A 57,671-nucleotide genomic window follows, 5' to 3' on the forward strand; every position below is an offset into this window, starting at 1 on the left:
CGTATGCGGACCCGCATGTACGGTGGTGTGAGAGGTCAGGGGCTTGCCGCCCCTATCTACTCGATTTTAGGATGCTGTGGGCGGGGAAGTTGATTTAAGAGCCATGATTTCGCGCCGGCGGGAATACGCTTTGTAAAGATGAATCCACAATCGGGAGGTAAGGCAAATGGCTGTGTCCTATATGGATTTCACCTCTCCAAGCGTGCAATATTTTTTCGATCTAAGTAAGAATCGGTCGTTCACGAAAGACGGGAGAAATTACATTAACGCCCTCGGAATCGACCAGCTGAACACGCTCGGCAACGTATCGCTGCTCGATATTTACATGTCACGTGGGAATGTGGTCGAGCCGCATATTCATCAGAACGCATCGGAGCTGGTCTATTGCATTGCCGGCGGGGAAATCGTCTCTATTCTGAATCCGTTCACGAAGACCGTGCTGAACTTTAAAATCGCTCCCGGCCAGGTCGCCAACATTCCTCAGGGTTGGTTCCACTGGGAGCTGGCGACGGAGGACAATACGCATCTGCTTGCGATCTTCGATGCGCCCGTTCCCGAATTTATCGCCGTGTCCGATTTCCTCAGGTTAGCCCCGAGAAACATGCTCGCGCACACGTATTGCCTCGATGAAGCGCTCATCGCGCAAGCGCTCGCGCCGATTAAGAGTACGACGACGATCGGTCCGCCGGTAGACTGCGTACCTAAGCCGCAGCAACGGCATGTGGATGCCGGGCAAGCCCAGCATCCACATGCCGTATATCCCGGATACGCCGCGCCTTCTTCGCCCGAAAGCCGGACATCGGATTACCCCGGTATCGGGAACGGCTTTAATCGGCGATAAAGTTGTTCCGCGTAAGTTCAATCGGCCACCCTTCGGGGCGGTCGATTGTTTTATTGGTACGAATTGCGCTCCTGCCTAAAACAAAAAGAACCGCACAACGGTGAGGTTCTTCGATCTTTTATGGGAGGCGCGCCAGATACGGTTCGCATGTTTATTTAGACGGATGGAACGTTCCTGTTGACGAACGAACGACGATTTCAGGCTGAAGTACAACTTTGCTATACTTGACCGGATTATCCTTGTTCTTCAGCAGATTCATGAGGATGGCGGTCGCTTCCCTGCCCATTCTAGATTCCGATTGAGAAATATGGGTGAAAGAACCAAATTCATCATAACCGGATGAAGGGTCGTCGAAGGTCAAGATTGAGATATCTTCAGGAACCTTAAGTCCGATTTGTTTGGCTACATTGGAAATATACACTCCAAGTCTGGCATTGAGGGTAACATATGCGCTCGCCATCCGGTTGAAGATGAACCGGTATAAGGGATGGTCCTCTCTAATGGTGGAATAGTCCACCTTGAAATCGGTCAGGATCATCGCCGAGTTGATCATCGCTCCCTGTTCTTTCATCGCTTCAAAATAGCCGTTGATTCGATCGCTAACCGTGATCGTCGGTAGCGGCGTATCCGAGCAAATGGCAATATCCCGGTGCCCTAACTCCCATAGGTAGTTCACGGCCAACCTGGCGCCGTTCAAGCCGTCGGTGTAGACAAAATTGGTGTCAACGCCCGCCAGATAGCGGTCAATGAGCACGAAAGGATAATTAGACATCTTGAGGGCCAGTATCTCTTCATTATACATCTCTGCATCGCAAGGGAAGATAAGAAGCCCGGACGTTTCATTAGCCAAACATTCTCTGATCAGATTTTTTTCGGTTTCAATCGAGTTATTGCTGATGGCGATGAACAAGGAATACCCCTCGTTGATCAATACTTCATTGATGCCGGATATAAGACGAAGCGCAAAATAGTCTTCGATCGTCGGGATAATGAGGCAGACCGTCTTCCTCTTCTCACCCTCGTGCTGCCTAGCGGGCAAGTCGTCGGCATACAAGCTTTTGGTCGGCAAATAATCCGTTTGCATACGCTCATCCTGCTGATAGGGCAGGGCCGTATCGGACTTAATGACCCGTGCGTCGACCAATTTGTTCACAAAGCTGCCCCTGCCGGGAATGCGGTAGATCCATCCCTCTTTGGCGAGCTGCACCAATGCATTGGCCACCGTAATCCGGCTGACGCCGAATTGCTCCATCAGTTCCTTCTCTGAAGGGATTTTATCGTTCGGTCTCAGCAACTGTGTAGTTATCCGTTCTTTGAAATAATCCTGAATTTGGATATAAAGCGGTTGCCGATCATTATTCATCGCTGATTTCTCCTAAATATCGAGTATTACTGTAGAAATAATATATCATTTATAGCTTTTAGTCAACTGGTATTCATTTTCGAGAATCGATCGACAGATGATTGGATTCGCGTACCAATTGAAAATAGACGTCCGGTCGAACAATGGAGATGTCCTTGTTGTCTTTAAAGTAATGGTACGCGTTAACGAAATTCTGATAAGAGACGGACCAAGGTTGAGCCTGAATACCAATGAAGAGGGGCGACTTATGATCCCATTTCTTCATGGCGGACTCTACATACGTTGTAAGATCCGACTCGGACGACCCGTACCCTTTTTGGAGTTCTTGACCGGGCATAGAGTCCTTGTATACCGTAATCACTCCCGTATTGCCTTGGGAAGTAAATCCGAGCAAGGAGGGCGCATGCTCGGCGATGCTCTTGCCTACATTCGGATTTGTAGTCCCAACGACGGTATTCCAGACGGTAAGCACCCTCATTCCGGAGCGCGACATGTAATCGTTCGTCCGCGAGAAGAAGAGATCCAGTCCCTTCTGATCCGTCCACATGTTCGGATACGTATATCCCATTCCGGATGGTCCTGAGATCAGAGCGTCGTTATCCGTAGCGGTTCTGTTGAGATAATCCAGGACGCCGGGCATGGCGTCTACCATCAAGGGGGATACCGTCCAGCCGATCGGAATTTCTCCCCTGTTCGGAGTTTCCCAAAACCTAGGAAGGGAGCCTTCGACATACTGCAGATTGTCGCCGTCGCTCACAATGTAAGTCACATAAACCTTGTTCTCCAACCGCGGTTTGACGGGAGTTTTCGGGGGCGTGATTTTCCGGGACGTTCCGCTCAGCACGGACAGGTTGGACGAGAAATCGGCCGCTACCGTCGCCAGTCCGAATTCGGAGGTTTTGGTCACGCCGGTTCCTTCATCTGGCCACCAGCCAAGATAAAGACCGGTTCCATACGGCATATCCGCCATGAATTTGTTCAGGATCGCCTCTTCCTCGGGGACGGCCGGGTTCAGCCAAACGACCGACGCCTGAATCCCCATGGCATACTCTCGTAAATTGGTTTTTAAATCCGGGGTGAGTCCAACCAAAACCCGATGCGTAGTCTTGGGCCAGTACGAGTCATAGAGATAATTATAGACGTCGAGTTTCGACTTGAATTTCCCGCGCAAATCTTCAAGTATAGGCAAATTGTACGGACTGGAAGTCAGCTGTTCTAGCAAGGAAGGGGCGGCAACGATAGCATTCTTTAACCCGGCAATAGTCGTCGCCAAATTGTAGGTGTCCGGAACTTCCGGGTCGTAGACGACAATTCCATTGACTTCCGAGAGGTACTTATCCATCAACTGCCAGTTATTCTTGATTCGCGTGTAAGATAAACCGAGGGCGTCAAGCCAGTAGGTGCCCGATTTGTCCTGGTCGTAGATGCGCGGTTCGGTGTGGTTGACGACCCCTCTTAAGGATTCAAACATGGCGACTTCATCAGCTCTCCTTGGAGATTGGAACGACACGTCGTAAAGCTTCATCGAGGATTTCCCTGTCCAAAAAACCCGTAGTTCGAGCGGGTGCGTGGAATCGGGCGCGGTGAGCGGAACTTCAAAAGTTTGGGAGGCATTCTCCTGCGTAAAGTCCCAGTTGGACACCTCCAACGATCCCAGTATCGTGTCCGTCTTTTGATCCCTGATCTCTAGCTTGGCGACAATCCCATTCTTATCGGAAAACTTATCCACACTTAGATTAAATGCGGCTTTGGTATCGCCGGTCGGCACTTCGGTGATGTCCTTGACATCTAGTATCAGCTCTTCGGCTTTATCGGTACCGACAACGGCGAGCCAGCCGTCTCCATCGGCTTTGCCGGTCGTCTGTCCGTTCTGCGGATCTTCTCCTTCATAGATTAGCTTGCTGTTCAGGCTGACCAGGTCGAGCAGATCGGCAGGGGGCGGAAACGAAGGAAGCGCTTGTTTCTGAGGCCAACGTATCCCTTCCTTCTTATCCGGCCTAAGCCATAGGGCCGCGACGGCAATAATAACAATGATTAGACCAAGTCCAACGATGAGCCCGATTTTCTTCTTCACTTATTTTCCTCCTGTTTTCTAGCCTTTTACCCATTCTTTTTTGAGGATTTGGATAAAAAATCCGCCGACCACGCTGCGATGCTGAAAGTTTATCCAGCGGGCGTTAAGGGTGTCGCACCAATCCGTCAGCGGCTTTCGGTCGGGCGTTTCATTCGCATAGAACCACAGCGGTTCGATCAGAGACTTGAAGTCTTCTTCACGTTCAGCCAGCGATGCCGCCCAGATGAGCCAATCTGCCTTTGTGTAATGTTCTCTGCTATCTAACGGGACGCCATAGCGGTCTTGTTGTTGCAAATACCATGCCACTTCTTTCCGTGCCACTTCCTCGGGGAAGATGTCGGCTCGGAAAAGCTGATCCCAGACTAGATTGTATTTCAAGCTCCAGGAGCCTTCGGATCCGAACGCAAGCTGATAATGGTCGCCTTCCTTGGCGAGCTTGATCCACTCTCCTGCCATCTCCCGAGCTAGTGACCGGAAGTGGCGTTCCTGCTCCTTGTCTCCGCGCATCCCGCAGAGGATGCCATAGCTTGCGATGCCCATAATCGCCTTAATAGAAAGGTTCGCATTGTGAGCAAGATGACCGGCGAAATCGTCCGTACAAAGCTGATTCTCGGGATCCAGTCCATGCTTCAATAAATAATTAACCCACTTCGTAAGGACGTCCCAATGCTCCTCGGCAAAAGCAGTCGACTGTTCGGCTTTGCACACGGCGGCCATCATAATCAACATATTGCCGCACTCCTCGATCGGCATTTGACCAGCTTCGCTCTCCATCCCGTACACTTGGCCGTTTGCCAGCGGATATTGCCCGATATCATGAGGAGCGAATTCAAACTTCCATAAGTCGCTGGCGGCAAATTTGAAAATCGGACGCATCATGCCTCTGACTAGCTCCGGTGCAAATAAAAGAAATAACGGCATCGAGGGGTAGCTGACGTCGACGGTGGCGACACAGCCGTTGCTGAAGCACTCTTTGGAGAGGAACAACAGATTGCCTTCTTTATCCTCAACGAGCTTATGCGCCGCGATTGCTTGGCGATAGACTAAGTCCAGCAGATCCGCATAGCTCTTGCCTCCCGCCTGCTCTCCTTTCTCCCTGATCATCCGGTCGAACGCATCGCAGCGCTCCATAATGGACGGATATTCGAGGAAGGCGGCTGCAATCATGGCCGAAGCGCTCGTTCCGCTCCGCGTCCAAAGCCCCTTTAGACGGTTGCCGAAATACTCAATCGAAACTTTGTCGTTATATGCGAGTACATAGAGCTTAGATATTTCTTTGCCGCTGACGGGAAGTTCACCGCAATTCCACACAAACGCCATCATAGGCGTTTGATCTCTAACCGCACGCGGCTCGCTCGCAGACTCGCTCAGATTTGCCGTTCCCTGACGAACGAAATCCATCCGATTACCCACAAGACCAAATCCGCTGTCAACGGATTCGCCGCTCTCCGTTGCCAGATAGAAGTCTCCCCAATCGATCCGGATATCGTCTCCGGATCTGGAAAGCGGATTCTGGACTGCATTTTGGAATTGAAGCAGCGTATAAACTCTTTCAGATTCCGTTTTGCCCACAACCTCTTGATCACTGGTATCGACGCACCACTCGCCGGTAACGTCCAGATAGACTTGCACTTCATGTGCTTTGCCGTCAAGGGAGGAGACCGACAACTTCAAATAGCTGGCCGGGCGAGATAATAGCTCAAAATCGTCTAACAACAATGGACTTGTGAAATGCGCTTTCAGACAAACGCCTTCTGCTTCAAAAACATACACCGTGCTTAATGCAGTTACGTGCAACGAGGTTTGATGCATGGGCTCCGGTTCGGTGAAATACCCTTCCGCATTCGGTTCAACCTTGCCGATAAACCTCAACGTCTTGCCGTCAATGCGAATCAACCCGGTTAAGGCATTCCGTCGGCCGGTCCAGTGTCTCGTAAAGTCATCCGTAAGGCGATCGGCTGTAGACCATACGCTGAAATAGGGATCGATGGTGATCAATGGAACGGCAGGTGGACGAAGCGTAGACTTCATTGTTTATCATCCTTTCGATTTTTAAATCATTCTATATACAAATATGATATATTCATTATTATTAACAGTCAATAAATGCGATATGAATATGGAGAACTTGTTGAAGGTGGTGATTGACAAAAGTATAGGTTTATCTAGGGATAACAGGCTGTTCTTGTTATTTATTCTGAGAGGTTGTTGACTGACATATTAATATTATATATATTAGATATTGCAAACAAGGTGATTGGAGGGGGAAAGGATGGCACAATCTGTACCACTGCAACAAACAAAATTTAAGCGCTTTCTTGTGCGCCATCGGGATGCGCTGATGGCAACCGTCATTTTGGGGCCAATGCTGTCATGGTGGATGGTTGTCAGCGGATTTCCGACCCTATTCGGTTTCGGACTAGGATTCTTCGATTGGGTAGGCATCCAGGCGCATCCGAAGTTCACGGGGTTCGACAATTTTATCCGCTTTTTCAAAGATCCAATGTATTACGAAGCACTATGGCGATCTATCTGGTTGGGGGCGCTGGTAGCGGTAACGACCCTTTTGGCTGGATTTGGCGCTGCTCTTTTGATGAATATGCCTATCTTCGGCAAAGGAATCTATCGTTCGATCTGGTATATTCCGGCGGTAACTTCTACCGTTGCAACCACTCAGATTTTCAATTTCTTTCTTGACCCTACGAACGGCGTCATCAACAACTTCCTGAAATCAATCGGTCATGACCCGATTATTTGGCAATTTTCCGTCCCTTGGAGCGTGTTCTGGATCGTCGTATATTCGGTCTGGAAAGGCGTTGGCGGAGCCGCCCTTATTTGGTTGGCCGGCCTGCAATCTGTTGATGCCACCTTGTACGAAGCCGCGGAAATTGACGGTGCCGGCAAGTGGGGCAAGTTGAAGTACGTGACGATCCCGGGATTGAAGCCGATCGCAACCTTTATTGTGATAACGAGTCTGATCGGAGCTATTCAAATATACGAGCAGGTCATGTTTATTACAGGAGGCGGACCTTACGGCAAAACGGAGGTTCTGGTGTTCCGGATTTACCGTGATGCTTTCTGGGACTTTAACCTCGGCATGGCAGGTGCGTCGTCTCTAGTGATGGCTGCCATCGTCTTCATCGCAACGTCGCTTTACTATCGTAAATCGATGCGTGAAGACCGGAGCAATACGATTCCAATAAAGAAGAGGGGGAAATAGATCGTGACAACTGCATCCGTCTCGGTGAAACGTCCCCGTAAATTTAATATCAGCAAGTTGTTTGCGCATGTTGTGCTCGCAGGTTGCGGGTTCCTGTTGCTTTACCCCTTGATCTTCATGGTGATGAGCGGGTTCTTTACGAAAGATGAGTTTACCGGCAGAGTTCTTGGCTTTTTTCCGATTCCGAATGAGCCGACGCTTTTTAACTATAAGATCCTTGTGTTCGGCTCGACGGATTCATCTATCCAGATCTATTTGAGAAACTCCGTTATTCGTACCGTCTACAATACTTTTTTTGCGGTATTAACTTCTTTTCTTGGCGGTTACGCGTTCGCGAGGTTGCGATTTAAGGGCCGCGATGCCCTGTTCCTTGGAATGCTCGCGACGCAAATGATTCCGACGACGATCGCGCTTATTCCTACTTACCTGCAGCTGGCGCGTTGGCCATATGCGGGCGGAAACGACATCTTCACCGGCGGTTCGGGGCTTCTGGATACTTGGTGGGTGTACTTCTTGGGCGGACCGGCAATCAATATCATGGGAACGTTTCTGGTCAAACAATCGTTGGAGAAGGTGCCGATTGAACTGGACGAAGCCGCCAAAGTGGACGGCGCAGGTACATTTCGAATTATTTTTCAGATTATGTTCCCGTTGCAGCTCCCGATTATGGCTTATATCGCCATTACGACGGCGCTCGGTACTTGGAACGATTTCGTAACCCCGTTCTTCTATACGAATAGCGATCATATGCAAACGTTGCCGTCTGCTATTACCAAGCTATCTTCGGCAGCCTTAGGGCCTTTCGGTACGCCTAACTACCCGCTCATCATCACCCTTGGTCTTGGCACGACGCTTCCTGCCTTGCTGATTTTCTTCTTCTTCCAGAAATACATCGTACAGGGTTTGGCGAACACAGGAGTTAAAGGTTAAAAATTCAACATGAAATGACATATATAAAACATATTGAATAGAACAATAATATGTGATATGTTTTATTTGAAAGCGCATACCAAAAAATCTTTGGAGGGGTACAAATGAAAAAACGTACGATAGTTGTCGGCATGGCATTGGCTCTTGTCTCGGCGAGCCTTGCTGCTTGCGGCAACAACAATTCCAATGCAAACGAAAGCTCCAGTCCGGCGTCGTCGCAGCCTGCGAGCACGGAAAGCGCAAGCACGCCGGCACCAGCATCCTCGGAGACACCCGCGGAGCCAGTATTGATCACAGCTCTTACCGAAGGCGCAACGGGTATCGGAGTGGGCAAGCTTGAAGATTTGCTTAAATCCAAGGAAAAAGAACTGAAGGACAAGGGAGCAGACACTGCTTATACTCCCGGGAATGCATTTAATAACGATACTTTCACTTTGCGGTATCAAACCTTCATGTATAACAAACTGAATGAAAAAGGAATCAACGTTGAAATGCAAGACTGGGGATGGGGCGAAGCGCTCATCCAGAAGCAAACCGCAGGGTTCCTTGCTAAAAATATGCCGGATATCATCGTTGGGGAAACCCAAATGCCTGGCTTCGCTCAACAAGGTTTGCTTGAGCCGTTCCCTGACGATCTCGCCAACGACATTCGCCAGAATGTAGCGGATGCCGCATGGAAACCAATGGAGTTTGACGGCAAGATCTATGGCTTGGCCGCTCAACCTGGCGTAAGCAGCCTGTTCTGGAATAAGGATCTGGTTAAGAAAGCGGGCCTTGATCCGGAGAAAGCACCGACAACTTGGGCGGAGCTGCTCGAAAATAGCCAAAAAGTAACCGCTGCTGGCAATGACCAATTTTATGGCGGCGGCGTTTATGCCGGAGCAAACTTTGGCGGATACCTCCGCTACGGCGCACTTATGATGATTAACGGCGGTGGCTTCGCGGATAACGGTCAACCGGCCTTCAACACGGCGCAAAACGTCGAGACGGTATCCTTGCTTCGCGAGCTGAACGCCGAGCATCCAGCAGGACTTATGGTGAATACGAGCGAAGGCGCTTATTTCGATGCTTGGTACAAAGGTCAGCTTGCCTATCTGATCGATGGTCCATGGGCTGCCCAACAATCGAAGAATAAGAACATTGATGTCGGCATGGCTCCAATTCCGCTGTCTCCAAATGGTAAACCGGGGGATATCACCATCGGCGCTGCCTTTACTTCCGTACCGAAGGATTCCAAGAACAAGGGAGCGGCATTTGAATATATCCGCGCAATGTATAGCGACGAGATTCAACAACTTATAGCTGACTCCAATGTCCGTTCTCCTGTTCTTAAGAAGATTGCTGAATCGGATGATTATAAAGCGAAGCACCCAGATCTATATACGCACTACCTCGCAATGAGCGGTAACGTACAAGGCCTTCCTACTTTTGCTAAGGACAGCTCGAAAGTATGGCAATTGTTCGGAGACGCCGTTGTTAAGTCGCTAATGACGAAAGGCGACATTCAAGCGATTTTGGATGATGCTCAGCAGAAGGCGGAAGCAATCACGAAATAACATTGAGAACCGAAGAGAAAGCAGAGAGCGGAATTTCCGATCTCTGCTTTCCAGATTATTTTGCGGTTAAATGGGGGAGTTTGAATGCCATACGAGGCTAAGAAGATCATGTTGGACAAGGCAAAATCAGCGCTCTCCCGCTTGCTCGATGCGATCTATGAACCGATCGGGGAACTTACGGTTCATGCCTGGGTAACCAAGGAGCCGGTTCCTTACGCAGAGCGGACGAACGGAACGCCGACCGGTACATTGCGAGTCGGGGACAAATGGGCGGAATTATGGGACTGCGCATGGTTTCGTTTTGAAGGGAAAGTGCCTGCGGCAGCCAAGGGGAAGAAAGTCGTCCTGCTATTGGACATTCACGGTGAAATGTTAGTCGTCGATAAGAACGGGATCCCTTACCGAGGACTTACGACCAAGAATTCAACATTTGATTTGACCCTGGGTTTGCCTGGGAAACGGGTAGTGGAAGTCAGCGCTTGCGCGGAAGGCGGGGAAACCGTCGATCTATGGGCCGATGGAGCCTGCAACGATTTATTCGGCAATTTTAAAGACGGAACGATCAAGGAAGCGAATATTGCGATCTGTAATGAGAATTACAGACATTTATATTTTGATTGGGAAGTGTTGTCCGAGCTTGCGGAGCAATTGCCGGATACGAGCGCGCGCAAGTCGCAAGTCGTGCAAACTTTGTACGAGGCATCGCTCGTTATTGCCGAGATTAATCCGGAAACCGCCGGCAAGGCATCGGATATGCTGAAGCGGGAGCTAGAGCGCAAAGGCGGAGACCCGGCGCTGGAAGTGAGCGCGATCGGGCATGCTCACATCGACCTCGCCTGGTTGTGGCCGATCCGCGAGACCGTACGTAAAGGGGCTCGAACGTTCGCCACGGCGCTGCGCAATATGGAGGAATATCCGGATTACGTGTTCGGAGCCAGCCAGCCGCAGCTTTATCAATGGATGAAAGATCAATATCCGGAGCTGTACGAGCAAGTCAAGGAACGGATCAAAGAAGGCCGCTGGGAAGCGCAGGGCGCCATGTGGGTGGAGCCGGATACGAACGTCTCCGGCGGAGAAGCCTTGATCCGGCAAATTTTATACGGCAAGCGATTCTTTCAGCAGGAATTCGGCAAGGAAATGAAAGTTCTCTGGCTGCCGGACGTTTTCGGCTATAGCGGAAGCCTTCCGCAGTTGCTGAAGAAATCCGGCGTGGATTATATGATGACGCAGAAGCTGTCGTGGAGCGCGTATAACGCCCACCCGCATCACAGCTTCTTCTGGGAGGGAATTGACGGAACACGGGTGCTAACTCATCTGCCTCCCGAAGATACCTACAACAGTCCCGCGGCGCCTAGGTCGTTGGTCAAGATCGAGAGCAGCTACCTAGATCGCAACGTCTCCGGACATGCGCTTATGCTATTCGGTATCGGTGACGGCGGCGGAGGTCCGGGCGAAGAGCATTTGGAGCGTCTTGCGCGCGAGAAGAACTTGTCCGGTCTTCCTCAAGTCGTTCAGGAAAGCTCCCTTGCTTTCTTCCATAAGCTTGAGCGGGAAGCGGATCGGTTCCAGACCTACAAGGGCGAGCTGTATCTGGAGAAGCACCAGGGTACGCTGACCACGCAAGGGCGGAATAAATGGTACAACCGTAAGCTGGAAAAAGGGCTGCGGGAGCTCGAATATGTATCTTCCCTGCTTTGGGCGCTGGATGGAGTCCCTTATCCAGCCGACAAGCTGGAGCAGATTTGGAAAGAAGTTTTGCTCTATCAATTTCACGATATTTTGCCGGGCTCTTCGATTACGAGAGTCTATGATGAATCGTTGGAGCGGTACGCTGTTCTCTATGAAGAAGTCTCCGCATTGACCAAGGAAGCATATGAGCGTCTTGCAGGCCTTTCGGGTTGGAACGGAGAAGCGGCGGTATTCAATTCGCTGCCTTGGGAGCGGGATGCCTGGATCAAGCAGGGTGAAGATTGGCATAAAGTCGCCGTCCCGGCGATGAGCGGTCTCTCCGTGAAAGAGGCAATCCGGGAAACGTCGGTCGCTGGAATGTCGGCTAGCGAACGGGAGTTGGAGAACGACGCGTTAGTCGCTCGCTTTAACGCAGAGGGGCATCTTGTGTCCTTGTATGATAAAAAGCACCGACGGGAAGCCGTCTATCCGGGTGAGGCTGCTAACGTATTCACGATCTATCATGACGACGGCGATGCATGGGATTTCCCGCAAGATTTCCGAGATCGATTGGCCGGTACGATGAAACTGGCTAAGAATGAGGCTTATGTAGAGGGACCTCATGCGGTTTTGGAGCAGACTTATCAGTACGGGGAATCCTCGCTGAAACAGAAGATCGTATTGACGGCAGGAGAGAATGTTCTTCGGTTTGAAACCGAGGCGGAATGGAAGGAATCCGGCAAAATGCTGCGGGTCGCGTTCCCTGTGAACGTTTTTTCCGATGAAGTCAATTGCGATATTCAGTTCGGGTTCGTCAAGCGGCCGACCACCCGCAATACGATGATAGAGTTCGCGAAGGACGAAATTTGCGCTCATCACTATATTGATCTTTCCCAGTACGATTACGGCGTGGCTCTGCTTAATGACAGCAAATACGGACACAGCGTCCGGGGGCGCGTCATCGATCTGAATCTGTTGCGAAGCCCGCCTTATCCCGATCCGCTGGCAGACCGCGCGCGCCACTCGTTCACCTATGCACTCTATCCGCACGAAGGTAATCTGATAGATGCAGGCGTCACTCGCAAAGGCTACGAGCTGAACGTTCCGCTTACGTTGACGGAAGGACGAACGGACAGAGTCGGCAGTCACAAGCCGGTGCAATTGATCGCAATCGATAATCAGCGGGTCATGCTCGAAACTGTGAAAAAGGCGGAAGATAGCGATCGCTTGATCTTCCGGCTCTTTGAAACGGCAGGAACTCATGCTCGGACCAAGATTTCCTTCGGTCTCCCCTGCGCATCTATCGAAGAGGCGAACCTCATGGAAGAGCCGATTGGGCTGCTTCGGGAAAAGGCTTCCGAAGTGGAATTGGAATTCGCGCCGTTCGAAATCAAGACTCTTATCGTGGCGATCACCAAATAGCGTCAAACAGAGAGGAGTTGCCGACTTATGAAGAGCAATCGGGAGCGGGAACGGACCGGCTTTCAGGAAGGTGGCGGTTACGGAGAAAGGTATGACCTTCAGACGGACTTCGTGATGGTCTACGGAATCGGTCCTTCCATGCCGGAGCGGATCCGGCAGTGGGCGGATCGGGGCTACCAGGTGCACTTGATGACGGGGGTGTCCTGGGGCGGTTATCAGGATTACCTGAATGGGCAGTTTGACGGCCGCTCTCATTGGGACGAGGCGCAAACCTATCAAAGCGGGGAAACGGTCATCCACGGCACGTCGGAGGATATTCCATATATGGTGCCGACCGTTGCCTATTCGAATTATTTAATTCAACGGATTCGGCCAGCGGTGGATGCCGGGGTGGAAGCCATCCACCTGGAGGAGCCTGAATTTTGGGTGGAAGCCGGCTATTCGGAAGCGTTCAAGCGAGAGTGGCGAAATTATTATAACGAGCCGTGGATGGATCCGGACGGATCGGTGGATGCCCAATACCGCGCATCCAAACTGAAGGCGTATTTGTATACCCGCTGTCTGGACCGTCTCTGCTCGGCGCTAAAGGAGTATTCTCTGGTTAGGTACGGTCGGCCGCTGCGGTTTTATGTGCCGACCCACAGCCTGATCAACTACTCGCAGTGGCGGATTATCAGCCCGGAGTCCCGGCTTCTCGACATCCCTACTATTAACGGATACATCGCGCAAATCTGGACGGGTACATCCCGTACGGCCAACGTTTACGAGGGTGTTCGAGCGGAGCGGACATTCGAAACCGCTTTTCTCGAATACGGCATCATGCAAGAGCTTGTCCGCGGCACGGATCGCCGGATGTGGTTCCTGCATGACCCGATCGAAGACGATCCCAAGCGTACCTGGAGCGATTACCGAAAAAATTATTTCAAGACGCTGATCGCGTCGCTGCTACATCCGGGAGTGGCGAGCTATGAGGTCTCTCCGTGGCCGCGGCGGGTGTTCGAAGGACAATATCCTTCCGAAGACCGAAGCGGCAAGGAAGGAATTCCTGCGGATTATGCCACCACCCTGCTTACGATCATGCACACGCTGGAAAATATGGATCAGCCCGATGTCGAGCTGCTAGGAAACGGCGCCAGAGTCGGCGTGCTGCTGGCAGATTCGTCTATGTTTCAGCGTAAATCGCCGGGGGTTGAAACCGCCGGATTCATGATGAAGTACGACGGCACGAACGAGGTAGAATTGTCAGACGAATATGCAATCAAGCTGCTCAATTTTTCGTCTTTTTACGGTTTGACGTTGCCTCTAATCAAGCATGGACTTTCCGTCCGTCCAGTGCAGCTGGACAATATCAGGCGCTTCTCGGGCTATCTGGACGATTATCAAGTGCTGATTCTAAGCTACGAATTCATGAAACCGGAATATCCGGATATTCACAATGCGCTAGCTCAATGGGTCAGGGACGGCGGAGCCTTGATCTATGTCGGCGATGACAGCGATCCATACCATGCGGTCAGAGAATGGTGGAATCAGGGGAAGCGGAAATATCGGACGCCGCGTGAGCATCTGTTCGAAAGTTTGGGGTTGGACGCACAAATGCCCGAAGGCGCGGCTTCGGTCGGCAATGGCGTACTCGTCTATATGGCGGTTCACCCCGAGCTGTTAGCCGAAAGCAAAGCCGGAGCCGAGAGGCTTCGCAGCGCGGTCCGGCAGGGGATGGATAGCCTGAACGATCCGCAATTGCGGTGGGAGGATACGAATTATTTCATGATCCGCAGAGGGCCGTACGTCATTGCCGCGGTGATGCAGGAAGCGGTTCATTCCGGACCGCTGAAGCTAGAGGGTCGCTATGTGGATATTTTGGATCCGCAATTGACCATCCGGACCGAGGTCTGCGTTCGTCCGGATGAGCAGGCGTTCCTATTTGATTTGGATTACCGTGCCCGTGAATCCAACGATTGCGAGATTATCGCCAGTTCTTCAAGAATCGAGAGTTTCGCGGAAGAGCGGGATTTTGTTCGGTTCACGGTTCTGGGACCGAGCGGAGTTCGAGCGGCGGCGCGAATCCGCTGTGCGGCCAAGCCGAAGGATATCACGCTGCGTGCGGGCGACCAAGAGACGGATATTCCTTATCAATGGGATGAATTGTCCGGTACGCTCCTGATCCGTTATGAGCATCATCCGGAAGGCGCGCATCTTCAAATTCATAAATAGGGGCCGGAATTATGCAACTGCCTACAAGCGTGCAGCGTTGGCTAGAAAATGCGGAAAGTAAATTGAAAGACCAGCCCAAACTGCTCGAATTGTTCAAAAATTGTTATGTCAACACGCTGCAAACCACGGTGCGAATGTCCGAAGACGGCACGGCCTTTGTCATTACCGGCGACATTCCCGCCATGTGGTTGCGGGATTCCAGCGCCCAGGTGAAGCAGTATTTGCCTTTGGCCGCGCAAGACGTAGAGCTTCAGCGAATTTTGGAAGGACTGATTGCTCGGCAGTTCAAATGCATTCTGATGGATCCGTACGCCAACGCCTTCAATGAGCGGGCCGAAGCCGGCATCTGGGGCGAGGATGAAACGGAGCGGAATCCGTGGGTGTGGGAACGCAAATACGAGCTGGATTCCTTATGCTATCCTCTTGAGCTGATTTATAAGTATTGGAAGGAAACGGGGAAGGAAAGCGTCTTTACCTACGATTTTCAATGCGCGGTACGGATGATTGTTCGGCTGATTGCCACGGAGCAGCGCCATGAAGAAGCTTCGCCGTACCATTTCCAGCGGGTTAACGGTCATACATCGGACACCTTGACGAATAACGGCAAAGGCACCCCTGTCGCCTATACTGGCATGAGTTGGAGCGGCTTCCGTCCGAGCGACGATGCGTGCCGCTTCGGGTACCTCATCCCTTCGAATATGTTCGCGGTCGTGGTGCTCGGGTATGTACAGGAAATCGCGGTGACGGTGCTGAAAGACGAAGGTCTGGCCCGCATGGCCCGGACGCTTCGGCATGAGATCGACAACGGTATTCAAACCTATGGGATCGTGGACCATCCGGTATACGGAAGAATGTACGCTTACGAGACGGACGGCAGAGGAAATTATAACCTGATGGATGACGCGAACGTGCCGAGCCTGCTGTCGATTCCTTATCTCGGCTACGCAAGCTCGGATGATCCTGTTTATCAGAACACCCGCCAATTTATCCTGAGCAAGGACAATCCGTATTTCTACCGGGGAACTAAGGCCGAAGGCATCGGAAGCCCTCATACGCCGCCTGGACATATTTGGCCGATTGCGCTGACGATGCAAGCTCTGACTAGCCGGGATGAACGCGAGATTGGGCGCCTTCTCGATACGCTGATTGCGACGGATGCCGGAACCGGCTACATGCACGAAGGTTTCCATGTCGATGATCCGACACGGTTTTCCCGTCCATGGTTCGCTTGGGCGAACAGTTTGTTCTCCGAATTGGTTAACCGGCAGTACATCGTTAGGTAGAGACTTGATGGATTGAGAGTGAGGAAGGAATGGATAACCGACCGGATACGCGGCTTCTCCCGAACTTTGAAAAGCTCTTTATAGAAGACCGGATAGGTCATGGCCGGCATTTATTTACGCTGCTTCGGTTATTTAGAGGCATGTACGGCGGCTTGTTCGTGTCGCTGTTGTTTTTTATTCTCAAGCATTCGCCTATTTGGCTAATCCCGATCATAACGGGAGACATGATCAACGTAGTCAGTAATCCCGATAACATTAATATTAATAGGATATGGATAGACCTTGCCATCATATCCGTCGTCATTGCGCAGAACGTACCGACACAATTGTTGCATACAAGCTATTTAAGCCGTTCGAGTCGACAGGTTGAGGCGGGGCTGCGGGGGACGCTTGTAAGGAAGCTGCAACATTTATCGATATCCTACCATAGCGAGCTTCGCTCAGGAAAACTTCAGTCGAAGGTGCTTAGAGACGTAGAAGCGATCGAGACGCTGGCTAAACAGATGATGTATGTCTTTATACCGGCGCTGTTGAACGTTATTGTCGCCTTCTCCGTGACAGCGGTTAATAACCCTCTGGTTGCTCTGTTTTTTGTGCTTATTATTCCCGTCGGCGCTCTGATGATCTTTGGGTTTCGTAAAAACATTCAGCGTAAAAACCGCGAGTTCCGCAAGCAAATCGAAGAGATATCGGGACAAATCACGGAAACCGTGGAGATGATTCCGCTAACCCGTGCGCATGGGCTGGACAAAGTGGAAATCGAAAAGACGGATTCGACGTTGATGGATTTGCGAGGGAAGGGCTATCGTCTGGACGTGGCCGAAGCGCTGTTCGGATCTTCGGGATGGGTTATGTTCACATTGTTCCAGATGGGCGCCCTTGCGTTCTGTTGTTGGCTGGCTGCCCAAGGCAAGATGACCGTCGGCGACATCGTCATGTATCAAGGCTTTTTCGGTACGCTTCTGGGGTCGGTCAATCAGCTCATTAACGTTTACCCGCAGTTTGCCAAAGGGTTCGAGTCGATGCAATCCGTATCGGAAATTTTGCAATCGACCGATGTCGAGGAATATCAGGGGACAATACCGGTCATGCACGTACAGGGCGGGTTTAGCTTCGAACGCATGCACTTTAAGTATCGGGATACCGATCAGCACGTTCTCAGTGATTTTAATTTGGATATTCGACCTGGCGAGTGCGTGGCGTTCGTAGGAGAGTCCGGAGCCGGCAAATCGACGGTGTTGAATATGCTCATCGGCTATTACAAGCCGACTAGGGGAAGGCTTCTGGTCGACGGCGTACCAATGGACCAAATCGACCTCAAGTCCTATCGGAAACATTTGGCGGTCGTACCTCAAAATACGGTGCTGTTTCACGGGTCAATCCGAGATAACATCACGTACGGATTAACCGACGTCTCGGAAGAGAAGCTGTTGGAAGTCATCCGCATGACGCAGCTTCAGGAAGTTGTCGCCTCGTTGCCGGATGGCCTGGATACGAAAATCGGCGAGCATGGCGGGAAGCTATCCGGCGGTCAAAGGCAGCGGATCGCGATCGCAAGAGCATTGATCAGGGATCCTAGCGTAGTACTGTTGGACGAAGCGACGTCCGCGCTGGACAACATATCCGAGTATCAAGTGCAGCAGGCCATGCGGCTATTGGTCAAGGGGCGAACGACTTTTATTGTCGCGCACCGGCTGTCGACCATTCGCGATGCCGACCGAATCGTGGTCATGAACAAGGGACGAATCGTCGAATCGGGGACTTTTGCGGAGCTGATGGAGCTGCAAGGAGCGTTTTACAAGCTGCAGCAAATGCAGATGGAATATGCGGGCATATCTTAATGAGGGATCAAAAAGAACTGTGCGCAATAAAGTGCCCATCACGGGCGGCGACTCGTGATGGGCCGAAGAAGGAATTCGGTCGTGCTGATAGTGGCTACTTAATAAACTCCGTGACCAGCTTTAAGAATGATGACCAGCAGGATAAACAAGACAAGGACGAATGCAGCAGCTTGCATACCGCCATATCCAACGGCTCCGCTCATAGGATTCACCACCACTTATTAATTGTGACTCAGCGCGAAGTCACCTGATTAATATATGGTCAGGCGCTTATATGGACAGTACTCTTACCCATATGGCTTAACATTCCGCGAATGTACAAGTCCCTGACCGGTGGAGATCGTTTCGAAGGCGGGGACAAACGGCAGGACAGCCTTGCCCACAAGTGACTCCCGCTTAGAAGTCTATAACAAAAAGACCCGCACATTGATGCGGGTCTCGAACATTTTAAGTATGGCGCGCCCGATACGATTCGAACGTACGACCTGCAGTTTAGGAAATTATAATTTATGAAACAATGCTTCTGCAATATCAAAATGCTTCGAGCCTTTCCCTGACGCGGTCGATCGGGTATGAGGGGAGGGGCTTTTTGTGTTTCGTACATATACGTTGTTGTCACGTTGTTGTCACGATGCCCAGAGTAAGTACTTTCAATGGCTCTGTGGCGTTGGGAATTGAGCTGAGGCGAGCGCAAGGTGATGGCATGTTAAAGCGCTTTGGGCATTATTTATGAAAACCGATTAGCATGGAAGTTGCGATGCCATTCAAAGAACTTTAATGTCACTTCGTTGATGTACCTGCTCTCTTTTCCAACAGCTTTATTAATTCAGATTAGCAGATCAATTACAGGTAATAATCCGACAACTCAGCTTCTCTCTGCTGTCCTCCTGTTGTCCTAACGTCAACCACAGGACAACCTCACCCAAACCCCTCTCATCAAAATGTTCACAAAGTAAAAAGAACCGCGTAGCTACGCGGTTCTTTAGCGTTGTGGGGAGGTTCGCGCAACATTAGTGAAAAATCGCTACGAGCGGGCCACGAACTAGTATAAATAGAGAAACCTATACTGGTTAATTTTTTAATAATAAAAGTAAAAATAATGTATAATGGTCGCAATAATGAACCTCTGGGGGTTTTGGATTGGCACAATTTTATTTAAATTCTAGTTCCAGAGAAGATTTCAGCGATCAATGGGGAAGGTATTTGCAAGAGAAGAGTTTTTTTGATGATTTAACGAATAATGCGGACCGTTTTCTTATTAATCAAGTGACGGATTTTCGACGGACAATAGCGGAGTTGTCTGAACATCAAGCGGCAGTGATGCAAGACAACGCAGAGATGGTTTCTTCGTTATTTAACCAAGGGTTTAGCGATGTTAACTTACATATTGCGAAAATGACAACGGTTCTATCCTCACGGTTTCAGCAAGTGAGTGGACAATTACATCAAATTGAAAAAGGAATAGACCAACTTTATTCGCTCATGGACTGGCGTACGTCCATCATTATAGAAGAACTGCGTTTACAAAGCATGTTGGTGCGGGACATTTCACAGTTACTGAGAATCCCCGATTCCCAGAAGGAACGACAACATTTTATTGAGAGAGGATGCGAGTTTTTTAATAGCGCGCAAACAAATCCAGATTTTCACAAAGACGCGTTGCATTTCTTTAAAAAGGCGGAGGAAATCGAAAGCAGAGATTACTTCACATTATTTTATATTGGGATGATTTACTTGTATGCTCCCGATTGCCTGGACGTCCCTAAGGCGGAACAGTATTTTAAATTAGCTAGTAAATATGCAGGAGTCGAGGTTGCACAGAGCCAGGTGCGTTTGCGTGTGTCCCTTCGGTCGGTATCTGACGAAGAGTTGTCCGATAGTGAAGATGAGCATGACAAGTTGAAGATGATCGCATCTGATTCCATTCTACAGTTATCGATCGCATGTTATGTTCAAGGGAAGTTCGCAGAGGCAGCAGAGCATGCTCTTAAATTGTTGGAGCAATCACCGGACCAGCTGGAAGCCGGATTTACTTATGTAAAAGCACTCTATGCATTAGGTTCTGAAGAGAAGGCTTCTCCAATTTTAAAGCAGGTCATTCAAAAAGACTTTACTTATGCTGTGAGAATGGCTAGCGACCCTGACATAGGAACAAAGGAATCCTTTGGCGTGGTAATTTCACAATTAAAGGAAGAAGTTTTGAGAATTGTTTCGGAACGAATACAAAGATGCTATCAAAGTCTTGGGGATTATGGGAATAGTGAGATTAACGATATATTAAAGGGCTACCAAGAACAGATTGAGAGTGAACCTACTTATGACGCGGTATTAAAGATCCTTGAAGACCTCAGTACATCTCGGTCTTTTATTTGTAACGAAGCCATTATTAACGGAATCTTGGCAGAACCCCTCTCCATTAAACATTACGGTTTTGCGACCAGAAAAGAATTGCCCGATGCTATCCAGTCTTTTTTATCTATACATAGATACCGTAATTATGGTATATCGAGTAACGGCAAATTCATGGTCACTATATCCAAAGATAAAAAATTAAACGTGTGGAATATAGAGACTGAAGATGTAATGGCGTCTGTCAACTTTGATAAAGATGAATTAGTAGTTAGTGCTTCAATTGATCCTTTAGGAGCAAAGGTGGTACTCCAAACCAAAGAGAACTTTCAATTATGGAATGTTGCCACAAAATCAGTAATGACTCTAATCGATGGTTTAGATTATCTGGATCAGTATAAAGTTATTATGGATGATCGTTTTATTACGCTCTGCGGCAAGTGGGAAATTATTGTTTTGGATTATGAGGGTCAAATCTTATTGAGAAAAAAGCATAAACATGTTGATCCTGATTCCATTAGGATCTCAAGAGGCGGAAAAGTACTAGCCTACTTGTCTGACTCTGAGTATCCAGTTAATACAGAACTGAACATTATGAAATTAGATAATGGATCAGTAGAGAGTGTAAATATTGGTGCGCACATAGACTTTCAATGTTGGGGATTGACTATTTCTAAGGACAATCGATATATATTATTGTTCGATCGTGAGTTGACATTGGTTTGGGATGTCTTTCAAGAGGAGTGGGACTCGTCGGATATATTTCCTACAGATCTATCTAATCCATTTTTGTACGAACAAAATGAACAACGCGAGGAAATTAGCATTTACGATAATATAGGAGAAAAAATCGGTAGCTATAAACATAAAGTTAATCTCGACGTTTGGCGTATGCACATTTTTGATGCGGATAGGTATTGTCTTTATTATGTTCAGGACCAAGCTGAACGCCAAGTGATACGGCTTAATTTTATTATCGGTTCAAAGTCTCGAAAAGTAGAAATGACCGTAGAGAGGTTTTGTGAATATGAATCCTATCACGGAGCATTAATTCAACAGGGTTTAAAACGTTACGAATCTTTTGTTGTAAAACAAAAAATTAAAGAAGAGAAGCGAAATAAAGAACGATTAGAACAAGAACAACAAGCGCAACTGCAACATCAGCAAAGGATTCATGAACAACAACTGGCTCGGAATAAAGAGTTAGAGAAAAAAATAGAACAATACATCCGATTAGGTAGGGATGAAGAAGAACGAGTCAGAAAAAAGTGGTTTAAAAAAGATTATAGTGAAGCACTTCGACAGTATGAAAAAGCTTATGAAAGGTATGTGGATTTAGGGAACTCCACTAATACCAACTTGCAAATGAGTATGGAGAATCTGAAGCAAATTATAGAAGAGCTCAAGCAAAAGATGAAATCTTAAAATACCCGCAAAGCAAAAAGAACCACACGACCGTGTGGTTCTTCGAACTTTTAAAGTGGCGGCCCCGAGATGATTCGAACATCCCACACCACGTTTAGGAAACGTGTGCTCTATCCACTGAGCTACGGGGCCATAATGGTTGTTGTTGTTGTCCTGTTGTTGTCCAAATGGACAGCCGAAGGACAACCTTGTTAGCAAAGAATTCAAGTCTGAGCGTTGGAAGGCCAACACAAATCGCACAACAGTACGGTTTTTCAACCCATTTTGAGTAAGCACTTTCGCTACAACCGGGAGCAAAACGCACAGTTTAGGAAACTGTCGCTCTATCCTGCTGAGCTACGGGCGCGCGGTGCGAGTTTCATTTTAACAGATAATACGCATGGAATAAAGCGCATAATGCCTTAGTGATTGCAGAACCTGCGCCCGCGCGTAGTCAGCTACAGCAAAATTGTGGTAACATGTATGCGTATGTTCGGTAGGAAATGGGGACTTCAAATGGCAACGAACATTCGCGACGTCGCGAAGGCTGCCGGGGTTTCGGTAGCGACGGTATCCAAGGTGCTCAACGGTTACACGACAGTGAATCAGCAGACGAAAGAGAAAGTGCTGCGCATCGTCAAGGAAACGCGGTTCACGCCGAATTCGGCCGCGCGTTCTCTGGTAGGGCGCCGCTCGATGACGATCGGCATGTTCCTCACGACAGGCCTGGCGCATCCGTTCTTCGCGCATATTTTGTCCGGGATGGAGCAATCGCTCAAATCCATGGGCTACGACCTTATCTATTTAACCCAGATTCAGTGGGATAAAGACTATAGCTTCGTGCGGCATTGCCAGAGCCGCAATGTCGAAGGCGTCGTCGTCTTCGGCTTCCAACATGACGATATGGACTTCAGCGAGCTGATCGATTCGGGCATACCGACGCTGTTCATCGACTTGGACGTGAAAGAGCAGCGGACGGGCTATATTAGCTCGGACAACGAGACGGGCGTTCAGGAAGCGCTGCGGTATTTGAACGGGTTGAATCATCGCCGCATCGCGTTCTTATCCGCTATAGAGACTTCTTATGTGAGCCGTCATCGTCTGCAAGGGTATCAAGCGGGACTTGCGGAAGCGGGCCTTTCGTTCGATGATAGCCTGGTGGTCGCCAGCGATTTCACTAAGGAAGGCGGGTATCGCGCGATGAAGCAATTGCTAGCGCGGCCTACGCGCCCGACAGCGGTGATCTGCTGTTCGGACACGGGAGCGCTTGGCGCGTATCAAGCCATTCGCGACGCAGGGCTGTCGGTGCCGGAAGACATCTCTGTCATAGGCTTCGACGATATCGAGATCGCTAGCGAGATCCAACCGGCGCTTACGACGGTAAGACAGGATACGAACACGATCGGCCGTAAAGCGATCGAGCTGCTGGACGCGCTTATTACCGATGTATCAATGCAGCCTCCGGAAGCTATTGTTCCGACGCAGCTCGTTATTCGCGGATCGTGCTCGGTGGCGAAGGGCTAGATTTAGCATTAACCTAATAAACCCCCGTAACTTCGGCAGGCCTCAAGCCTAGCCTCCGGTTACGGGGGTTTATCGTTTTTACACCTATTCTATTCTTCGCGCAAACGGTCGATCAAGCTGGCTTTGTTCATCCGTCTGAGCGGGCTTTGCACGGACAGCAGTCCTACCGCGATCGCGCAACCGCTGGCAATCAAGGCGCCGCCCCATGGGAAGACGAACGGAATGCCTTGCACGGTATTAAGTTGCTTGTAGAGGAAGTAGCAGATAGCAGCGCCTAGCCCTACGCCCCAGAAGCCTCCGATAACCCCGAACCAGATGCCTTCCGCGGAAGCCATCCGCCGCACTTGCCCGAGCGTCATGCCGACGGATTGCAACAGTCCGATCTCACGACGGCGAAGCAGCAAGTTCGTCTGAACCGTGTTAATGATGTTGAGGCTTCCGATAGTCCCGATAATGATGAGGAAGCTGTAGACGAAAATTTGCATCTGGAGCGCGAATTGACGATCTCTCTCCTTCTCGGACGCGACGTCGATCAATTGTCCGCCGGTCGGCAGCCGCGAAACGAATACTTCGAGCTCGGACCTCAGCGCATCGGTATCCGCACCGTCTTTCACGGCGATCTTAACGCCATGAAGAGATGCTCCTTCCGAATAAGCCGTATCTTTATACAGCTTCTCGAACGTCTGCCTCGTGCCGATCACGAGGATGTGGTTCTCGGGATAGGCCGCGTTGAATGGCGATTGCGAGAGTATGCCCGCTACCTTTACTTCGCGCATGACCGTTTTCCCGTCCGGAGTAGAAAGCTCTACAGGGAACGTATCCCCTACTTTAAGAGTCGTCATATCCATCTGCTCCCGCTTGTTGGAAGAACGGATATAAGGCTTCACGGTTTGGGCGATCACTACGCCGTCTTCGGCGGCCAGTTGCTTAGGATCGGCGGTGCCGTCGATTAAGTATTTGCGGGCTTCTTGCAGCCGGGCATCGTCGTACAATTCCAACTCGGTGAAGACACCGGTCCGATCCGTACCTTGCCACTCTTTCTGTTGCGGAACGGTCTCGGTTCTCTCCAGGAATCGGGAGTTAACGAGCTGCGGCTGTAGCCATGCGTTAGCTCCGAATCTGTCGTAGTTGCCGTAGATCGTGTCCACGCCGTCGATCGCCGCCAGTTGCTTCAGTTGATCCGCGGTCAGACGATCTTTCGCCTCCGTCTGAATCGGCTGGCCTTCGCTATCGTAGGTTGCCTGCGAATAAGCGTTTATCTCGAAGCCGATCTTCGTATTCTCAGTCGTGTCGACCCCAAGCTCGAGCGCCTGCTGGGTGAAGTAGTGGAACACGATGAATAACGTAATGCTGACCGCGATGGAAAAGGTCGTGATTCTGAATTTCGCCTTGTTGCGGCGAATGTTCGACGAAGCCATCTTGCCCTCGACGCCCATCAGCTGAAGCAAGGAGGGAATTCGCATGCGGCGATAGGATTCGCGCACGATGCTGCCCGCGCCTTTGGCGGCTTCGACCGGCGATACCGACGAAGCTTTGCGGGCCGGAAGCCAGGCCGCTACATACACCGCGAACAAGCCGACGGCAACGCTTAGGCCCATGATCCACCAATGAAACGTGATATGGAAGCTGTCCATTTGCAAGACGTTGATGCCGTTATGCGTCATCAGCCAGATCGCCAGCCACAAACCGCCCCATCCAATCGCGAGGCCGAGCGGGATAGAAATAGCGGAGAGCATCGTCGCTTCCCGTAGGACGAGATTGCGAATTTGTCTCGGCGTCGCGCCAAGCGTACGAAGCAATCCGAATTGCCGAATGCGCTCGAGCACGGCGATATGGAAGGCGTTGTAGATTACGGCGATCGTTGATAGGACGACCAGACCGATAAGCGTGCCGAAAATAATGATCAACGCGCGATTAAGACTTTTGTCGCTGGACTCCCCCAACAGCGAAAGCAATCGTCCGTTGGTGGCGAACGAATCGTTCAGCTGCTCGAAGTGAGGCAACTGGTCCGCGATCGCGACCCCGGGCTTGAACGTTAGGAAAAGCTGAAGATTCGAAGAGGCCGTGGCTCTGTCGTCCAGCAGCGTATACACTCTGGACGCGTGATCGATTTGGCTGGTCTTCTGATTTTTCAGAATGCCGACGATCGTATATTCGCGGGACTTGCCGTCCAAGTCGTTAAGCGTGAGGGTACCGCCCATCGCGGGTTTACTCGGCAATTGCGCAAACAACCATTGTTCTAGGGCGAGCTCGTTGCTCGCTTGCGGATATCGGCCTTCTTGTAAATGGATCGGGAGCAAGTCGAAGCCGTCCGCATTGACGGCGGTCATAGTCGTGGTCGTCTTGTTAGGAAGCTCCGTCGTACTTCCGGACGACAACTTGCCTATTTGATCGACGAGCACGTTATTGCGCAGTTCGTTAGCAAAATCGGCGGTTGCCGTCTGATAAGAGAAATGGAACGAACCGTTTTCGTACTTCGTGTTGCTGATCAAATTATCTTTGACCGCTTGGCCCATCGTACTGATGGCGCTGATGAGAGCGACGGAGAGAATGATGCCGATAACGGTTAGAAGCGCTCTGCGGCGCTGCTGCTTCAAGTACCTGCCGGATAGCGCGCCGTAGCTCTTCATACGTTCCTCCCGCCGCTATGCGAATCGCTGACGAGCTTGCCGTCTTGCAGCTTCAGAACGCGGTCGGCTTCCGCGGCAATGTTCATGTCGTGCGTAATGATGATTACGGTCTGGTGATACTGTCTGACGGCGATCTTGAGCAGCTCGAGAACTTCGCGTCCGTTGGCGCTATCGAGGTTGCCGGTCGGTTCGTCCGCCAGCACGATGGCAGGGCGGTAAGCGAGCGCGCGGCCGATCGCCACGCGTTGCTGCTGTCCTCCGGACAGCTCCGAAGGCAAGTGCTTGCGGCGTTCTTCGAGTCCGAGCGTGCGGATCAGATCGCGGACGTATTCCTTATCCGGCTCGCGATGATCCAGCAGGAGCGGCAGACGAATGTTCTCTTCGACGTTCAGTACCGGAATGAGATTATACGATTGAAAAATAAACCCGATTTTGCGGCGGCGGAACACGGCACGTTCCTTCTCCTTCAGCCCGTACAAGTCTTCGCCGTCGATATGGACATGCCCGTCCGTCGGACGATCCAAACCGCCGAGCATATGAAGGAGCGTGCTCTTGCCGGAGCCGCTGGCGCCGACGACCGCGACGAATTCGCCTTGCTTAATGGAGAAGGAGACGCCGGTTAGCGCATCGACCTTCGTGCTTCCTTTGCCGTAGGACTTGCTTAGCCCATCTACCGTAATGATATTCATGAGGGTATGGTTCCTCCCGATTGTGGATTCTAGGAGCCGAGCGGCTAGCATCGGTCTCCCCTATTAAACCCAGTATATCGCCGCAACCTTACATGCGAGGGGGGCGGTAGCTTACAGTGTTGTAAGAATAGCCGAGTCTGCCGCAGGCAGAGGCTGAAGCGGGAGCGTGAGGAAGAAGACGGCTCCGCCGTCGGGACCGTTCGCAGCGGACAGCACGCCGCCGTGTTTCTCGACGATCGACTTCGCGAGGGGCAAGCCGAGTCCTACGCCGCTGCCGCCGGACGAGGCGCGGTAAAATTTTTTGAAAATATGGGGCAGATGCTGCTCCGCGATCCCCGGCCCCCGGTCCGAAATTTTCAACCTCACGAAGATCGACGTCATTTCCCAAGTCACGCTGATTTCGCTCCCCGGGGGGCTGATCTCGATCGCGTTCTTGAGTACGTTAGAAATCGCTTCCGGGAGCCAATGGGCGTCGTGCGGCACCATCGGCCGAGCATCCGGCTCGTGCAGCGCAAGCGATACTTGCCGTTCCTCAGCCAATCGCTCCACGGAAGAGAGGCTAGTACGGATTGTGTCGGAGAAGGGGGCCTGGACGATATTCAGCTCGAGCGCGTCCGCCTCGATGCGGGCTAGCTTCAGTAGCGTCAAGATGAGCCATTCCATGCGATCCAGCTCGCGTCTGCACGTCTCGAGAAATTCCGCGGCATCCGCCGGGTTCGTCTTCCCGTTCGCGAGCAGATCGATATAGATAATCAAGGAGGCCAGAGGCGTCTTCAATTGATGGGAAATATCGGCGACCGTATCCTTCAAATACGTTTTATCGCGATTCAGCTGCTCGATCGTTTCCCTTAGCCGCAAGGAAAGCGCTTGGACGCCGTTAGCGAGCAAGCCGAGCTCGCCTTCTCCGTAGATGCGTTCCGCCATCGGTAGATTGTGCTTCACCGTATTGTCCAAGGCGTCGGACAAGTCCCGCAACGCTCTAAGCTGAGTCCTGGATTCCCGCAACAGCCAGAGCGCGAGCAGCGCGATAACGAGCAACGCTCCGGGAAGGAGCAAGCCGAGCGTCCAGGCGTGGAAGTTACCTAGCGCGGGAAGCCAACGCGCTTCCAATTGCTGCGTCATTCCGTATTTCGCCAGCCACTGCCGGCCTGCTTCGACCGTTTCGGGCGCGGGCTGAGAGGAGAGCGCTTGAAGCCACCGCTTGGCGCCGGCCGGATCGCCGTCCGACAAGACGCCAGCGATCGCGTTCTCCTGCGCCAGCCATTGGCGTTTGATCCGCTCAGTCGCATAGTGGCTATATAGCGATAGAAGCAGGCAAGCGACGACGGTCAAGATGGCCATCGCCCAAGCCAGCCTGCGAACGGAAGGATTGCGCCAGATCGTCGCGATACCGAACTTCGGATGCTTTATCCGTTCCATCGGTATCCCGCCCCCCGCACCGTCACGATTTTGTCAGGTTGTTGCGGGTTATCTTCGAGCTTCTCCCGCAGTCTGCGGATATTGACGGCAACGGTGTTATCGTCCAGCACCTCGGTGCCGTCCGGCCATACTTGCTGGATGATCTGGTCCTTGGATAAGACGGAGCGGGGATGGGACATGAATAAAGAGAGCAGCCGGAATTCCGTTATGCTTAGCGGAATGTCAAGGCCGTTCTTATCTAGACGCATCTCTCCCAAGAAGAGGGACAGGTTACCCGACGACAATACGCCGCCCTTGTCGTCATCGCGTTTCGCCGCAGGCGTCCTGCGTCTTAGCACGGCTTGTACGCGCGATAAAAATTCCCGCAACCGGAACGGTTTCGTTATGTAATCGTCGCCTCCGAGGTCGAGCCCCCGAACGATGTCGAATTCTTGGTCGCTGGCCGTCAAGAAAATAAGCGGCGTGTCGTTAGATCGCCGAAGCTCCGTGCAGAAGTCGAATCCATTGCCGTCGGGCAGCTGAACGTCGAGCAAGAGCAGCTCGAATCGTTCGATGGCTAGCTTGTGCCGTGCTTCTTCGATACTATAAGCGCTGCTTACTTCGAAGCCCTCCTGCTGCAATGTAAACTGGATTCCGCGATGCAACGATACGTCGTCTTCTACCAATAAAATGCGCGCTGTCATGAATTTGTTCTCCCTAGATATAGATGAGAAATCATAGAATATCGCCAATCAGCACAACAACTGGTTCGATATGCCCAAATAATGTCGGAAAATAAAATAGATTTTCGGTAATTTCTCGACAGGTTTCTACAAAATAATGAAATAATTTGTCCTATAATGATTACAGATTAATGATCCTAGCGTTGTATGACGAAAGTACGGCGAAATGATGACGAAAATCTACGAATTTACAAGAAAGGAGCGGTCGGGAGTCCTTTATGGAGACAACACAATTGATCCATCGCCTCCAGTTGCTGCAACGTCGTCTGTGTGAAATGGCCAACGACTTAGGCAATCTGACAGATCCCGAGATCGTAGCCGTCAGCGAAGAAGCGGACAGGCTCATCATCCAGCTCCAAAGACTTCGCAAGGAAGAAGCGGAATTCAAGCGAGCGTCGGAAGGCGTGCCCCCGGTTACTCTGCTACCTGCTTCTCAGACGACGGAAGAAATCGGTGAGCAAGGCCGAACATTGTTCGCGAAGCACTCCTGAGTCCCAGGGAGACACATGATTGAACCTGTTGTCCTGCAGCAAGTCCATTAACGTTCCGGCGCATCCCGCTTTGGGATCGGCGGCTCCGTAGACGACCCGTTCGACGCGGGACTGCAGAATCGCGCCCGCGCACATCGGACATGGCTCGAGCGTGACGTATAAGGTACAACCGAGAAGACGCCAAGCTTGCAGTGCTTCGCTGGCTTGTTTAATCGCTATCATTTCCGCATGGGCGGTCGGGTCTCGCTCCGTCTCGCGCAGGTTATGCCCCGCGCCTATAATGACGCCGTCGCGAACGATGACCGCGCCGATCGGCACCTCTCCTATAGCTTCGGCAAGACGTGCCTGATGGATCGCTTCGCGCATCCAGCGTTCGTCTTCTGTCATCGTAGCTTTCCCCTTTCCTACTTATCCACAACCGAACATGTATTCGTTGTTAACATGCTGTGCACAGAAATGTGGATAACTCCGGTGTTGTCCACAGAGTTGTGCACATTTTTTTTATTTTGCACGGGTACAACTCCATTTTATTGTAACAGGTTGGAAAATAAGGTCAAACCGGAGCGAACGACGGAATAGAGTAGTAGAGAACGGGGCGGACAGCCTATCATCACATATTCATCGCGTTAAGGAGGACGGATTATGGAGGCAGTCAGCCATGGGTTTCGCAGGCACCCGGATCTCGAACCGACGGGTAAGCTGACGATTATCGGGCAGGCACGATGCTCCGCGGAGCGAATGAACGCCTACCTAAGAAGACGCAATCCCAAGGCGCCGGAGCTGGCGGAATTGTATTTGCGCCAAGGGCGGCGGTATGGGGTACGCGGAGACGTCGCGTATTGCCAAATGATCTACGAGACGCGAGCATGGACGAAGGCTCAATCGGGGCCGTCGTGGGAGCCTTTGACGCTCGCGCAATGGGCGGAGGAGCAGACGGTCGATCGTCTGATGCGGATTTTGTACGCATTCGCTTGCGACGAGCCGTTGCCGGCGGATGCCGAGCCGATCGAACAGAGCCATGATGAACGAATGAGACGAGCCGGTTGGCGGGGCATGGTAAGCTGTTGGGAAGATTTGAACGGCAAATGGACGGAGCGGGGCGATCGCTATGGTCAGGACGTCGTGGCGATTTGGCGCAATATGAAGGAATGGCGCGGGAAGGGGGAAGTGTTCATGATCACGGACGAGGAACGGGAGAAGGAACGCGATAATGAGATCAGGCAACGGTTAGGCGGCAGGGCAGCGGGGGCTCGGACAGCCGACTGGACGGCCGTCATGAGCGAGGATATGCAGTGGCTGAAGGAGCGGGATCTTCTTCCGACTCCGGTGCCGCATCCGGACAGGAAGGTAACCTGGGCGGAGCTTTCCGCGCTGCTTCGCAAATGGGAGAAGCCGCCAGAGTCGGAATGAACGGGGCTTCCCGACTGCTTTCTTTATTTCAGCATGTAATAGGCGGTGCCTTCTATCGCGTCGAGATCCGCGCGATCAATTGCAAGCTCGGTCGCCTCTCCGCGATCGTCCAACTTGGCTTTCTCAATAATATCCTTGATGGTTTCCGGCTCATAATGCGTCGGACTTATCACTTTAGGCTTGAGCTGCTCAATCACTTTAATCGTCGTATCTGGACTTGCGCCAAATTGAGGCTTATCCGAGAACCTTGTTAGGACGACGTCGATATGTCCAAGTTTATCGAGCTGCTCCTGCGCAATCTCAGGCTGGCCGAAATCGCCGAAGTGGGCGATTCGCAGGCCGTCTACCTCGAACACATAGATGTAATCGGTCTTGGAAACGCCGGAAATATACTCGCCCCCATGATTAGCCGGAATGGAAGTGACGGTAATGTCTTTGACCGTGAACGTCTCTTCCTTCATGAGCGACTTCCGCGCTTCGGTGTTTTTCACGAAATCGCTGTCGTTGTGGTCGAAATGACTATGACTGACGGTGATGATGTCGGCGTGAAGCGGGTTGTCTTTGTTCCAAAGCACGAAGGGATCAGCGATCGCTACGGTGCCCGACTTGGAGATGATCGCATAAGAGGCGTGGTAGGCGCCGCCTTTTTCGGGCGTAATGCTCTTGATTAGTGTCTTGCCTGTCGAATTGGCTAGCGGGTCAGCGTCCGCTACGTTGGCAGGTGAAGAGGCTGCCGAAGACGATGCGGCTACCGGTTCGGCTGAAGCGGACGACTCCGCGCTCGAGGAGGTCGGGCTTGCTTTCGCGGGTGAGTGTGCATTATTGCCGCCGCATGCCGAAAGAAGTGTAAGCAACAGGAAACAGCTAAATAATGATAAAGCGATATTGAATTTACGTTTCATAAGGATGGACCTCCCAATGTTCCAAGTTTGATGGGAACATTGTAGCCCGGAGCCTGAGGGATGCGTATAGCGAATCGACAATGAAAACAGGATTATCGGCAATTCGTGTTATTGGATCATGCGGCAGTGTAGGTTGCGGAATTCAGCGGGCGTGCAGCCGGCATGCTTGCGAAAGGTTCGGGTGAAATGAGAGCTGTCCTGGATGCCGACGCGAATCATGATTTCATCGGAAGGCAATAGCGTGCTGCGAAGCATAAAGCTTGCAGCTTGCATGCGGATCGCATTCAAATAAGCGATGATCGATAAGCCGGTGGCCGATTTAAATTGGTTGTTGAGCGTTGTTTTGTTCGTATGAAAAAGCTTGGTCAGCTCTTCAATCTTAATTTTACGAACGTAATTCAAATGCAGGTAGTCAATGACAGGCTGAATTTGCGAGTGCGATAAGTTGGGGATCGGAGCGCCCGAGCTAACGGTTGTCTCGGTAAGACGATGAACGATCGACAGCAGCTCGGATAAGATCGAGCGGCTACGGCAAGGCCAATGTTGGTCCGGTTGCCAGGATAATTGATAAGCGATCATATCGATCAATTGAGAAACATATGTAGCAGCTTGCGGATCAACAGGAGCAATCGCGGGCGTGTTCGACGAAAGCGGGAGGAGGGTCCGGTTAAACGGATCGAGATACCATAGATCTTGTTGATCCCTAATGGATGACGACCAATCTTGCGGATGAGGCAGAGCAAGCCCGAATGAGTCATTAATAACATTCGGATGGAATAGCACGGTTGAGGCCGTTATCGCGGATTCAGGCTGCAGGTGCAGCGATTCTCCGGCGTTCAGGCAGAAAATTGTTGGCGCCATGAGCGGATAAGTGTGCCCTCCGTAGCTATAAGTACCGTTGCCGTTAAAGACGATAAATAAACGGAATAGCTGATGCAACCCTATATCGGGATCAACAGTGTTCGTGCAATATATCGGATGTATATATCCGGGATAGATGGCATTGCCGACCGTGTATAATTTCATCGTCGTCACAGCTCCCGAAAGCGTATATATTGGACGACCCCCGCAGACGAATCCGCGAGGGTCTAATTTAATGAAGCGCAGCCGCGCGATTATTCATACATCATATTAAAATAAATTATAAGCGTTTTCATGCGGTTGTCAATGAATGGGGACTGCAGGATTCGAGATTTAAAGAGGCTTTGCAAAGCGGGGCTAGAGCCTTTTCCCATGCCCTCGGAAGCTTGTATTATGCGGGTTCATCAAGTAAAATTGGGATGATCTTATTGGCGAATTTTATCGATTGGGATGTGCTTAATTGTGAGCAACAAAGCCGTCGTTCTAGGATGCAATTATTATATAGGATTAAGCACGATTCGCTGTCTCGGCAAGCAAGGCGTACATACCGTCGGGGTCGATTATACGGATAAGAATACGTACGCGTTCGATTCCAAATACTGTTCCGAGAAGCTTATCGCTCCTTATTATAAGGATGATCAGGAAGGTTTCATTCGTTTCCTGAAGGACTACGCCAGCAAGCAAAGCGCTAAACCCGTCCTAATCCCTTGTCATGATAACTATGTTGAAGTAATCGATGCCCATCTGGACGAGCTTAAGGAATATTATTTGATACCGCAGACGGAACAGGGTCTCTATACGAAGCTGATGAACAAGGAAACGCTGCAAAAGATCGCGAGCGATCTAGGCGTGCCTACGCCGGAGACGGTACGCGTGAACGAGGCGGATTACTTGGAGCAAGTCGATCGGATTATCCAATATCCTTGCATCGTGAAGCCGACGGACTCGCCGGCTTTCGTCGCGAAGTTCCGCAAGAAGCTGTTCAAGGTCGCTAACCGGCAAGAGCTCGTTGACGCCGTCGGACAAGCTCACGCAGCGGGCTTGGAAGTCATTGTGCAGCGCATCATTCCAGGCTTCGACGACCATATGTACACGTTCGACGCTTATATGAACCAAGAGGGCAAAGTGACGCATTGGATGACGGCACAGAAGTATCGTCAGTATCCGATCAACTTCGGCGCCTCCGTCTACACGGGGCAGAAGTACGTACCCGAGCTTTACGATATCGGGGCGCCTTTCTTCGAAAAGGTAGGGTTCAAAGGATTCGCCGAAATCGAGTTCAAGAAAGACGCCGAGACCGGCACATACTACTTGATCGAGATTAACGTACGGATTACGAACTTCAACACGCTAATCAATAAAGCGGGTCTTAACATTCCGTATATCACCTATCGCGAGCTTACCGGCAATCCGCTTCCTCCGTCCGCTATCGAGAAGGATACGAATATCGTCTTCTGGTATGCGTACGAGGATCTGCTGGCGATCAGGGGTTACTTGAAAACGAAGCAGCTTACGTTCGGACAAGTGTTCCGGTCGCTCTTAAAGCGCAAAGCGCACTCCATCTGGAGCTGGAGCGATCCGAAGCCGTTCTTCTCCTTCGTCCGAATGCTTCGGGGCAAATACGCGAAGAGATCCAGCAGGTAACAAGGCTTTAACGGTTTGGTTTCTGGTTTCAGGAAGGGGATAACCGCAGATGGTATCGCTCAAGGAGCTTCTTACATCGCTTACAACGTTAGATTCGCGCGGGGACGCGGATATTCAGGTGTCTGGCATCGCGTACCATTCGCAGAAAGTATCCGAAGGCAACTTATTTGTCTGCGTCACCGGTTACAAGACGGACGGACATAAATATTTGGCGGGTGCGGCACAACGCGGCGCCGTGGCGGCGATCGTCGAGCGGTTCCAGGACGGCATCGACATTCCGCAAATCCGCGTGGCCGACAGCCGTATCGCGCTGGCGCGTCTGGGCGCGGCGTTCTACGGACGCCCGGCGGACAAGTTGAAGATGATGATCGGAATTACCGCGACGAACGGCAAGACGACGACTTCCTATATGGCGAACGCCATACTGGAAAACCACGGACTTAAGACCGGCTTGATCGGCACCGTCGTCATCAAGATCGACGACACGACGATTCCGGCCGAGCTTACGACGCCGGAATCGCTTGATTTGCAAGCTTATCTTGGCCAAATGGTCGACCGCGGCGTATCCCATGTGTGCATGGAAGTATCGTCCGCCGCGCTCGAGACCCATCGGGTCGAGCAGGTCGATTACGATATCGTGACGTTTAACAACTTGAGCCGCGAACATATCGACTCGCACGGCTCGTTCGAAAATTATTTTAAAGCGAAGTCCAGCTTGGTTCGCAACGCGGGCGCGCATGCGGCAGCCATTCTTAATTTGGACGATTCGTACTCCGCTTCCCTCGTAGGCGAGACGAAGGCTCAGGTCGTGACCTTCGGCGTGAAGAGCCGCGAAGGGCATATTTATTGCAAGGATCTCGATCTATCTACAGGAAGAGCGAGATTCAAGCTCGAGATCGTGAAGCCGTTCAACGTGAACGGCATCGACTTCGCGCCCGGCGAGTTCGAAGTGTCGCTCGGCGTGCCAGGGCTGCATTCGGTGTACAACTCGATGGTCGCGATCATTATCGCGCTGCTGTGCGGCGTGTCCGTAGAGACGATCCAGCGCACGCTTAGCGAGTTCCGGGGCGTAGAGCGCCGTTTCGAATTCATTCATGAGGGTGACTTCTCGATTATCGACGATCATTTTGCCAATCCCGGCAATATCAACGTTACGCTCGAGACGCTCCGCTTCATGGACTTCGAGCGCCTGCAGCTCGTATACGCGATCCGCGGCGATCGCGGACCGACCGTTAACCGCGAGAATGCCGAAGCGATCGTGGAATGGCTGGCCCGTCTGGAGATCAATGAGATTACGGCGACGAAGAGCATCTCGCACGTCACGTCCAAGGACAAGGTGTCGGACGAGGAAGAACGGGTATTCCGGGAAGTGATGGCCGCGGCGAACATCAAGGTGAACTTGTACGACGAGTTGCCGGACGCCATCGCCCATGCGCTGAGACAAGCCTCCAAAGGCGATTTGATCCTGCTGGCCGGCTGCCAAGGGATGGATCCCGGTGCGGCGATCGCTCGCGAGCTGTTGCTAGGCAAATAAGCATCAAAAGTAGGTTAAGCTATGGAACAGAAACGATTAGGCATTATTGGCGGCATGGGGTCGAAGGCTACCGCCGTTTTCTTGGATATGTTAGTCGACCATACGGCCGTGGAACGCGATCAAGACCATATCGACATGGTCATCTTGAACCATGCGTCGCTGCCGGACCGAACGACGGTTATTCTCTCCGGAGAAGGCGATCGCTTCTTGAACGCGGTGGAGAAAGACATTCGGCTGTTGGAGTACGCGGGCGTGTCGAATATCGCAATCCCGTGCAATACCTCGCACTATTTTTATAATGACATGCAAGCGATGACCGGCATCAACATCATCAACATGGTGGACGAGACGCTGCAAGAGATCGCGCGCCGCTACGAAGCGGGGAGCAAAGTGGGCATCTTGGCGACGACCGGCACGCTGCGCAGCGGCATCTACCGCGACGCTTGCGCGCGGAACCAGATGCGCTATCATGAGATCGACGATACGATACAAGCCGAAATCATGCGTATTATTTACGAAGACGTGAAGCGGGACAACGACATCAGCCCGGAGAAGCTCGAAGCGATCATCCGCAAGCTGGTTGACGAGAGCGAATGCCAATGCATCATTATCGCTTGCACGGAGCTTAGCTGCATTCCGCTGAGCGAGGAGACGCGGCCTTATTGTATCGACGCGATGGCGATGCTCGTGAAGCGCTCGATCGAATTGTCGGGCAAGACGACGGTAAATTTGGATTAATCGTTATACGGCGCATAAAGAAAAGCCTTCAATCCACGGCGGACGTGGGTTGAAGGCTTTATTCGTCGTTATTGCGAAGCGTCCGCCACTTGAACGGAAACCTCGTTGCTGCCCGTTGAATCTTGCTCGATGTACTTCCGCAAGATGGACACTTCTACGCGGCGATTTTTCGAGCGGCCTTCCACCGAATTGTTCGATTCGAGCGGACGGAACTCGCTGTAACCCGTAGCGCTGAAGCGGCTTGGGTCGAACTTCGCGTCCTCGAGCAAAATTTTCATGAAGTTCGTGGCGCGCTTCGTGCTAAGCTCCCAGTTAGACGGGAATTCCTTCGTGTTGATCGGCTGATTGTCGGTATGTCCGGCCACTTGAATCTCGTAGTCGGGATAGCCTTCTAGCATTTGCGCGATCGCGGATGCCAGCTTCTGCGCTTCCGGCTTCACGTCGGCGCTTGCCGATGCGAACAGGGCGTTGTCGCGGATCGTAATGAGCAATTGCGATTGGTTCAGCTGCGTCTCGAGTTGAGACGACAAGCCGTTCGCTTGAATGTATTTGTCGAGCTGCTGCTTCAGCTGCTCGAGATTCTGCTGTTCTTCTTGCTGAAGCTTCTCGCGGGTTTTGCCGTTGTCTTTACGCGTGCTATTCTCTTCTGTTCGGCGAACCCGGTTGTCTTCGTCCAATACCGATGCGTTGTCCAGAACCCCAACGCCGTTGCTGAAGGCGGTCTTGAACGCTTTGCTTAACTCTTCAAGCTTGGACGTGTTCACCGAGCTTACCGAATAGAGCACGATGAACAGGGCGAGCAACAACGTCATTAAGTCGGAATAAGGCAGTAGCCAGGATTCGTCCGGATGTTCCTCGTGGGGTTCATGCCGTTTTCTGCTCACCGCGCTCGTCCTCCTTCTCGTTGAACACCCGACGCTCCGTAGGAGTTAGGAAGACTAGGAGCTTCTGTTGAATGGCGATCGTCGATACGCCGGATTGAATGGAGAGAAGACCTTCGACCATCATGAGCTTCAGATCGACTTCGCGCTTGGACAAGCGCTTCAGCTTGTTCGCGATCGGATGCCACAGGACGTATCCGCTGAAAATACCGAGCAACGTAGCGATGAACGCGGCGGCAACGGCGTGCGCGAGCAATTCCATGTTGTCGAGGTTCTGCAATGCCGCGATCAGACCGATAACGGCGCCGAGTACCCCGAGCGTGGGCGCGTACATACCGGCTTGAGCGAAAATTAGCGCGCCGGAACGGTGACGATCCTCGGTTGCGGAAATATCCTCGAGAAGGACATCTCTAACGAAGTCCTGGTCGTTGCCGTCAATGATCATCCGCATGCCGCCCTTAAGGAAATGGTCTTCGATTTCCTCGACGCGGGCTTCAAGCGCCAGCAAGCCTTCGCGGCGAGTAATGGTCGCCCATTCCATGAACATGTAGATGAGTTGCTCGCGCGGAAGCAGTACAGGCTCCGAGAACGTAATCTTGAACAGCTTCGGAATCTTCTTAAGGTCTTGCATAGGGAAAGCCACGAAAATGGATGCGGCTGTTCCGACGAAAATAATAATGTACGCCGCCGGATTGTTGATCAGGCTGACTAACGGCGCCCCCTTGAGGTACATCCCGAACAGCAGAGCCACTAAGCCGACAGATAATCCTATAATTGTTGAATTTTTCATGGTACACCCCAGTATATGTAAGGATTAATTGAAGACGAGATGAGCACGTGCAAGCTGAAGCGACACGTTAATAGGTTTATCGACATTCCGTGCGCAAAGCTTTAGAGGTTAAACAGGATTTTCGCAGTTATTCGGAATTTATTCGTCGGACATTACTAGGACCGCGGCATATGGACAGTGCCCACATCGCGTGATAAGATGGCTACACAAGTGAATTCGGCGGAAAACAGGTGCTCGCAAGAGCTTAATAGAGAAGTTCGGTGCAAAACCGACGCGGTCCCGCCACTGTCCATGGGGAGCGAACCGGATTAGCCACTGCGCGCGTCGTCAGACGCGGGTGGGAAGGCCCGGCAAGCGATGATCCAGGAGCCAGGAAACCTACCTGTTTTCGACAAACACCCGATAACCTACGAGGAATAGGGGAGGTGTGGCGGCATTCGCTGCGATCGCGCGGCAGGTTAGAGTTGGGCGAGCGTCAGCGAAGCACTAGGCAGAGGATCCGTATCCGTTACGGGCTAACCGTCTGCCGTTCGCGCATCGGCGCGATTCGAAGTGTGTGCCATCACGCAAACATCCCTCGGTCTTTGGGGGATGTTTTTTTGTTGTTCATACGAATGGGGAAGCTGAACATTCACTTGATGCAGGTGCCCGGGAGGGCAATGAGTCGAGGGGGAGATCGGTTTGATAGCGGGAGTATCAGGGGAAAAGAATAGGTTCATAGGTTCGAGGTTCATGCGGGCGTTGCTGAGCTCCGTATTGGCATTGGTCGTCTTGCTGCAAGGTGCGTTGGGGGCTTTTGCGGGAAGCGCGCATGCGGAAGAAGCGGCTGGCGTCGCGCCGACGCGGGCGCAAGTAACGGAAGCGCTCGGCCAACTGCAAGGCTTGCTGGGGAAACCGTCGGAGCCGGCCAACGACTGGATCGCTTTCGGACTCGCGCGTTCGGGCAAACCGATCGCGGACCGATACATGAAGGTGGCGGAGCAGAGCGTTACGGACGGAAGCCTTCGTCTCGTGACCGACTTCGCGCGCGTCGCGCTGGCGGTTAACGCGAGCGGCGGCGATGCGACGAGCATCGGCGAGGGGCATAGCAACCTGCCCGCGAAAATCGCGAATTTCGAGAAAATGACGGCGCAAGGGCCGAACGCGCCCGCTTACGCGCTGATCGCGCTAGATGCGACGGGTTACGAGCCGGGAGCCGGCGCGACTTGGACGCGGGATAAGCTGATCAAGTGGTTGGTGGACAATCGGAACGCCGACGGCGGATGGTCGCTAGCTCCGGGCAAGAGCGACGTAGACGTTACGGGAATCGTGCTTACGGCGCTCGCGCCTTATCAAGATCGCGCGGACGTGCGCGGCATTGTCGATGCGGCGTTGACGTGGTTGTCCGCGGCACAGCGTTCGACGGGCGGCTTCGGCAATCCGACGGAATCGAGCGAGAGCTCGGTACAAGTGTTGGTTGCGCTGACTTCTCTCGGCATCGATCCTATTAAGGATACGAGATTCCAAAAGAACGGCGTGTCGGCGCTGGCTCGGCTGCTGGAATTCCGCCAAGCGGACGGACGGTTCGCGCACGCGGTAGACGGCAAAGCCGACGCGATGTCGACGTTCTATGCGCTGCTCGGGTTGACGGCGGTAGATCGCTGGCAGGATGGACTGCCCGGTTTGTATGCAGGGCTAGGAGCTACCGGCAAAGCGTCGGTCGTCGTCAACGGGTTAAGCGGCACGATCGCAAGCGGATCGGTGAACGGCAAGACGGCGCTTGAGGCTCTCGTAAACGTAGTAAAATCTAGCGGTACGCCATATACGATTACTAGGCACCCGCAATTCGGACCGTATCCAACAATGGTCGGGGGCGTCGAGAACGCGAGCCTCGGCGGATACGATGGCTGGCAGTTCGCGGTGAAGCGCGACGGCGCTTGGGTCACCATCGTCGAAGGCATGGGAACGTTCCAGCTTAAAGCCGGCGATCAAATGTACGTCTATTACGGAGATATCGGCACGCAGCTCATTCATTCGGTGACGATAGATCCGGTTAAGCCGCGCGAGAACCAGCCGGTAACCGTCCGAGTAGACAAGGAAACGTACGATTGGGACACCGGCAAAGTTATCGTCGGTCCGGCCGCTAAGGCGACCGTAAAGATCGGCGACCAAGTTGCCGTAACGGGCGATAACGGCGTCACGACGTTCACTTTGAAGGCGCAAGGCGAGTTGACCACATCCGTGACCGGATATGCGAGCGGCAAAGCGCCGACTTACTTGGCATGGGAGTCCAAAATTCAAGTAGATGCCTACGAGATGCGGGTTAGCGTTCGCGTGGAAGGCGACGCCGGAGCGATCGCATCCGGCTCGGCCAAAGGCGGAACGGCGCTGGAAGCCGTGGAAACGATGCTTAAAGCGGCCGGGGTTCAATACGACGTGAAGACGTTAAGCTTCGGCAAATATATCGACTCGATCGCCGGTGTAGCCGGAGCAAAGTACGGCGGCTATGACGGTTGGTATTACGCGGTCCATAGGGACGGTTGGTGGGTTTACCCTACGGTGGGCGTTGACGCGTTTATGCTCGAGGACGGCGACGAAATTCTTGTATATTACGGCGGGGATGCGACAAAGCTGGCGGAGCCGATTGCGATTAACCCTTCGCAACCGCTGCCGGGGCAAGATTTCGCCGTCAAGGTGACGAACTTCCCTTGGAGTTGGACTAATGGTTATGATACAACGCAACCCCTTGGGCAGCCGCTTGCGGGCGTGACTGTCACGGTGGGGACGAGTACGGCGGTAACAGACGCTAAAGGCAAGGCAACGTTCAAGGGCTTAAAGGAAGGCCTGTACGCGATTCAAGCTACGGGTTATGCGAAGGACGCTGCGCCTAACGTCGTGCGCGCGGTAGCGCCGCTAGCGGTAACCGGTCATTACGTGGACGAAAAGAACGTTGCGCAATGGGCGCAGTCCGGCGTTCGCATTGCCAGGGCATCGGGCGTCATGCGTGGCATTGGCGATTCGGCGGATGCAAGCTTCAAGCCGAAGCAGGCGGTTACGCGCGCTGAGTTCGTGTCCGCGCTAGTTCGCACGCTTGGTCTGAAGGCGGAAGCCGGAGCTACGGCGTTCACCGATGTGCCGGCGAAGGCATGGTACGCCGGGGATGTCGCGGCAGCGGTGAAAGCGGGGCTTGCGAGCGGCGTGTCGAAGACGAAGTTCGCGCCGGACGCGACGCTGACGAGAGAGCAAGCGGCGGTCTTGCTGACGCGCGCGCTTAAATTGAAGGCGGATGGAACCGTTGCGCTGAAGGATGCCAAGCAAGTGAGTGCCGGAGCTGTCGACTCGGTACAAGCGGTAATTGCGAACGGCTGGATGACGGCTAATGCGGGAAGCTTCTCGCCTAAGGCAGTGCTGACGCGCGAAGAGGCTGCGGTCATCGCATCCCGCATCGTTATCGCGAATCGCGTGAAATAAGCAGCGTAAGTATAGATGAGGACTTTGGAGAGAGGAGGGGGAGCAATGGGGAGGAAAATGGGGGCGTTGCTACGTTGCGTTGTCGCATTGCTGGTTGCGATGGCGGTGTTAGCAGGTTGCTCGGGCGTCAACGCGAACAATGCAGGTAAGCAGCCTGTGGTGTCGGCTAGTGTGGAATCGCAAATTGCACCGGTTGCGAGCGAAGAGGCTGCCGGGTCATCCGCCGAATCGGGGAACTCGCCCGTTGCGTCCCCTGACTCTTCGCAAGAGGTAGAATCAGATGCTACTGGCGAGATGGTTAAGGGAGCTGAGGAATCGGCATTGCCAAGTGCTGTTGCGCCGTCGGATGTTGGGTCGGCTGGCGGGAAGGCCGGGGCTGAGAAGCCTGCGGCTTCGGATTCGGCAACGCCGGTCGTAGAGGAAGTAACCTTTTCGATTATCGGGAATGAAGAATGGGGTACGATCGTCGACGCGGAGCAGGTGACCCTGAAGGATGGGGATACCGCCTCGTCCGTGCTGAAGCGGGTCGCTAAAGCGCATCGGCTTGCGTACGAAATTCGCGGCAGCGGCGCGATGACTTATATAGAAGGAATCGACGGTTTATACGAATTCGACAACGGTCCGACGAGCGGGTGGAAGTTCCGCGTGAACGGCGCCGTGCCGGATATCGGAGCGGGTTCGTACGAGCTTAAGTCGGGAGACCGGCTCGAGTGGCTCTACGTCGAGAGCGATGAGCTTGCCGCATCCGGAGAGGGGTCGGCGCCATGAGCGAGGGCTTCGGATTCCGATCGTTACATCCTATCGTACTGCTCGTCTACTATGCCGGAGGGATAACCTTCGGCATGTTGCTGTTTCATCCGGTGTTGCTCGCGGTGGCTTGGATAGCCGCAATCGTCGTCAATGTGCACTTGGACAGCGGGCGGGAATGGCGGCGATGGAGCATCCCGATGATCACCGGGTTCGTGCTCATTATGGTGACCAATCCGATTCTGTCCCATCGCGGGAGAACGGTTATCACGTACATCGGGGATATGCCGTTGACGCTAGAGTCGGTCGTCTACGGTATGACGCTGGCGTTGTCGATATTGTTCGTATTGACGCTGTTCGTCTCGTACCGGCTCGTCATGACGGAGCAGAAGTTCCTATTTCTGTTCACGAAAGTATCGCCGAAGGCAGCTCTCGTCACTATGATGGCGACCGGCTTAGTTCCGCGGCTTCGCAGACGTATGAGCGAGCTGATGCTTATTCAGCGAACGCGCGGCATGACGGTGCTGGAGGGATCGCTGGCGACGCGGGCTAGGAATGGCGCGAGAATCGTCGGCACGCTGCTTGCGTGGACACTGGAGGATGCGCTTCAGACGGCGGACTCGATGCAGGCGAGAGGGTACGGAACGGGGCCGCGCAGCTCGTACTTGGGCTATCGTTTTCGCGCGCGGGATGGCTGGACGCTAGGCGGTTTGGCTATCTGCGCGGGCATCGTTATTGCGGCTTGGGGAAGCGGGAACGGCACGATGAACATTTACCCTAAGCTCGGGAGCTTCCGGTTAGGTGCGGGAGATATCGTGGCAATGGCTAGTTATATCGGATTTATATTACTGCCGCTAGGCTTGGAATGGAGGGACCGCAGAACATGGCGCATCTTGGCCTCGAACAAGTAACTTTCGCTTATCCGGATGCGGCTAGTTCTGCGCTCTCCGCCGTGACGTTGGGCGTGGGGCGCGGTGAGTTCGTCGTGCTGTGCGGTCCGTCCGGCAGCGGCAAGTCGACGTTGCTTCGGCTGCTAAAGCGGGAAGTGTCGCCGGGAGGCCGCATGAGCGGTGCGATCGTCCTGGACGGCGTGCCGCTGCAGGATTGGCCGGCGCGGGAGCTTGCCGCGCAGATCGGGCTTGTCATGCAACAGCCGGACAATCAGCTCGTTGTCGATACGGTGGAGCATGAGCTGGCGTTCGGCATGGAGAATTTCGGAGTGCCGCAGGGCGCTATGCGTCGCAGATTGGCGGAGATGGCCGGCTTCTTCGGCCTCGAGCCGCTGCTGGACCGGCGCACGGATGAGCTGTCCGGCGGGCAGAAGCAGCTCGTGAACTTGGCGGCGGCGATTATGCTGCAGCCGCGAGTGTTGCTGCTCGACGAGCCGCTGGCGCAGCTCGATCCGCTCGCGGCGCGGGAGCTGCTCGGGATGATCAAGCGGCTGAACGACGAGTGGGGCATTACGGTTATTATGAGCGAGCATCGTATAGACGACTTGTTGCCGCTGGCGGATCGGGTCGTTCGCATGGAGAAGGGGCGGATCGTGTTCAACGGCGAGCCGCGGGCATTTGCGCGCGAAGCGTGGCAGCGGCGGGACGCGCATTGGGACGCGGCGCTGCCGTCGGTTACGCGGTGGGCGCTGGCGCGAGAGGCGGCGATCGCGGAGCCGCCGCTTACGGTAAAGGAAGCGCGCGCTTGGCTGGCGCAGGCGGGGAGTCTGCCACGGGCGGGTGCGTCGCGGGAGCCTCGCCTGAGCGAAGGGGATAGCGCGCCGTCGCGGGAGACTAGCGGTGGTGGCAATGGCAGCGTTCCGCTACTTGCCGCCGACCAGCTCTTCTTCGCCTACGACAAGCGATCCCCGGCGGTGCTGCGGGGATTGGACTGGCGCGTCGCTCGCGGCGACTGGGTCGCGCTGTTCGGCGGCAACGGCAGCGGCAAGTCGACGCTGCTCCAGCTGCTCGCCGGACTGCGCGAGCCGCTACGGGGTAACGTGCGGCTGGACGGCACGCCGCTCGCCCGCATGAAATCGAAAGCCAAGTTCGCCGCTATCGGCTATTTGGCCCAAAATCCGCTGCTGCACTACGCGCACGAGAGTTTGCTCGCCGACTTGACGGCGGCAGCTGCCCGCGCCGGTGCGGCGAACGCAGACCGGGAAGCACGCGACATCGCGGACCGCTTCGGTCTCGGCGATCTGCTAAGCCGCCATCCGCACGACTTGAGCGGCGGCGAGCAGCAGCTCGGCGCGCTGGCGATGACGCTGCTGGGCAAGCCGCAGCTGCTGCTACTCGACGAGCCGACGAAGGGGCTCGACCCTTACGTGAAAGCGACGCTCGGCTCGCATCTACAAAGCATCCACCGCCAAGGCACGACGCTGCTCATGGCGACGCACGACGTGGAATTCGCCGCGGCTTACGCGAATCGCTGCGCGCTGCTGTTCCACGGCGAGATCGTCGCGGACGGTCAGCCGGAGCCGTTCTTCGAAGGCAACGTGTTCTACGCGCCGCCGCTCCATCGCCTGATGGCGGATGGCCATGCGCATAGGGAGGTGGCTACGCAACGATGACGACACCGACGTCGATATCAACACCGCAACCGTCACCGCAACTGTCACCGACATCACCAATTGGGCAACATGAAACGACAACTCCGCCATCGATACCGCTACCAACATCGACACCGGCATCCCATGGCGGCCGCATTGCAGCATCGACACCGCCATCACCAACCCGCCGCTCCAAGCGGCTATCCGCGAAGCTACTCATCGCGTCGATCGCCGCGGCCTACATCGCTCTAGCCTACATGGCGCTAGAGCGGGGCAATTCGCTGCTCATCGGCCTAGTGCTCGTGCTGCTGTCGATGATTCCGTTCGCCCTGCGCTTCGAGCGCCGGGAACGCAAAGCCCGCGAGCTAATGCTGATCGCGGTCATGGCAGCGGTCGCGACGGTGAGCCGAATCCCGTTCGCCGCGCTGCTTCCGGGCTTCACGCCGGTTACGTTCATCGTCATCATCTCCGGCGTCGTGTTCGGCGCGGAAGCGGGCTGGATGGTCGGCGCCACCGTCGGACTGGTGTCGAACTTCTTCCTCGGTCAAGGACCTTGGACGCCGTGGCAGATGTTCGCCTGGGGCATGGCCGGCTATACGGCGGGACTGTTCGCACACCGCAGCGAATGGCGCCGCAAACGGATTCCGCTCGCGTTGTTCGGGCTTGCGTGGGGCTTTCTTTTCGGCTGGATTATGAACTTGACGCTCGCGCTCGATCAATGGATGCAGACGCACTCGTGGGACGCGGTCATCGCCAAGTACGTGCTCGGCATGCCGTTCGAGATTATCCATGCGACGGCCAACGTGTTCTTCTTGACGGTGTTCGCGCCTTCGTGGATTCGATTGTTGGAGCGATATCGACGCAAGTATGGAACGTTGGAGCGAGTCGAGACAATTCCCTTAACGACCACAACCTAACCCGGTTGTGGTTTTTTGCTGTCCCCATACCCAAAATAAATCGAACGCTCTTCCAATAATTTGCTAATGTTAGCTATAAGAGGGGGTGCGATATGCAAGAACAAGCGCAAGATCAGGACGACGTACAGCACTGGATCGGGCGTCACTTGGACGGGGATCCGAACGCCTTCGAGTCCATCTACGATTTGACCATATTGAAGGTGTACAAACTGGTCTACTTCCTCATCGGGCGCAAGGCGGAGGCGGACGATATCGTGCAGAACGTGTATACGCAGCTGTTCCGTTTTTTCCATACCTACGACCGTGCGCGCCCTTTCGATAAATGGTTGAACGGAATCGTAGTTCGCCAGGTGAGCGACTACAAGCGAAAGCATTGGAAGCTGACCCGTCTGTTGGACAAAGCCAAGCGATTCGAGAGCGCGGAGGAGGCGGATTTCGCGGGAACCGTCGTCGATAACGTGGCGAACGAGCTTCTGCTCCATCAGATCAATGCGCTTCCTCTCAAATATAAGACGGTGCTCATTCTTCATTATTTGAACGGCTATACGCATGCGGAAGTGGCTGACTTACTCGGCATTCCCACCGGCACGGTGAAATCAAGATTGAACGCAGGCTTGGAAAAGCTGCGCAAAAAACAGGCGATCTGGAACCTGTCGCCCGGGAAGGACGTGAAGGATGCATGGATATTGAGAACGAAGTAAGAGAAGCGATTGTGCTCAAGGGACATTCCATCCGGCCGCCCGAGTATTTGAAAGACAAGGTGCTCCGCAAAGTGCGCGCCGAAGCCAATAAGATCAGCTTGATCGGCCGCTATCGTCAGTTAACATGGACAGTGCGGATCGCGATTTTCGCTATGGCGCTGGTCATCTTGAGCGGATTCACTTACGCAGCGACTACTTATTTTCACTATATGGATTTGCGAAATAGCAAAGGTCAGATCCAGCACAGGCTATTCGTCGGGGAACCGAAAGATTTCGAAGGGATTCCAACCTCGACCGGCGGATGGAGATTTTACGATCCCAAGCTATCGGAGAAGGTTAACGAGGCGGCATTGCTCATTAACTACGATTATTCCTCGTGGCCGGCCACTTTAGATGATCTAAGGAAGGTTTTTCCGGAATTTAAAATGCCGACAAGCTACCGGTTGGTTTTTGCTGAAGTGGCTTACGGGTACGACGATTTAACGGAACCGGAACAATCCGCTTTGAAAGCCGAGGCCATCAAGGAACAACGTCGAATCGATAAGAGTCTCGTTAAATCGAAGGACATCGACGGCGTCCAGCTTCACTATGTCAATGGCGCGGATTTGTTCACGCTCAGAGTGCTCAGCTTTAATAATGACGATGCAGTCGGCTGGTTCAGGAACAAGTACGGCCTGACGCAGCAGTTCTTTACGTTCCCCAACGAGGACACGCTGCAAGAGCGGGTCTCCATCGGACAGTATGATGCTTCCTATGTCCGCAACGGCGTTTTCCAGGCTGTCGTATGGGAAGAGGAGGAGCATAAGCTTCAATATACGGTCGTGAGCCAGGATCAAGGACGCACGAAGGAAGAGCTTATGGCTATCGCCAGCGAATTGGAGTATCCGTCGGGGACGAAGTAGGCTGATCGGGAAAATACTTAATCATTGAAGGAGTGTTAACGATGGCCAAGCACGAGCTATTAAGCGAGTCGGAGCTGCAGGAGGCGCTGCTGGATTTGCCGGGGTGGAAAGTCGAAGAGGACGGCAAGTGGATCGCGAGGAGATACATGTTCCCGACGTTCCCGGAAGCTATCGCGTTCGTGAACAAAGTGGCGGATATCGCGGAGGCACAGGTGCATCACCCGTTCATCTCCATCGACTTCCGGAAAGTGACGCTGCGGCTGACGACATGGCACTCGGGGGGTCTAACGCTTCTAGACATCCGCTCCGCAAAAGCTTACGATCAATAAAGCGGGTTCGCCGGCCTGAGGGCAGGGCGCGTATCCGCCAATCTTAACGATTGTTTTATGCACGGAGGCATACGCAATGATTCGTCGTTTTTTAACCTTTTATAAGCCGTACAAGAAGTTATTCATGCTCGATTTCAGCTGCGCGATCGTCGTGGCTTTGCTCGAGCTTGCGTTTCCGATGGGCGTCCGATGGATGATCGACACGTTGCTGCCGACAGGCGAATGGGGCAAGGTGACTTGGGTGTGCGCGTCGTTGCTCGCCCTCTATTTGCTTAGCATGGGCTTGCAATTCGTCGTGAGCTATTGGGGTCATATGCTCGGCATCAACATCGAGACGGACATGCGCCGGAAGCTGTACGAGCACGTGCAGAAGCTATCGTTCCGGTTCTTCGACAATACGAAGACGGGGCAGATCATGAGCCGCATGACGAACGATCTGTTCGATCTCGGGGAGATGGCGCATCACGGGCCGGAGGATTTGTTCATCGCGCTGATGACGCTGGTCGGCGTGTTCGGCATCATGTTCATGGTGAACTGGGAGCTCGCGCTCATTACGTTCATCGTCGTGCCGTTCCTGGCGTGGATTATCGTCTACTTTAACCAGAAGCTGAATAACGCGGCTACACAAATGTTCGTGCAGATCGCCGAAGTGAACGCGCGCGTCGAAGACAGCATCTCGGGCATTCGCGTCGTGAAGTCGTTCGGCAACGAAAGCTTCGAGCTGGGGCGCTTCACCGAGCAAAATCGCGGGTTCCGTCTGGCGAAGCTGCGGTCGTATTTTACGATTTCGTTCACTTCGGCGAGCATCTACATGCTGACGCGGTTCATCACGGTCGTCGTACTCGTGTTCGGCGCGTGGTTCGCGTACCAGGGCAAGCTGAGTTACGGCGCTCTGGTCGGCTTCTTGCTGTACGTGAATATTTTTCTTAAGCCGATCGAGAAAATCAATGCGTTATTGGAGCTGTACCCGAGAGGAATGGCGGGCTTTGCCCGTTATTGCGAGCTGATGGATACGGAGCCGGACGTGAAGGATGCGCCGGATGCGATCGTGGCGTCGCGCCTTAGAGGGGATATCGCGTTCGAGCGGGTGACGTTCGGGTACGAAAATCATTCGCACGTGCTCAAGGGTGTCGACCTGCGGGTGCGAGCGGGCGAGACGGTGGCGCTAGTCGGTCCGTCCGGGGCGGGGAAATCGACGTTGTGCAGCTTGATTCCGCGATTTTATGAGATCGATGACGGCTCGATAACGATCGACGGCATCGACATTCGGCATATGACGCAGCATTCGTTGCGCAGCCAGATCGGGATCGTGCAGCAGGACGTCTTCTTGTTCAACGGCACGATTCGCGAAAATATCGTCTACGGACGGTTAGGTTCCACGGAAGAGGAAATTTGGGATGCCGCGCGCAAAGCGAGCCTGGAGCAAATGCTTAAGGCGTTGCCGGAAGGGCTCGATACGTTCATCGGCGAACGCGGACTGAAGCTGTCCGGCGGGCAACGGCAGCGGTTGTCGATCGCGCGGATTTTCTTGAAGAACCCGCCGATCCTGATCTTGGACGAAGCCACGTCGGCGCTCGACACCGAGACGGAATCGCTCATCCAGCAAGCGCTGGAAGAGCTGTCGCACAACCGGACGACGCTTATTATCGCGCATCGCTTGGCGACGATCCGCCATGCGGATCGCATTATCGTCGTGACGGAAGAGGGCATCGAGGAAGACGGCACGCACGAGGAGCTGATCGTCGCGGGAGGCGCGTACGCGCGTCTGCACGGAGCGCAGTTCGCGGGCACGACGGTTCCTTTGCCGGTCTAGGACTGGCGCGCGGCAATACTGCGAAACCGAGGAGATGAGCGGAAAAGCCGCTTATCCACCTAAGCTCGCCGGTTTCTGCCACAACTATAAACCATTAGAAAGCCGCCGGGGGGATCCCCCGGCGGCTTCTTCGTGCCCCTTTAGTCTTCTTTGGCAATCTTGGCTAGCGCTGCGAGCGACAAAATCGCCGCGACGCCGACGACGGTGTAGACGATCCGCGCCCCCGTCTCTTCCGTGCCGTCGAAAATTTCGCTGACGACATCGTACTTAAACAGACCGACCGATAACCAATTGAGACCGCCGAGAATCGTGACAATCAAGCTGACTAGATTTAGCGCCTTCACTTTGCGGAACTGCCTCCTTTACGGGGTTGGATTAACACCCTGATAGGGCTACACTTCCTAACGCTATCCAGCAGATTCTGGTTGGCCACTATACATTTATGACGCGGGATTGGCGGTTATGCCTGCTTCGTTGGCTTCCATACCATGCAGTAAATATTAACGATGCCGTGCGTCGCTCTCCGCGAATAGTAGTCGGTGATGACGAATCCGGCCTTCTCGTAGGCGCGATTCGCTCGTTTGTTCCAATGCTCGACCTCGAGATCGATCTCCGCTCCCGGTTTGCGGCGGGTAGCTTCTTGAATCGCGAGTTGGATGAGTTGCTTGCCGAGACCGCGGTCGCATAGATCGGGGCGTAAGCCGACGCCAAGGCGAATCGCACGATCGAGCGCGAAGAGTTGGATGTACCCGACGAGCACGCCTTCGGCGTCTCGGACGGATAGATATTGCTCGCGGCGGATGTCTGGGTCGGCGAGCTCGCGGCCTTCCCGCAGCATGTCCGCCCAGGCGGGCCAGCGGTAGACGTCGTATGGCGCAGGGTAACGCCACTCGCTGACGGCTTGCGCCTCTTCTTCGGTCATTTTGCACAATTGCATATGTAAATCGTTCGCTCCGGAATTCGTAGGGGGATCGTTCTCTTGATGCACGCGGGATCTCTCCTTATTTTCGGGACGCTGGCGTCCCCGGGGAATAAGCTCTTCTAGTATACAGGATTGGATAGAGATACGACATAATGGTGCATAGTTGGGCGGATGCGGGCCGTGGTATGATGGGGTGACGCAATAGGATCGCTTCATGGCGGAAGGGGAAATGATTAGGATGACTCGGCTTATCTTCTTGGCCTGTATTACTTTCATAGTGGTCGGCTTAGGCCAATTGGTCGTCGGCGCGGTTATGGAGCCGATGGTTCACGCATATGGCATCAATTACGGAGCTGGCGGACAGCTCGTTATGCACCAATTCCTCGGCGGGATGTTCGGCGTTATGCTGACCCCGTGGTTGATCGGTAAAATAGGTAAAAAGAAGCTGCTGCTCTCGGCGCTCGTCATTATGACGGTTGCGGAAGCGGTGTACGTCAGTCAGCCTCCTTGGGCTTTGATGCTGACGGCGGGGCCTTTTGCAGGGTTCGGATTCGGTACGACGGAGGCGGTCGTCGCCTCGTTCATCATCGGTGCGGCCGGGGCTAACGCGAACGTGGCGATGAGCCGGGTCGAGGTGTCGTTCGGCGTCGGCGCGTTGCTCATGCCGTTCGTGGGCGCGTGGTTCATCTCGGAAGGACATTGGGTTATGGGGTTCGCGGTCGTCAGCGTGCTGGCGGCAATGACGTTGGTAATGTGGCTTGTAAGGTGGCCAACCGTGCTGGATCAGCCGATTAGCCAGCATGCCGAAGAAGCCGCAGCCAAAGAGCGGAGCACGAGAAGCCGCGGCCGAATCGTCGCGATCTTATTCGGAGGCGCGCTGTTCTTCTTGGTGTACGTCGGCTTCGAGATGAGTTTCGTTCACTATTTGCCGTCGTTGCTCGTGCAGAACAATGGGCTAGCGGAGTCCACGGCGTCCCTATCGCTTGGCGCATATTGGGGAGCAATGGTGCTTGGTCGGTTAGTATCCGGTCATGCGGCGGATCGGTGGGGCAACGGGACGTACATGATGGTAACGTGCGTGTCGTGCGCGGTTCTATTCGCGTTCATGGGCGGCGTAGAGCAGGTGACGGGGACTTTCGTGCTGACGTTCTTCATCGGACTTGCGATGTCGGGGATGTACGCGGTCGCAATCGTCTTCGTCAATCGGGCCGTGCCAGGCATGTCCGAGAAGATCACGAGCCTTATGATGGTATTCGGCGGGATCGGCGGAGCGCTTATGCCGAAGCTGACGGGCTGGTTCCTCGACGAGCACGGCGCGGATGCGACGCGGTGGTTGTTCGCCGTTCTAGCGGCTATAATGTTAATCGTGATTATCGTCGCGTTGGTGCTGGCGCAGCCTTCTAAGCGAAGAGTGGAAGCGCAGCAGGTGGCGTAAATGCGCGACTAATGAGAAAATAAAGTATCGAATATAGGGTGAAAGGCTTCACTCGATAACAGGAAAGTAGGCAGATCAGATCATGGGACGCAAGTGGAACAATATTAAAGAAAGAAAAGCTTCGAAGGATGCCAATACGAGCCGTATCTACGCCAAGTTTGGCGTCGAAATCTATGTAGCCGCCAAGAAGGGCGAACCGGATCCGGAATCGAACCGCGCGCTGAAAGTCGTTCTCGAACGGGCGAAAACATACAATGTTCCGAAAGCGATCATCGATCGTGCCCTTGAGAAGGCTAAAGGCAGCGGGAATGAGACTTACTTCGAGCTTCGCTATGAAGGCTTCGGCCCGAACGGCTCGATGATTATCGTAGACGCGCTTACGAATAACGTTAATCGTACCGCATCCGACGTTCGCTCCGCGTACAATAAGAACGGCGGAAGCATGGGTGTCAACGGTTCGGTCGCGTACATGTTCGACTCAACTGCCGTATTCGGCCTAACGGGCAAATCGGCCGACGAAGTTATGGAGCTGCTGATCGAGGCAGATGCGGACGTACGCGATGTTTTCGAGGAAGACGACGCGGTCATCGTCTACGCGGCACCGGACCAATTCCATGCCGTTCAGGAAGCTTTCAAGCGCGCGGGCGTTACCGAGTTTACGACTGCGGAGATCGTCATGCTGCCTCAGACCAACGTAACGCTTCCGGAAGAGGGACAAGCCCAGTTCGATAAATTGATCGACGCGCTGGAGGACTTGGAAGACGTCCAGCAGGTTTACCATAACGTCGAGTTTGAGGATTAAACCTAAACAAAAACAACCGCGATCGCTCGCGGTTGTTTTTGTTTATTTGCCGATTTTCTGAAGCTGCGCTTCAGCCTTTTTCTTAATATCCGCATTGCCCGTCTTCGCCGCTTTCGTCAACGCGTAAGTCGCCAAGTCCTTCGAATCTTCGTTCTGACTGAATAGAACCCCGACGTCGTAATATTGCTCCGCTGTCGTTAGCGCGCTTAGTAAGAGGTACGGATCGGAATCCGCGAGCGTAGCGTAGCCATTAATTCGATCTTCGCGATCGATATGGCGCGAAGCGTAAACGGCGTAGAAGATGTCCGCATATTCGTTGTACTTAACGGCTTTGTCTACTTTCCCTTTAGCTTCTTTGAGCAGATTCGAGTCGTTCAGCAAGGTGGCCGCATCCACTAACGCCATTGCATACTGCAAGTAGGTGCCGGCCGAAGGCGATTTCTTGATTAGTTTGTCGTATTCGCCGCGCACGCCCTTCAGCAGGTTGTTTTTCGACGTCGAAAGGGATGTCGTCGCTTTATCCAACTGCTTCTTGGCTGCCGTCAGCTTGCCGTTGACCCCGTTGAGTTTACTGGCGATATTAGCAGGCGGAGGCCCGAAAATATAAATCGGAACCGTTTGGCCGAACAGCCCTTTTCCGGTTGTTTTGCCTAAGTAATAATGTACGCCGCCGACATATTGGCCGAAAGCCAATTTGCTTTTGTCCGGATTCTTGATGACGATGTTCGACGATTTGGTTAGGAAGCCGGGAGCGCTTACTCCGGACACGTTGACGGGGTACGTATAGCCCCAGACATCGTGCGGGTCGTCTTCCTTGATCTCGCCGAAAACATAGAAGGCAGGAACCGTCGCCATAACGGAATTGACGGCGGACTTCGCTTTGTCGTAAGCGGCCGCTTGCTTCTTATATTCGCTTGCCGCGTTCTGATAAGCGGTCGTCAGCTTCTTCTCGCTATCCGAAACCGTGCGCGTGACGGGCTCGCCGTATACGACGGTGCTAGTAGTTGCGCCGGTTAAGGCTTGTACGGATTTTAACGGTACCATAAGCTTGGAGCCGATCAATTGCGGCGCCGCCGGCAGTTGAACGGTCTCTCCGTTCAACAAGGCCTGTTGGCTACCTGCCACGAGCGACGCTTTGCCATTCAAATCGAGTGCCGCGAGTAGCGAGGGGGCCGGGATATAGAGTACCCCGTCTTTAGTGACCGCTTCTTCCGTCGAGCCGAGCAAACGGCCGTTAACGACGATCATTTTACCTTTTACGGCAACGGTACCTGATTGAACATTAAGCGTAAAAGAGCGCTTATGCTGCCCGTCCGAAGAAGTTACCGTAATCTCGATCGGATGCAAGTTAGCGCCTGCCGTCGGGATACTCATGCTGTCGCCTTGCAGCGGCTTCCCGTCTACGGCGATCGAAGCATTCGGATTGACGGCGGTACTCTTAATCGTGAACGTCTTGCCGGTAGCCGTAAGCTTATAATCGTTGATCACCGCACTATAGGCCGGCTCAAGATTAGCCCCCTCGACGATAAAGCCCGACAAGTCGATATTCCCGGCATCGAACGGACCGCTCGTCAGCTCGGTCAAGGGTGCGGGAGAAAGCCGATTGATGCCCCAACTCATAATTTGATCGTCCGCCGTAAAGACGACATTCGTATTTCCCGTCACTTGCAATGAAGTTACGCGACCGATGCCCTGCACTTGCTGAGGCTCAATTCGGTCTCTGTCCTTAACAAACCCATTTCCTGTATTATAATGATTTTGCGTGCCATCCCCTAATTGACCGTAATCGTTATTTCCCCACGTCCATACGGTGCCGTCATTTTTAAGCGCCGCAACGTGATCTTCTCCTGCTGCTACGGCCGTAACCCCGTTAAGTCCTTCAACCTTAAAGGGGGTAAGATGCTCGTCCGGAGCGTTGTAGGAGTCCGATCCCCACTTCCAGACGTTTCCGTTGACGTCCAGCGCATAGGAGCCATAGGTATTCGAAGCGACCTGTTTGATCGGGGGCAGCCCTAGGACTTGTGCCGGTGTCTTACGATCATGATTTTTGGTGATATTCATCAGGCTGGAGTCCAGCGATGATATCGTGCCATCGCCAAGTTGACCGTAGGTATTCCTTCCCCACGCCCAAACCGTGCCGTCTTTTTTCAAAGCCAGTACGTTATTGGAACCCTTCGCTAGATCTACGATATCCGAAAGCTCCTGAATCTTAGCCGGAGTATAGTAATCGGAAACTATGTTGCTGTAGGTGCTGCCGAAGTTACCCCAAACCCAGACCGTGCCATCGCGCTTCAATGCTACGTCTTCACCGGCTAATTTTGCGATGTCCGTCAAGCCGTCTACACGCGTGAAGGTTTGCTCGACCATTTCGGCGATGTTGTCCGGCGTTCTCCATCCATCGGATTTCCATACCGTTCCGTCTTGTTTCAACAGGATAATGGAATCGATCCCCCGGACGATTTGCTCCGCTCCATCTATATGAAGCAGCTTCGTCGGAGGCGTAGGCTCCTTGCCCTCCTCTTCTCCCCAAGTCCATACGGAACCGTCGGTTTGAATAGCGAGAGGGTATCCGTACAAATTTATCGATTTCCACTTCTCGGTCAGCTTAGGCGATGCGCCGTTCGCTCCGTCTGCAAATACGCTAATCGGCATTGCCACCGTTAAAACCACGATCATTGCGACCGTTAATACCGTGCGCAAATAGGAACCCATTGTTGTTCTCAAAGCCCAGCTACCCCCATCGATGTCTTGGTATGATTTCAGCCATACTCTCTTTTCGACACGAGGAAACATTAATATCTTACAAATAATGGGGTAATGGTATCTAAAGATACGCTAAAAAACGTAAACAAAAATAAGAGTCCCGCTTATCAACGATAACCGGAACTCTTATTAACCGTAATCATTCGTATTCAATTGTTGAGCAACTCCGTTTCTTCATGATCCGCGTATCCTCGCCTTTCGAGTTTGGCTTAGCGTTCGTGTCGTACTTTCTTCATTTTCTTCCGGCGCTTGTCCTGTTCGTCCTCCCGTGTTGTTGGTTTGCAGAGCTGCCATCTTTCGGATACCCGCGTGTCCGCCAAGCGTCTGGGTGGTTCACGTTTTGCCTCGCTTAGTTCAATGGGCTATCCCCTCTCTGGTGTGAGTGTATTGCGTTGTTGGTGTTGCTTGTTTTACTGGCTTAAGCATACTCCATCCGCCTAATTGAGTAAATATTCAGAATATTTAATTAGGTGTGAAATAGGCGAGATTAGGCTAGGAATTCACGCTCATTCGACATTTCTCGCAGTCTTTCTAATCGCTTCATATGTTGCAATGTGAGTGCTTACCAAAGTGGCATTAAGGCGTAATTAATGAGAAAATAGGGGAATGAGTATAGATGAGGGGGCCTCCTACATGCAAAATGTCGTACCTATGAAGTGGTTGTTCGCAAGATTGTACGAGCCGGATATCGTCATCGTCGATTGCCGGTTCCAACTAGGCAAGCCGGATGCGGGACGCGAAGCTTACGAGGAGTCGCACATTCCGGGCGCGGTGTATCTCGATCTCGAGAAGGACCTATCCGCGCCGATCGAAGAGCACGGCGGCCGTCATCCGTTGCCGGATATCGCTGAGCTAACGGCGACGTTAAGCCGCGCGGGCATCGGTAACGCCACGCGCGTCGTAGCTTATGACGACCAAGGCGGAGCGATGGCTTCGCGCTTGTGGTGGTTGCTCAAGTATCTTGGGCAAGAGCAAGTGTTCGTTATGGACGAGGGCTTCTCGGCTTGGAAAGCTGCCGGCTTGCTCGTAAACGCGGAGCAAAAGGTGCTAATTCCGGCGCCGTTCCTGGCTTCGGTGCAGCATAACATGCTGGTCGAAGTGGAAGAAGTGCAAGAGATCGTGGCAGCCGCTGACGGTTCGGTCGTTCTGATCGACTCCCGCGAAGCCCCGCGCTACCGCGGCGAGGTCGAGCCGATCGATAAGGTCGCCGGCCACATCCCGGGCGCGATTAATCGCTTCTGGAAAGATGCGCTTGGTGAGAATGGTGGGTGGAAGGACGCGGAGGGGCAGGCTGCAAGGTTTGCTGATCTGCCTCGCGACAAGTCGCTAGTCGTCTATTGCGGGTCTGGCGTGACGGCTACGCCGAATGTTCTAGCTTTGCAGGAAGCGGGATTTAGTAAGGTGAAGCTTTATGCGGGTAGTTGGAGTGATTGGATTTCATACGTGGATAACCCCATCGCAATTGGAGACGAAGCGGAACGGAAATACGGATAACAGTACTTACTTGATGAATACATCGCCATGCAGATTATATGCCCTGGCGATGTATTTTTTAATGTGCAAAATCAACACGGAGTCAACACTCGTTTCCTGAAAGTATTTACAGCGTGGATTGAACCAAACATGCGCTCGTATGCTTCATAATGCGCTGTATATACAAAAGAAGGACCAGGAAAGCCACCAACTTACGGTATGCGCCCGGCCTAATGCGTTATTAATGAAGGTTCGTCTGACCCAAGTCAACAACAACAGATATTTGGTATTTGATTCAACAACAAGTCAACGAGCAGGCTGAGGAGCGGCAATCGTCGCGATTAGTCCTATGATGTATTTTAAGTGGGAATAAGGGCATACTGACAGTCATACTTATATATAAAGATTTTTTTGTGGAACATAATATTTATTCGTTACAAGAAGGAGTTTCCTTCCTGTTGTCGTAACTAATATTTTA

43 protein-coding genes, 1 tRNA gene and 1 riboswitch are annotated in these 57,671 nt (G+C 53.1%); of the genes, 27 read left to right on the forward strand and 17 right to left on the reverse strand.

The genetic code is table 11. From position 1 onward, the window contains the following. Positions 1-166: 166 nt before the first annotated feature. Positions 167-841, forward strand: a complete 675-nt coding sequence (locus ACFPQ4_RS10765; RefSeq protein ID WP_378111857.1) for a cupin domain-containing protein — start codon at positions 167-169, stop codon at positions 839-841. 151 nt (positions 842-992) lie between these two features. Here the strand turns inward: ACFPQ4_RS10765 and ACFPQ4_RS10770 are convergent, their stop codons facing one another. The 3 genes from ACFPQ4_RS10770 to ACFPQ4_RS10780 all read right to left on the reverse strand — a co-directional run bounded on the left by ACFPQ4_RS10770 (position 993) and on the right by ACFPQ4_RS10780 (position 6,309). Further along, positions 993-2,204: a GntR family transcriptional regulator gene (locus ACFPQ4_RS10770; RefSeq protein ID WP_378111858.1), complete on the reverse strand. Its 1,212-nt coding sequence runs from the start codon at positions 2,202-2,204 to the stop codon at positions 993-995. Between the two features lie 73 nt (positions 2,205-2,277). Then, positions 2,278-4,278 (reverse strand): hypothetical protein, encoded by a 2,001-nt coding sequence (locus ACFPQ4_RS10775; protein ID WP_378111859.1) that lies wholly within the window; start codon positions 4,276-4,278, stop codon positions 2,278-2,280. 18 nt (positions 4,279-4,296) lie between these two features. Next, positions 4,297-6,309 (reverse strand): glutaminase family protein, encoded by a 2,013-nt coding sequence (locus ACFPQ4_RS10780; protein WP_378111861.1) that lies wholly within the window; start codon positions 6,307-6,309, stop codon positions 4,297-4,299. Positions 6,310-6,550: 241 nt separating this feature from the next. Between ACFPQ4_RS10780 and ACFPQ4_RS10785 the strand changes: the two genes are divergently transcribed. The 7 genes from ACFPQ4_RS10785 (at position 6,551) to ACFPQ4_RS10815 (ending at position 18,409) form a co-directional block, all read left to right on the forward strand. Then, on the forward strand, positions 6,551-7,498 hold the full coding sequence (locus ACFPQ4_RS10785) for a carbohydrate ABC transporter permease (RefSeq protein ID WP_378111862.1): 948 nt from the start codon (positions 6,551-6,553) through the stop codon (positions 7,496-7,498). Positions 7,499-7,501: 3 nt separating this feature from the next. Next, positions 7,502-8,428: a carbohydrate ABC transporter permease gene (locus tag ACFPQ4_RS10790; RefSeq protein WP_378111864.1), complete on the forward strand. Its 927-nt coding sequence runs from the start codon at positions 7,502-7,504 to the stop codon at positions 8,426-8,428. Between the two features lie 104 nt (positions 8,429-8,532). Continuing rightward, complete coding sequence (locus ACFPQ4_RS10795) at positions 8,533-9,984, forward strand: extracellular solute-binding protein (RefSeq protein WP_378111865.1); 1,452 nt, start codon at positions 8,533-8,535, stop codon at positions 9,982-9,984. Between the two features lie 84 nt (positions 9,985-10,068). Then, on the forward strand, positions 10,069-13,074 hold the full coding sequence (locus ACFPQ4_RS10800; protein ID WP_378111866.1) for an alpha-mannosidase: 3,006 nt from the start codon (positions 10,069-10,071) through the stop codon (positions 13,072-13,074). Between the two features lie 27 nt (positions 13,075-13,101). After that, complete coding sequence (locus tag ACFPQ4_RS10805; RefSeq protein WP_378111867.1) at positions 13,102-15,285, forward strand: hypothetical protein; 2,184 nt, start codon at positions 13,102-13,104, stop codon at positions 15,283-15,285. An 11-nt stretch (positions 15,286-15,296) separates the two neighbouring features. Next, positions 15,297-16,568, forward strand: coding sequence for a glycoside hydrolase family 125 protein (locus ACFPQ4_RS10810; protein ID WP_378111868.1), 1,272 nt, complete (start codon positions 15,297-15,299; stop codon positions 16,566-16,568). A gap of 29 nt (positions 16,569-16,597) precedes the next feature. Further along, on the forward strand, positions 16,598-18,409 hold the full coding sequence (locus tag ACFPQ4_RS10815) for an ABC transporter ATP-binding protein (protein WP_378111869.1): 1,812 nt from the start codon (positions 16,598-16,600) through the stop codon (positions 18,407-18,409). Positions 18,410-18,507: 98 nt separating this feature from the next. On the opposite strand, the gene yjcZ is transcribed toward ACFPQ4_RS10815, so the two are convergent. Continuing rightward, complete coding sequence (gene yjcZ, locus ACFPQ4_RS10820) at positions 18,508-18,612, reverse strand: sporulation protein YjcZ (protein WP_378111870.1); 105 nt, start codon at positions 18,610-18,612, stop codon at positions 18,508-18,510. Between the two features lie 937 nt (positions 18,613-19,549). On the opposite strand from yjcZ, the gene ACFPQ4_RS10825 reads away from it, so the two are divergent. Further along, positions 19,550-22,183: a tetratricopeptide repeat protein gene (locus ACFPQ4_RS10825; RefSeq protein WP_378111871.1), complete on the forward strand. Its 2,634-nt coding sequence runs from the start codon at positions 19,550-19,552 to the stop codon at positions 22,181-22,183. Between the two features lie 56 nt (positions 22,184-22,239). Here ACFPQ4_RS10825 and ACFPQ4_RS10830 read toward each other — a convergent pair. Further along, positions 22,240-22,315, reverse strand: a tRNA-Arg gene (locus ACFPQ4_RS10830). A gap of 363 nt (positions 22,316-22,678) precedes the next feature. Here ACFPQ4_RS10830 and ACFPQ4_RS10835 point away from each other — a divergent pair. Then, positions 22,679-23,686 (forward strand): LacI family DNA-binding transcriptional regulator, encoded by a 1,008-nt coding sequence (locus ACFPQ4_RS10835; protein ID WP_378111872.1) that lies wholly within the window; start codon positions 22,679-22,681, stop codon positions 23,684-23,686. A gap of 89 nt (positions 23,687-23,775) precedes the next feature. On the opposite strand, the gene ACFPQ4_RS10840 is transcribed toward ACFPQ4_RS10835, so the two are convergent. The 4 genes from ACFPQ4_RS10840 to ACFPQ4_RS10855 all read right to left on the reverse strand — a co-directional run bounded on the left by ACFPQ4_RS10840 (position 23,776) and on the right by ACFPQ4_RS10855 (position 29,107). Then, the gene (locus ACFPQ4_RS10840) at positions 23,776-26,316 is read right to left on the reverse strand and encodes an ABC transporter permease (protein WP_378111874.1); all 2,541 of its coding nucleotides are present in this window, start codon (positions 26,314-26,316) and stop codon (positions 23,776-23,778) included. After that, a complete protein-coding gene (locus ACFPQ4_RS10845) occupies positions 26,313-27,005 on the reverse strand; it encodes an ABC transporter ATP-binding protein (RefSeq protein WP_378111875.1) in 693 nt (230 codons plus the stop codon). Before ACFPQ4_RS10845 ends, ACFPQ4_RS10840 begins: the two co-directional genes overlap by 4 nt. 111 nt (positions 27,006-27,116) lie before the next feature. Next, complete coding sequence (locus ACFPQ4_RS10850; RefSeq protein ID WP_378111876.1) at positions 27,117-28,424, reverse strand: sensor histidine kinase; 1,308 nt, start codon at positions 28,422-28,424, stop codon at positions 27,117-27,119. Beyond that, on the reverse strand, positions 28,412-29,107 hold the full coding sequence (locus tag ACFPQ4_RS10855; protein ID WP_378111877.1) for a response regulator transcription factor: 696 nt from the start codon (positions 29,105-29,107) through the stop codon (positions 28,412-28,414). The genes ACFPQ4_RS10850 and ACFPQ4_RS10855 overlap by 13 nt, the downstream gene beginning before the upstream one ends. A 257-nt stretch (positions 29,108-29,364) precedes the next feature. Here ACFPQ4_RS10855 and ACFPQ4_RS10860 point away from each other — a divergent pair, with 257 nt between their 5' ends. Further along, complete coding sequence (locus tag ACFPQ4_RS10860; RefSeq protein ID WP_378111878.1) at positions 29,365-29,637, forward strand: Spo0E family sporulation regulatory protein-aspartic acid phosphatase; 273 nt, start codon at positions 29,365-29,367, stop codon at positions 29,635-29,637. Here the strand turns inward: ACFPQ4_RS10860 and tadA are convergent. After that, positions 29,569-30,024: a tRNA adenosine(34) deaminase TadA gene (tadA, locus tag ACFPQ4_RS10865; RefSeq protein WP_378111879.1), complete on the reverse strand. Its 456-nt coding sequence runs from the start codon at positions 30,022-30,024 to the stop codon at positions 29,569-29,571. The two genes, ACFPQ4_RS10860 and tadA, sit on opposite strands and share 69 nt — an antisense overlap. Before the next feature lie 255 nt (positions 30,025-30,279). Here tadA and ACFPQ4_RS10870 point away from each other — a divergent pair, with 255 nt between their 5' ends. Continuing rightward, positions 30,280-31,047, forward strand: coding sequence for a hypothetical protein (locus ACFPQ4_RS10870; protein WP_378111880.1), 768 nt, complete (start codon positions 30,280-30,282; stop codon positions 31,045-31,047). A 23-nt stretch (positions 31,048-31,070) separates the two neighbouring features. Here ACFPQ4_RS10870 and ACFPQ4_RS10875 read toward each other — a convergent pair whose 3' ends face one another. Together ACFPQ4_RS10875 and ACFPQ4_RS10880 are read right to left on the reverse strand one after the other, a co-directional pair. Beyond that, the gene (locus tag ACFPQ4_RS10875; RefSeq protein ID WP_378111881.1) at positions 31,071-31,949 is read right to left on the reverse strand and encodes an MBL fold metallo-hydrolase; all 879 of its coding nucleotides are present in this window, start codon (positions 31,947-31,949) and stop codon (positions 31,071-31,073) included. Positions 31,950-32,057: 108 nt separating this feature from the next. Next, a complete protein-coding gene (locus tag ACFPQ4_RS10880; protein WP_378111882.1) occupies positions 32,058-32,975 on the reverse strand; it encodes an AraC family transcriptional regulator in 918 nt (305 codons plus the stop codon). Positions 32,976-33,272: 297 nt separating this feature from the next. Between ACFPQ4_RS10880 and ACFPQ4_RS10885 the strand changes: the two genes are divergently transcribed. The 3 genes from ACFPQ4_RS10885 to ACFPQ4_RS10895 are packed head-to-tail and all read left to right on the forward strand — an operon-like array spanning position 33,273 to position 36,726. Then, positions 33,273-34,454, forward strand: a complete 1,182-nt coding sequence (locus ACFPQ4_RS10885; protein WP_378111883.1) for a carboxylate--amine ligase — start codon at positions 33,273-33,275, stop codon at positions 34,452-34,454. A gap of 49 nt (positions 34,455-34,503) precedes the next feature. After that, positions 34,504-35,988, forward strand: coding sequence for a Mur ligase family protein (locus ACFPQ4_RS10890; protein ID WP_378111884.1), 1,485 nt, complete (start codon positions 34,504-34,506; stop codon positions 35,986-35,988). A gap of 21 nt (positions 35,989-36,009) precedes the next feature. Beyond that, the gene (locus ACFPQ4_RS10895) at positions 36,010-36,726 is read left to right on the forward strand and encodes an aspartate/glutamate racemase family protein (protein ID WP_378111885.1); all 717 of its coding nucleotides are present in this window, start codon (positions 36,010-36,012) and stop codon (positions 36,724-36,726) included. 68 nt (positions 36,727-36,794) lie between these two features. On the opposite strand, the gene ACFPQ4_RS10900 is transcribed toward ACFPQ4_RS10895, so the two are convergent. Together ACFPQ4_RS10900 and motA are read right to left on the reverse strand one after the other, a co-directional pair. Continuing rightward, positions 36,795-37,610, reverse strand: coding sequence for a flagellar motor protein MotB (locus ACFPQ4_RS10900; protein WP_378111886.1), 816 nt, complete (start codon positions 37,608-37,610; stop codon positions 36,795-36,797). Beyond that, positions 37,591-38,397 (reverse strand): flagellar motor stator protein MotA, encoded by an 807-nt coding sequence (gene motA / locus ACFPQ4_RS10905; RefSeq protein ID WP_378111887.1) that lies wholly within the window; start codon positions 38,395-38,397, stop codon positions 37,591-37,593. Before motA ends, ACFPQ4_RS10900 begins: the two co-directional genes overlap by 20 nt. A gap of 211 nt (positions 38,398-38,608) precedes the next feature. Continuing rightward, a riboswitch (cobalamin riboswitch) is annotated at positions 38,609-38,797 on the forward strand. 332 nt (positions 38,798-39,129) lie between these two features. Here motA and ACFPQ4_RS10910 point away from each other — a divergent pair. The 9 genes from ACFPQ4_RS10910 (at position 39,130) to ACFPQ4_RS10950 (ending at position 49,798) form a co-directional block, all read left to right on the forward strand. Next, complete coding sequence (locus tag ACFPQ4_RS10910; protein WP_378111888.1) at positions 39,130-41,847, forward strand: S-layer homology domain-containing protein; 2,718 nt, start codon at positions 39,130-39,132, stop codon at positions 41,845-41,847. Between the two features lie 45 nt (positions 41,848-41,892). Next, complete coding sequence (locus tag ACFPQ4_RS10915; RefSeq protein WP_378111889.1) at positions 41,893-42,615, forward strand: DUF4430 domain-containing protein; 723 nt, start codon at positions 41,893-41,895, stop codon at positions 42,613-42,615. After that, entirely contained in the window at positions 42,612-43,505 is an 894-nt protein-coding gene (locus tag ACFPQ4_RS10920; RefSeq protein WP_378111890.1) for an energy-coupling factor transporter transmembrane component T, read from the forward strand. Before ACFPQ4_RS10915 ends, ACFPQ4_RS10920 begins: the two co-directional genes overlap by 4 nt. Next, positions 43,478-45,157 carry an ABC transporter ATP-binding protein gene (locus tag ACFPQ4_RS10925; RefSeq protein ID WP_378111891.1) on the forward strand — a complete coding sequence of 560 codons (1,680 nt, stop codon included), beginning with the start codon at positions 43,478-43,480 and terminating at the stop codon, positions 45,155-45,157. Before ACFPQ4_RS10920 ends, ACFPQ4_RS10925 begins: the two co-directional genes overlap by 28 nt. After that, positions 45,154-46,053 (forward strand): ECF transporter S component, encoded by a 900-nt coding sequence (locus tag ACFPQ4_RS10930; RefSeq protein ID WP_378111892.1) that lies wholly within the window; start codon positions 45,154-45,156, stop codon positions 46,051-46,053. The genes ACFPQ4_RS10925 and ACFPQ4_RS10930 overlap by 4 nt, the downstream gene beginning before the upstream one ends. Before the next feature lie 92 nt (positions 46,054-46,145). Further along, positions 46,146-46,754 (forward strand): sigma-70 family RNA polymerase sigma factor, encoded by a 609-nt coding sequence (locus tag ACFPQ4_RS10935; RefSeq protein WP_378111894.1) that lies wholly within the window; start codon positions 46,146-46,148, stop codon positions 46,752-46,754. Further along, positions 46,733-47,656 (forward strand): hypothetical protein, encoded by a 924-nt coding sequence (locus ACFPQ4_RS10940; protein WP_378111895.1) that lies wholly within the window; start codon positions 46,733-46,735, stop codon positions 47,654-47,656. The genes ACFPQ4_RS10935 and ACFPQ4_RS10940 overlap by 22 nt, the downstream gene beginning before the upstream one ends. 41 nt (positions 47,657-47,697) lie before the next feature. After that, positions 47,698-47,985, forward strand: coding sequence for a 4a-hydroxytetrahydrobiopterin dehydratase (locus tag ACFPQ4_RS10945; protein ID WP_378111896.1), 288 nt, complete (start codon positions 47,698-47,700; stop codon positions 47,983-47,985). A gap of 76 nt (positions 47,986-48,061) precedes the next feature. Then, positions 48,062-49,798 carry an ABC transporter ATP-binding protein gene (locus tag ACFPQ4_RS10950; RefSeq protein WP_378111897.1) on the forward strand — a complete coding sequence of 579 codons (1,737 nt, stop codon included), beginning with the start codon at positions 48,062-48,064 and terminating at the stop codon, positions 49,796-49,798. A gap of 140 nt (positions 49,799-49,938) precedes the next feature. Here the strand turns inward: ACFPQ4_RS10950 and ACFPQ4_RS10955 are convergent, their stop codons facing one another. Further along, positions 49,939-50,142 carry a DUF378 domain-containing protein gene (locus ACFPQ4_RS10955; protein ID WP_378111898.1) on the reverse strand — a complete coding sequence of 68 codons (204 nt, stop codon included), beginning with the start codon at positions 50,140-50,142 and terminating at the stop codon, positions 49,939-49,941. Between the two features lie 116 nt (positions 50,143-50,258). Next, a complete protein-coding gene (locus ACFPQ4_RS10960) occupies positions 50,259-50,786 on the reverse strand; it encodes a GNAT family N-acetyltransferase (RefSeq protein ID WP_378111899.1) in 528 nt (175 codons plus the stop codon). Between the two features lie 172 nt (positions 50,787-50,958). Here ACFPQ4_RS10960 and ACFPQ4_RS10965 point away from each other — a divergent pair, with 172 nt between their 5' ends. Both ACFPQ4_RS10965 and ACFPQ4_RS10970 read left to right on the forward strand, forming a co-directional pair. Further along, complete coding sequence (locus ACFPQ4_RS10965; RefSeq protein ID WP_378111900.1) at positions 50,959-52,155, forward strand: MFS transporter; 1,197 nt, start codon at positions 50,959-50,961, stop codon at positions 52,153-52,155. Between the two features lie 82 nt (positions 52,156-52,237). Further along, positions 52,238-52,957: a YebC/PmpR family DNA-binding transcriptional regulator gene (locus ACFPQ4_RS10970; protein ID WP_378111901.1), complete on the forward strand. Its 720-nt coding sequence runs from the start codon at positions 52,238-52,240 to the stop codon at positions 52,955-52,957. A gap of 42 nt (positions 52,958-52,999) precedes the next feature. Here ACFPQ4_RS10970 and ACFPQ4_RS10975 read toward each other — a convergent pair whose 3' ends face one another. Continuing rightward, positions 53,000-55,681, reverse strand: coding sequence for an RCC1 domain-containing protein (locus ACFPQ4_RS10975; protein WP_378111902.1), 2,682 nt, complete (start codon positions 55,679-55,681; stop codon positions 53,000-53,002). Between the two features lie 672 nt (positions 55,682-56,353). Between ACFPQ4_RS10975 and ACFPQ4_RS10980 the strand changes: the two genes are divergently transcribed. Beyond that, positions 56,354-57,214 carry a sulfurtransferase gene (locus ACFPQ4_RS10980; RefSeq protein ID WP_378111903.1) on the forward strand — a complete coding sequence of 287 codons (861 nt, stop codon included), beginning with the start codon at positions 56,354-56,356 and terminating at the stop codon, positions 57,212-57,214. Positions 57,215-57,671 lie beyond the last annotated feature (457 nt).

This window comes from Cohnella yongneupensis (assembly GCF_042655785.1).
Taxonomy (GTDB): domain Bacteria; phylum Bacillota; class Bacilli; order Paenibacillales; family Paenibacillaceae; genus Cohnella; species Cohnella yongneupensis.

Coding starts and splice junctions, on each gene's coding strand:
- ACFPQ4_RS10765 (WP_378111857.1), top strand. CDS start 167: ATGGCTGTGTCCTATATGGATTTCACCTCTCCAAGCGTGCAATATTTT.
- ACFPQ4_RS10770 (WP_378111858.1), bottom strand. CDS start 2,204: ATGAATAATGATCGGCAACCGCTTTATATCCAAATTCAGGATTATTTC.
- ACFPQ4_RS10780 (WP_378111861.1), bottom strand. CDS start 6,309: ATGAAGTCTACGCTTCGTCCACCTGCCGTTCCATTGATCACCATCGAT.
- ACFPQ4_RS10785 (WP_378111862.1), top strand. CDS start 6,551: ATGGCACAATCTGTACCACTGCAACAAACAAAATTTAAGCGCTTTCTT.
- ACFPQ4_RS10795 (WP_378111865.1), top strand. CDS start 8,533: ATGAAAAAACGTACGATAGTTGTCGGCATGGCATTGGCTCTTGTCTCG.
- ACFPQ4_RS10800 (WP_378111866.1), top strand. CDS start 10,069: ATGCCATACGAGGCTAAGAAGATCATGTTGGACAAGGCAAAATCAGCG.
- ACFPQ4_RS10805 (WP_378111867.1), top strand. CDS start 13,102: ATGAAGAGCAATCGGGAGCGGGAACGGACCGGCTTTCAGGAAGGTGGC.
- ACFPQ4_RS10810 (WP_378111868.1), top strand. CDS start 15,297: ATGCAACTGCCTACAAGCGTGCAGCGTTGGCTAGAAAATGCGGAAAGT.
- ACFPQ4_RS10815 (WP_378111869.1), top strand. CDS start 16,598: ATGGATAACCGACCGGATACGCGGCTTCTCCCGAACTTTGAAAAGCTC.
- yjcZ (WP_378111870.1), bottom strand. CDS start 18,612: ATGAGCGGAGCCGTTGGATATGGCGGTATGCAAGCTGCTGCATTCGTC.
- ACFPQ4_RS10835 (WP_378111872.1), top strand. CDS start 22,679: ATGGCAACGAACATTCGCGACGTCGCGAAGGCTGCCGGGGTTTCGGTA.
- ACFPQ4_RS10840 (WP_378111874.1), bottom strand. CDS start 26,316: ATGAAGAGCTACGGCGCGCTATCCGGCAGGTACTTGAAGCAGCAGCGC.
- ACFPQ4_RS10845 (WP_378111875.1), bottom strand. CDS start 27,005: ATGAATATCATTACGGTAGATGGGCTAAGCAAGTCCTACGGCAAAGGA.
- ACFPQ4_RS10850 (WP_378111876.1), bottom strand. CDS start 28,424: ATGGAACGGATAAAGCATCCGAAGTTCGGTATCGCGACGATCTGGCGC.
- ACFPQ4_RS10855 (WP_378111877.1), bottom strand. CDS start 29,107: ATGACAGCGCGCATTTTATTGGTAGAAGACGACGTATCGTTGCATCGC.
- ACFPQ4_RS10860 (WP_378111878.1), top strand. CDS start 29,365: ATGGAGACAACACAATTGATCCATCGCCTCCAGTTGCTGCAACGTCGT.
- tadA (WP_378111879.1), bottom strand. CDS start 30,024: ATGACAGAAGACGAACGCTGGATGCGCGAAGCGATCCATCAGGCACGT.
- ACFPQ4_RS10870 (WP_378111880.1), top strand. CDS start 30,280: ATGGAGGCAGTCAGCCATGGGTTTCGCAGGCACCCGGATCTCGAACCG.
- ACFPQ4_RS10875 (WP_378111881.1), bottom strand. CDS start 31,949: ATGAAACGTAAATTCAATATCGCTTTATCATTATTTAGCTGTTTCCTG.
- ACFPQ4_RS10880 (WP_378111882.1), bottom strand. CDS start 32,975: ATGAAATTATACACGGTCGGCAATGCCATCTATCCCGGATATATACAT.
- ACFPQ4_RS10890 (WP_378111884.1), top strand. CDS start 34,504: ATGGTATCGCTCAAGGAGCTTCTTACATCGCTTACAACGTTAGATTCG.
- ACFPQ4_RS10895 (WP_378111885.1), top strand. CDS start 36,010: ATGGAACAGAAACGATTAGGCATTATTGGCGGCATGGGGTCGAAGGCT.
- motA (WP_378111887.1), bottom strand. CDS start 38,397: ATGAAAAATTCAACAATTATAGGATTATCTGTCGGCTTAGTGGCTCTG.
- ACFPQ4_RS10910 (WP_378111888.1), top strand. CDS start 39,130: ATGCGGGCGTTGCTGAGCTCCGTATTGGCATTGGTCGTCTTGCTGCAA.
- ACFPQ4_RS10915 (WP_378111889.1), top strand. CDS start 41,893: ATGGGGAGGAAAATGGGGGCGTTGCTACGTTGCGTTGTCGCATTGCTG.
- ACFPQ4_RS10920 (WP_378111890.1), top strand. CDS start 42,612: ATGAGCGAGGGCTTCGGATTCCGATCGTTACATCCTATCGTACTGCTC.
- ACFPQ4_RS10925 (WP_378111891.1), top strand. CDS start 43,478: ATGGCGCATCTTGGCCTCGAACAAGTAACTTTCGCTTATCCGGATGCG.
- ACFPQ4_RS10930 (WP_378111892.1), top strand. CDS start 45,154: ATGACGACACCGACGTCGATATCAACACCGCAACCGTCACCGCAACTG.
- ACFPQ4_RS10935 (WP_378111894.1), top strand. CDS start 46,146: ATGCAAGAACAAGCGCAAGATCAGGACGACGTACAGCACTGGATCGGG.
- ACFPQ4_RS10940 (WP_378111895.1), top strand. CDS start 46,733: ATGGATATTGAGAACGAAGTAAGAGAAGCGATTGTGCTCAAGGGACAT.
- ACFPQ4_RS10945 (WP_378111896.1), top strand. CDS start 47,698: ATGGCCAAGCACGAGCTATTAAGCGAGTCGGAGCTGCAGGAGGCGCTG.
- ACFPQ4_RS10950 (WP_378111897.1), top strand. CDS start 48,062: ATGATTCGTCGTTTTTTAACCTTTTATAAGCCGTACAAGAAGTTATTC.
- ACFPQ4_RS10965 (WP_378111900.1), top strand. CDS start 50,959: ATGACTCGGCTTATCTTCTTGGCCTGTATTACTTTCATAGTGGTCGGC.
- ACFPQ4_RS10970 (WP_378111901.1), top strand. CDS start 52,238: ATGGGACGCAAGTGGAACAATATTAAAGAAAGAAAAGCTTCGAAGGAT.
- ACFPQ4_RS10980 (WP_378111903.1), top strand. CDS start 56,354: ATGCAAAATGTCGTACCTATGAAGTGGTTGTTCGCAAGATTGTACGAG.